This window comes from Pedobacter sp. GW456-11-11-14-TSB4, assembly GCF_059424425.1.
The window spans coordinates 173015-230685 of the sequence record NZ_JBWKZK010000005.1 but is presented as its reverse complement, the minus strand read 5'-3'; the positions used below and the strand labels follow the sequence as shown (position 1 = coordinate 230685).

The following is a 57671-nucleotide window of genomic DNA, read 5'->3' as shown; positions in this document are numbered from 1 at the left end:
TCCTGTAATATTTGCCGTGGTTGGACCGCCAACCGTTGAAATTGAATAAGTTAATGGCCCATTTGTAGCGTTTGTTGGCGTACCCGTAATGGTAAATTGTGCTGGTGAGCCTGATGAGTAAACGCCCGTTAATCCTGCAGGTAAATTTGCTACAGCTCCAGATGTTGAGCCTCCAATGGTATAAACTATCGGTGTGATAGCATTATTTAAACATACAGTTTGCGCATCTGTGCCTGCTGCCGAAGCAAGAAAAAACTGGGGAATAACCGCTGGAGTTACTGAAGATGCATCATTTGATGTTACTATATCACCCTGTGGGCCAATAATTGTGGCGGTATTTTGATAAGGACCTGCGGTTTTAGCCGTAGTTTTTATGACTAGAGTTGCTGTACTGCTTCCATTTTCTGCTAGTGACCCAATAATCCATTGCCCATTTGTATTATTGTACGTTGTACCAGGTGATGCTACATGAGAAACATAGGTAAATCCGGCTGGTAATGCATCGGTAGCAATTACATTTATCGCATTACCCGGACCTAAATTTTTTGCGGTTAATGTAAAATTTACTGTCGATCCTATGGCAGGAGAATTATTATCAGCTACTTTTGTAATCGACCTATCTACATTACAAAGATTTACTTCAATATTTAGAGATTGTGCGCTATTACCGCAATCTAATCTTGAAGTAACAGAATAAGTACCTGAGGTTGTTGCAGTGTACGAATTAGCAGTTGCACCAGAAATTGCCGATCCATTTAGATACCATTGGAAGGGTGGCAAACTTGTTGGATCTGCTGTTAAAACTGCAGAAGCACAATCACCCTGAACAAAAGTTGGCTTCAATGCCTTTTCTGGTAATGGCGATAAAAAGTTAGACATAGAAAATCCACCACCTTGCTGAACCATGTTAACTGTTAAACGAGAGGTAGATTCTAAAGTAATTACGGCAGGGTTTCCAATATTTGTGTTAGAAAAGTCAATTAAATAAACACCTGATGAACCTAATTGTCTTCTAACACCAACACCTGGAAGACTTTCTATATCAACATTCGAATAACCAGCGTTTGTAGTTAAATAAACTTTTGCAGTGGCATTCCTAATAATTATGTAAGAGAAATAAGGTAAATCATCTGCCGGAGAATACTTTCTAAATTTATAAGCCTGTATCTTTGTTGATCCTGTACAATCAGAAATTGGTGCTAATGTTGCAACATCAACCTCACAGTTTTCTGCAGTTCCAGAATAAGCTACTACTCTTTTTGTAGACTGAATTCTGCTGGCAGAATAAATTTGTCCTTCTGGAGTATTAACACCACCTGCTCCAGGAACACCATTATCAAATGTAACGAAATCACCAGCTGCTGCTAATGTGTACGTCATGGTTCCGTTTAAAGCTCCTGAAGAAGTAAATTGTGTAACAGTAACCAATGTATTATCTTCTGATGCAACTACCGTTGTTTTTTCGGAGATATTGTTACCGTTACCTCTAACAACAATATATTCTGTACCTAATGATGAAATTGGTGGCACTGGGTTACTTGTACCATCATAACAGCCACCACCTGTTGTTGGTTGATCATAAGCTGCACTTGTATTCATTACTGCAGGACCAGATGTTTCTACAAGTGAACCAATTCTATCCTGAAAAAGATAACTTTGTCCGGCGTTTAATGTTGTTACTGGTGAGCCATTAATTTTTATAATTGTACCATTATTTATTGCCATTACGCTATAAATTGGCTTTTGTGGTCTTGCACCACTATTATAAATTACACCATCACGGTAATATCCAACTCTAAATGTATTTCCAATTGCTGCATCTCCGAAACTAAATAATGAAGAGTTACCTTTTATAAAATCGTCTAAACCACCTTGATCCGAAACAACATTCCTGATGTTTACTGTAATTGGCTGATCACCTATAACCACTAAACCACCATTATTGATAACAGTGTTTAAACTATGCATAGGAAACTGGTTTATGACACCAGTAAATCTAAAAACCTTTGGATTACCCACCGTTAAAGGTACGCTGGGGTTTAAATCTGTTATACCAGGGGTTGTACCATCACTTCTTTTAATACTTAGCGTAACTGGAGTAGTACTATTAGTTGCTATAATTAATTCATTTCCTTGGGTAAAATATTGCCAAGGCGCAGGAGCGATATAGTGATTGGTGTATGATTGTGATTTAGCTAATTGAGAACAAAAGAAACTTAAAAAAAATATTGTTCCTAAAACTGTGGCTGTTTTAATTTTTCTCGAATAAAATGATTTAAGTAAAGATATATTCATAAGCATGACTTGAGTATTACTACTCACTCACGCATAACTCAAAATAGAAGCCACCAACAAACCGTTATTTCTAAAACAAAAGAGCTAATTGTTGTACATAAAAAAATCGTGTTATAACATCTAATTTGGGCGATAATCATCGTTTTCCACATGAGAAAAGATTTCCACATATTTCCTACTTTATCCCCACATACATCAAGATGTAGAAATATTTCCACAAAGTAGGGAACAATGTTACTCAAATTGGGGAATTGTATTCCCAATATTATCTTAATAAAATTTTCAGATAGGAGATACGTAATCAAACTATCCCGTTTTTCCCCAACTTTGAAATTGTAATCACAAAGCAATTATAATTTTTTACAATTGATGACATCAAATTTTCACAAACATCAGCGAATAAAGTAAGTAGTGAGGACGATTATTAAAATTCACAGAAGTAGAACTATGACAAGTAACTAAATACTCAATTTAATAAAACCAAGATAATGATTCTATTTTAAATATCCGATGAAATACAAATAATGCACCTTACCTTGTAATTGGAAATGAAGGTTTCTTTTCTCTCCATGATGGCCCAATATCTTCTACCAACCAAAATGGCTTTTTGACATTTGTTTTGAATTGAAATATACCCTCAGATTTGATTGGTTCCATTACCATTTTTATGAAGCCTTTCTCTACCTTGGTACCTTTTACCATATTTCCATCTAAAGAGATATTTTTTGGTATATCTTCATAAACAATCAATTTAGAGGGGTTTATAATCATATTATTTTGAATGGTAAGGGAATCAGGAGTTACCACCCTAATTTCATTTTTCCCTGACCCAATATTGAAAGCCTCCACACAATCTACAATTACATTGTCTTTAATTTTTGCGTTTTTAACCTGCCAATATTCAAATAATTTTGGGTTAACAACCGCATTCATTACCGAAATGGCTGCTCGTAAACCAGTTCCTTTTAAACCTTGCAAATAATTATTTTTAACTATCTGATTTTCACCAATAACTCTAATTCCTCCAGTGTTATCTTTACCATTACCAATAAAGAAATTTCCAGCTACCGAAGAGTGATTTCCGTGCCTAAAAGTTAAGGTGCCATCACACTCATAAAACAAATTATTTTGAATGATATTATGGCCAGATTTTATCGAAATAATTTCAGTTTCGCCATCACATCTATCAAAAATATTGTTTTCTACTGTTGTATACGAGTCATACATAGACCAATCGCTAGTGCCAATCCTAATGGTTTCACCACCATTTACACCAAGCGGTGGCCTTGGTCCAAAATAATTATGGTCAATTTGATGATAGTTTGGCTTATCAGACAACCACACCACCAAAGTTGTACCTTGATGGGTTTTTCCACTTAACTCACAATGATCAACTCTGTTACGGTAACCATATACCGACACCCATTTATAATCTTTTTCTTTTGAGGGAGGATTGTAGTTAACTATACTCGAATTGGTTAATCGGCAATTAGCAGATGTTTTAGAAAATGTAATTACATCTCCAACTTGTGAATAACCATTTGTAAAATACAAACCATCAACAATCAAATACTCTCCATCAATTTTTAATGTAGAACTACCAGTTAGCAGCACCTTACCCGGATCTTCAGTTGTTAAAACAATAGGATTTTCTTTATTACCATTAGCCTTAAAAATTAAAGCTTGATTTAACCAAGTACCCACTTTTAAGATAACCTTATCTCCAGGTAATAATGTTAAGGCACTTAATTCGGTTGCATTACTTATTCTATATTCTTTTCCAGATATTACATCTAACTTATTTTTGAAGGCGAAAGTTCCATTAATAAACAAAATTAAAATCCCCAATAAAAAGCTAAGCCTTAGCAGTGTTTTATTACCCATTATAAAATACTTTATTTACAAACTTGCACCAATAGATTTTGCAGATGATGATTTGTTAGACAATTGAGAACCATCAATCAGCTTGAAATTATAATTTAACATATCTATAAATGAGGGTTTTAGGTTATAAATTTGCTTTCCTTTTACTTTATCATAAAATGAATCTACCCTACCTGCATTATAAAAGTTGCTATAATCTACCCTCAATTTGTCCCATCTAAACTCCCTAAATTCAATTGATCTGCCGCCTTGCCCACTGTTAAAAAAGTTACTATTTAAAACTGAAGCTTGCTGCACACCAACCAATTTAACAACTGTACCTTGCTCTCTATTTTCTACTTCATTAAAAGTGCAGTAATCAATTTCTACAAACGGACCAAGAGTACTTTCATCATTTCCGCCTCGGTAAATATTAATGGCGCTCCCCAAAATATTACTAAAAATGCAATTTTTGATGATCACATATTCCGCACCATAAGCGCCTTTATCATCTCTTTCTTCAGCCAAGTTAACACCGCTACCAGATATATTCCTAAATAACGAATTGGTAATCACCAAGCTATCTGCTAATGTGCTTTTAGAGCCTCTAAATCCACTAAAACTGCTTTCGTTATAGTCGTAAAACTCACACTGATCAATAAATACTTTATAGTGCATGTTCATTGGTTGATCAGTAGAACGAATGCCACATTGTACATCCCCATAACTTTCGAAATTACCTTTAAATGCCAACCCTTTAACTATTAATGAACCACCATTAGCTATGGTAATAAAAGATGGAAGTGTTTTAAATGAACTATTAACCAAAACAGGTTTCGAACCTAAGTTTGCTGCTGCAGTAAATACTAAAGGCTTATCAACTAACAGCTCACTTTCCAATAGGTAGTTAACTGCATCCGTAAAAATTAGGGTATCTCCAGCAATGGTAGTTTTAATAATTTCGTTTATTTTTTTTGCGGATGGTGGTGTAATAGCAAAAGATTTATTTTTACGTGGCTTTATTTCAACTTCTGGGTTGTACCAATTTGCACCTACCTGAGACTTTGTTATTAAAGCCATCGAATCTACGTTTGCACCAAATCCTTTTAAGGAAGGATAGCCTCTTTTTATTTGCTGATCTCCCAGTTTAACTTTTGTAAAACCTTTTGCAAGAGGCAAATTAGTTTCATTTGCGACAACATTATTAATCAATAAAATACCACCATCTTTATTGGTGTCTTCTATCTCAGTTTTTGTATTAGATATTAGGAGGTTATTTTTAAAACTTACGTTTTTTGGCCCAAGTGTTCTTTCGGCATCTTTACCAGCTCCAAACAAAATAAAATCACAGTTAATGAATGTATTTTGTTCTATTTTTGCATCCTTAACTTGATAATATCGATTTATTAAAGAATTTGGCACGCCATTCATTACTGCCAATGAAGAGCGAAATGCACTTCCTTTAAGATCTTTAAATATATTATTCCGAACAGTATGCCCCGGATTTATAACTCTAACACCACCAGTAAAAGGTTTATTGTTTCCCAAAAAAAGATTATTCTTAATTACATTATAAGATCCATGCCTTAAAACCAAACTACCTTCACATTCGAAAAATGTATTTGAGCTAATATTATTTTCTCCAGATTTGATAGAGATAATCTCTACTTCACCATTACATCTTTCGAAATAATTGTGCGTTATTTGGGTTTGAGATGGATTAAGTGAATATCTTGAAACGCCTATTCTTATCGTCTCTCCACCATTAGATCCAAAACGCTGTCTGCCTTTAAAATAGTTATATGAAATCACATGATTATTTCGCTGACTACGCTCATCATTTAGCTCGGCAATTATTACTGGGCCTGAGTTCAGTTTATCAACAAAAACAGAATGATCAATTTTATTATGCTTACCCCAAAGCACAATCCATACATCGTTTTTAAACCTTTCTGGCTGACTGTAATTTTCTATTACAAATTCTGTTATTGTACAGTTATTTGCCAATTGTTCATTATTTAGCCTAAAACTCACCACCTCTCTTTCTGGGGTAAATCCATTTTTAAAATGAAATCCTTTTAAAACAATAAAATCTCCAGCTATTTTAAGAAATGATTGACCGGAAAAAACGACTTTACCGATGGTTTCAGGCATTACTACAATTGGTTGTTCAGCAGTTCCTTTTCCATTCACAATTAAGGCAGCATCTTTCCAAATTTTATTTTTTAAAAATACGGTATCACCAGGTTTAGCTCTTTTAACCGCGTCACTTAAAGCTTTGGCATCATTTACAACTACATTATTTGCGAAACCAGCTGAATAGCATAAAAGAAATAGAGCCAACAATGCCAGCAGGTTAATTTTTTTCATAATTAGATAAATTGAGGAGCCAAAAGATATAGCTCTTGTTTTAAGCATTATAAAATTTAATTCTGAACGTAAATATCAAACTTAATGGTTGAGTTACCTGAATTGGCAACCACTTCTTTAACGTGTATAATAGCATTTCTTGTTGGTCCACCAGTTAGTGGAATTCTTGCGTAAACTAGCCTGCCATTAGTTGTATTAAAAATTGTGGCAGAAGCCGCAGCTGTTGCATCAAACCTTGGTCCGCTACTACCTGGTGTTGCAATACTTCTTGTTGTGAAGAAAGCGTCACTTAAGTCATCTAATTGATTAGTTTCTAACAAGTTGTAAACATCGGTTTGACCAGTACTTGCTCCATTTACCAAAACCCTAAATCTAGTTGCTGCCAGTACGGAAGGATTACTGATGGACCATGGGGTATTATTACATCTTAAATTAGAAGAAATACTCGCAGTATTGGTTGGACTATAGAACGTTGGACCACTGCTCGTAGCATAAAACAAAAATGACATTGTTGCTTCACTCAAATTTAAATCGCAATTTCCTTTGGTTGTTCCATTACTTGCAAAAAAGATAGTATTGGTTCCTAAAGTTTGCGCCGTCATTACTACGTTTCGATATACAGTACTTAAGTAATTCGTGTTTAACCTAATTGCTAATTCTGTTTTTACATCATCAATATCTGTAGCTATTATTTTAATATTTTCTGATCTTTTCCTGAGGGTATAATTGTAGCTAAAATTATAATCTAAAGAATTATTTAAGTTGCTAATGGTGTTTACCAATTCAAACGCCCCTGCTCTATCATCAAAAACCTCAATAGTTTTTAAACCAGTTGGTGAAGTTACCCTGCCCGTAAATGTTGTACCGCTCGATACACTAGTTGGAAAGTTTAATAATTTTGGTTTAAAAAGACTAATGTCTACTGGCATATCAATAATAAGTTCAGTAACCTGATCATAAATATCTGTTGCTACTACTTTAATGTGTTGAGATGCCTTTCGATAGATATATTGATAATTCAAATCAAACTGTTTTACAGCTAAATCATTATAACTTCTAGCTAATACATAGGTATTAGTAATCTGAAAATCATCATAAACTTCAACCTTTTTTAAGCCATGATCTGACACTACCCTACCCGCAATTGGCGTAGCTCCTCCGCTAATGTTTGCAGTAATTGTTGTCGGAAAACTTTCTAAACGTGGCTTTGATGGATCGAAGTAAGTTACTTTAATAAAGCTTTCTTGCGAACTATTGTCTAAACGTTTAATTAAAAGTTTTATCCCACTAATATTAACTTTCGATTCGGTAAAAGCTGCAGTAGGCACCACTAATTTAAAATCATTCGGACTTTGTCCGTTCGGGTAGGCTACATGTATAAGTGTGTCATTTTTATTCTCTCTTGATAAGTAGCAATAAACTAGTTTTACACCTTCAGCAGAGCTAATTTGAGCACTGACCTCATTATCTGGGGAAATTGTTTTAGTGGCTAAATTGTAAACAAACTCTTTTGCTGTAATTTGATCTTCAGCATTTAGTTTAATTTCCTTTTTACACCCCATCATCATTATTAGCGAAGTAATAATGAGTAGAAGTAATTTAACGTTAACTATTTTCATGTTATTTCAATTTATCAATAATTAATATCCCGGATTTTGAGCTATCCTTATCTGATCATTCGTATCAATTTCTCTTTGCGGAATTGGCAATAATAAACGATCATTGGTAATGTAGCCTTGTAACTCTGCTAGCGGAACTACGGGACGATAGTTAGCATAATGAATATCATACTCTGCTGCATAATAATTTCTTATAGTTTCAAGTGCATTACCAGATCTTAACAAATCGAAAAACCGCTGATTTTCGAAAGCCAATTCAATCCTTCTCTCATTAAATAAAGCGCTTTTAAAACTTTCTGGAGTTGTTAATGCGCCATTACCAGCAGCTGGATATTTATAAAATGCAGCTTCAAAAACTCCAGTTCCCGGATAATCCGCCGCCCCAGCTCTGGTTCTAATTTGATTGATAATTGCAACAGAACTACCGTTTGCCCCATTATAACCCTGAGCTTCAGCTTTCATTAAAAGTATATCTGTAAACCTTAAAACCGGAAAATCATTCTCTGCATCGTACCTAGTTACTACTTGCGAAAGGTATTTTTTTACATATGGCACAGTGGGTAAAAACTGAGCGATATTTACAGATCTTCTAACATCTGATGGGCCAGTTGATGGTGTTCTGTAAGCAAGTTTTAAATTCTCTGTCGGATCATTAAATCCATTTCCATCATTATTAACTACAGAGCTACCACTACCATTTGGTGCAAAAAGATTAGCAAAAGGCGATCCTAGCCCAAATCCACCGGCTTTATATCTTACAGCAAATAGAATTTCTCTATTCATTTCATTACTGATAGAAAAAACATCTGCATAGGAAGTAATCATTCCGTAACCACTATTATTAATTACATCGTCTAATAACGGCAGCGCATTATTTGATTGATTTAAAGTAAGATAAACTTTCGCCAACAGACCCTTTGCTGCCCAGCCAGTTGCCCTACCTAAATCTGCCTGATTAATTTGCCCAAACGAAATAGTTGGTAAAATATCCTTTGCGGTGTTTAAATCTGCCAATATTAATTTATAACAATCTTCTACCGTATTCCTGTTTATTTGTTTCGCTTTAAGCGGATCTACAGGTTCGGTAACTGCAAAAACACCACCATATAGCCTAACTAAATTGAAATAATGATAAGCTCTTAAAAACAGGGCCTCACCTGCTAATTGATTTTTTTGCTGTGTTGTCATTACAGCAGTAGATTCGCCAAAAATGATTGCACCATTTTCATACTTGGCACCTAAACTTCTAAGCACATAATTTATTGCCCTAATATTTTTATAGGTCGATAACCAATAATCATAAACCTTATCATGAAAAGAGTTTAAAATATACAAGTCTAATTCATCGTATTCTCTATTAGCCGAGCTTCCGGGCGAACCTTGTTTTGCATTATCGCTCCTTAATTCGGTTAGCATCCACTCGTTATAAAGTATTTCGTGCATCCCATTGTAACAGCCAGTTAAAGCAGATCTGGTTTCAGCAAAATTTTTGTAAAAAGCTTCCGCTCCTACATTTGATATAGGATCGATATCAATTACTTTCTGACAAGACGTTGAAGTAAATAACAACACCATCACCGCAATAATAATTCTTATATGTTTCATAATTTGAATAATCTAGAATGTTAAATCAATACCAAAAGTGTAGGTTTTTACAAGTGGAAAAGCCCCTCTCTGGTAGCCATCTACCAGAGGTGATGCATAATTACCTGTGGTAGACCTTGCCTCAGGATTTATACCTCTGTAGCCTTTTCCAAAAAAGTAAAATAAATTATCTGCTGATGAATAAAACCTGAGTCCGTTTAATTTTAGTTTTTTAGCAAATTTAACTGGTGTAGTGTAACCTAAAATAACAGTTCTGATAGAAGTGTAAGATGCATCTTCCATTACATAATCTGTTAATAACCAGTTTTCTCCGTTGGTATCGTAAGGTGTTTTTCCATCTCCAGGATACATTTCACTTAACCATCTGTTTTCTGAGTTAAAGTCTTTATTGTACCTTCTATGTTCATTATAATTTGGATCACCGTTGATTAATTTTCCTCCCTGCGAACCTTGAATAAAGACATTAAGATCAAAACCCTTGTATTTAAACATATTGTTTATGCCCCATAAAAAATCCGGGAATGGCGTGCCTAAAGTCATCCTATCATTAGGGTCGATGATATTGTCGCCATTTACATCTACGAACTTTAAACCACCTGCCTGAAAGTATCTTGATAGAGTTGAAGTCTGACCAGCAGCTCTTGCTTCGTCTATTTGTGCTTGCGAAGTCCAAACGCCATCAGTTTTATAACCAAAGTATTGAATTGCTGGCTGACCAATGATTGAAGCATATACTTCATTTCGCTCTCCAAAATTATATTGGAAAGGCTCACCACCTAATTCTAAAACTTTATTTCTATTGGCAGAAAATGTAACCGTAGTTGTCCAGTCGAAATTTTTGGTTTTGATATTATTAGCGCTAATTTCCAACTCGATACCTTGATTACGAACTTTACCTGCATTATTGATAAATTCATTTGAACCTGTAAAAGATTGAGCTGCTTGATTATATAATAATCTATCGGTAACTGAGTTATAGTATTCAGCTGTTAAGCTAAATCTATTATTTAAAAACCCAAGGTCTAAACCTGTATTAGATTCGAAAGTACGCTCCCAAGTTATGTTTGGATTTGCGATTACGCTACCATTAGGCGATAAACCTAAATTAACTGTACCACTACCAGAACCAAAAGCATAATTAGCAGGATAAAGTAAATCTTGGAATGCGAAACTTGTAATTCTGTTATTGCCAGTTGCGCCATAACTTGTTCTTAATTTTAAATTACTTACCCATTTTACAGATTTCATGAATGGCTCATTACTAATTAACCAACCTGCAGATACAGAAGGGAAAGAGCCATATTGGTTACCTTTGGCAAAATAAGAACTTCCATCTACCCTAAAGCTACTGCTAAAAAGGTATTTATTTTTGTAATCATAAGTAATCCTACCTAAGTATGATATTAGGCCAATTTTATCTCTTAAGGTAAAAGTTTCACTCTGATCAATTAAGGCAGCCTGATTTAAGGTTTGAAAATCATTGGTTGGAAAATCTCTGCCCAAAATTTGAGACCTATCAATCCATGTTTGCTGAATTGTGTAACCCAACAATCCCGTTACGTTATGATTTCCCTTTCTTAATGTATAATTTAGCGTATTTTCCCAGAGCAAATCTTTATAATCTCTACCACCCACAATAGCCTGGTTTACACCACCATCTTGTCGGGCATTACTTTGAGTATAAGTGAAATCATCCTGTTTAGTAAAATAACCACCTACAGATGTTTTGAACAACAATTTATTTGGTTTATTTTTTATCAAATCAAATGATAAATCAGCTCCGCTCAAAATTCTATAGCTATTACTAAACCTTTCTTCTCTAGCGGCAATTGATAATGGAGTGTTGTTCTGTGAGCCAAAAGGATTAATTAAACCCGGACTTACCCAATATGATCCATCAGGCATAAAGCCAGAATATCTAAGCTGATTGAAGTGCCTTGCTTCAGCATAATCACCGGGTAAAATATTTGCCCATTGTGCATTTTGCCTTACAAATTGCGCAGTAAACTGATTATGGTAGGTTGGCAAATAACTAGGAAATCTAAAATAATCAGTAAAGTTTACAGCTGGTCTGTTGTTTTTAATGTAAGATGGATTAAAGTTGATACTAAACTTTACTCGCTTGCTTAAGTTACCATCTAACTTTGCTCTAACGTTCATTCTATCATTATTACTATAATTCATAATACCTTCATCTTTTTGAAGGTTACCAGAAACGTAATATTTTAAATCCTTATTACCTCCAGAAACACCAATTTGCACATTGTAAATTGAAGCAGTATTTCTTAAAGCTACTTGTTGCCAATCGGTATAACCGCCTATTTCATTCTGAATAATGTAGCCAGCACGTTCAGCATCCTGAACTAATAACCTTCTATTGGCAGGCACCGATGGATCGTTAGCTCTTAACTCAGATTCTCTAAATAACTTTTCTACATATTCTGCGTGGGTATATAATGGATATGTAGACAATACCTCGTGTATGCCATAATAAGTTTTAAAAGTATAGCGAGGTTTATCGGCAACGCCACCTTTTGTAGTAATTAATATTACTCCATTTGCCGCTCTAGATCCATAAATTGCTGCCGAAGCTGCATCTTTTAAAACCTCTATCGATTCTACGTCTTGTGGGTTAACAAATGATAGTCCATCTGGAACAGGATAACCATCAACAACAACAAGCGGCGATGAATTTGCACTGATTGAGCTAAAGCCCCTAACCCTAACTACTGGATCTGCACCAGCCTCAGATGTTACATTTTGTATAGTTACCCCAGCAATTTTACCGATTAATGCGTTATCTAACCTTGTAGTAGGTATCTCATCTAAATTGGTATTAGTTAATTTACTAACGGCACCAGTAACCGCAGATTTTTTTTGCGTACCGTAGCCAACAACAACAACTTCTCCTAAATCACTGGTTTCTTCTTCTAACACTACAGTCATTAACTTGTTATCAACCACCGATTTAGCCGAACTTTTAAATCCAATAGTCTGAATAATTAAAATTTTGCCCTGTTCTGCAGTAATTGTAAACTCTCCATTTTCATTGGTAACCGTACCTTGATTAGTGTCTTTAATTTTAACAGAAACACCAGGTAATATCTCGCCACTAGCTGATTTTACAACCCCTTGTACCTTAATTCTAGTTTGTGCACTTAACTCACAAACAAACAGAAATAGGCAAGGAATGAAAACCATTAGAATACGTTGATAGTAGATTCTAACTTTCATACTTTGTTTATAATTGGTTTTTTCAAACAATTGGCAAACAAATCTAAATTGGTTTACCAAAAATTGGTTTACCAAATCTAATATTTAAATTAATTAAAACAAAATATTTAATTAAAATTTGTCAATTATTTTTAAGCGTTTCAAATGGCCACTTTACAAGCACAATAAAACTAGTTAAATCACTCATAAAAAGGCAATTATGAGTGATTTCTAATAACATAATTTTGCAAAATAGCAATCAGATTTCGTAAGTTAATTTAACTATTGAGCAAAATTCATTTTCTTTAAGAGAAACTTAAGCCTCCATTAATATCGATATTCGTTCCCGTTATATAAGACGACTCATCTGAAGAAAGATAAACCACCAAATCAGCAACTTCTTTAGCCTCACCTTCTCTTTTTAAGGAAGTAGAATTAGCTACATTACCTCTAACTTCGGGCTTGGTAAAAGTATCATGAAAAGTTGTGGCAATCATTCCGGGAGCAACAGCATTTACCCTTATACCTTTTACCCCAAATTCTTTGGCTAATGCACGTGTATAAGTCATAACAGCACCTTTTGAAGTGGCATAAGCACTTGCGCCAGGCCCGCCACCATCTCTACCTGCTAACGATGATAAATTAATTATTGATGAACCAGCTGGCATGTACGGACTAGTTGCTTTTACTGCAAAAAATACAGATTTCACGTTGATATCCATTACCAAATTCCAAAAATCCTCATCCATTTCTGCAGTAGTTTTACGGGCAACCATACCACCAGCAACATTTGCTAAAATATGTATCTCACTTCCAAAAGCTTCTGTGGTTTTTGCAATCAAATTTTGTACATCATCCCATTTACTCATATCAGCTTTTACCGCAATTGCTTCTCCTCCAAACTCTTTAATGAGTGAGAGTGTTTCTTGGGCATTAGCCTCACTTCCATAATAATTAACTACTACTTTAGCACCTTCTTGTGCAAGTTGAACAGATACTGCTCTTCCTATATCTCTAGAACCTCCAGATACGATGGCAACTTTATTTTTTAATCGCATAATTTTATTTATTTAATTTAATCTTTTTATTGGTGATGTATTTGATACTTATCCAGGTTAATGGCACTAAAACTGCGGCCAAAACGAAAAATGAAACATAACTTGTTCTAGTTATAATTGGTACAGCCCAAGTGGTAAGTAGTGTACCTAAAACGGCCGCTGTACCGCCCATACCAGCAACAGTACCCACATTTTTGCCGTTAAAATAATCGCTTGGCAATGTTTGTATGTTACCTATCAAAAATTGAAATCCGAAAAGTGTTGCGCCGATTAACAACATGGCTAGCGTTGGGTTATCTTTTAAAGTACTCAAAAAGAAAACTATAGCAACAAGCGAACAAAGCATTATTGCACAACCAATTGCAATGGCATTTTTGCGGGCTTTTTCTGCCGCTACGCCATTTCTAATTTGCCACGACGAAAAATATCCGCCAGATAAACTTCCTATAGCAGCAAATAAGTATGGCACCCAAGTAAATGAGGCAATTTGTTTAATATCAAAAGTAAACTGCTCTTTTAAAAAAGTTGGCAACCACGTAACAAATAACCACCAAACCGGATCGATAAAAAACCTCCCCATAATTATTCCCCAAGTATTTCTAAATTTTAGTAATTCTCTCCATGTTAATACTGGAACATGTTCAGCAACAGCCTCTACAGTACTTTTTGCATTACTCGAAGTAATATGATCTCGTTCTTCTGCTGTTAACCAAGGATGTTTATCTGGCGTAGCTTTGTTGATTACCCACCATGGAATAACCCATATTAATCCTAAAACAGCAATCAGAATAAAAGTAAGTTTCCAGCCAAAGGCGATGTAAAGTATTGCGATAATTGGCGCCGAAACAACTGATCCTAACGAGGCACCCGCTCCAAATATGCCTTGTGCAATGGCTCTTTCTTTAGCAGGAAACCACTCAGCATTACTTTTTGTTGCCCCAGGCCAATTTCCAGCTTCGCTAAAACCTAGCATAAATCTAAAAACACTAAATGATGAGAGTGATTTAGCAAAAGCATGCAATGCTATAGAAATGCTCCAGCCAATAATAGAAATCGTCATCCCTAATCTGGTACCTACCGTATCCATCAGTTTACCTGTAAATGTTTGCCCTAATGCATAAGCAATCATAAAAAAAGTGGTAATTACGGCCAATGCACTTTTATTATCTACATCGGCAATGCCAAACTCTTTGTATATATAAGGCCAAAGAATGTTAATCGCACTTCTATCAACATAGTTGATTACTGTTGCAACACCTATTAGGGATATAATCCACCATCTTAATCCTTTAACCTTCATTTATTTTTATTAATTAATTGAATATTAGCTACGCCTTTATGTGCATTGGTAACTCTATTATCATCGTAAATAAGATTTCCCTTTGGCTCTCCTTTACTACTTTTTAGCCTTACATTAAATCCATATCCGCTAGCATTGACATTGCTTGTATTGTTTTTAAATTCATTATATGAACCCCAGCCTTCATAAACACAGTTGATCTGGTATCCATCAGTTAATGCCGAAGGTTGTTCATTTATACCTTTGTTATCCTTAATTAGATAGTTATTGCCTTTAACATCAACCCAACTATCTGCACTGTTGGCACCAGAAATACCTTTGCTATAAAATGTGTTATTTGCAATGAGACCGCCAGTTGTACCTTCTTTAATATCTATACATTCTGCCGCCACAAATGGGCCAATAACATTATTAACTACCTTATTTGAATCACATCTGTCTATTTCGCCGTTAGAGATTTTTGGCCAATTGCTATAGGCAGTTCCAATGTAAATTCCTTCTCCATAATCAGGCGTTTTTAAGCCAACATAATTTACTTCTGTATGCTGAATTACATTATGCTTGCTAAACTTTCTCAAATGAATTCCTTCCTCTCCTATTTGGGTTACCAAAACGGCATCAATTATATTATGACTAGCTCCATCGGTTACCAAACCTTTTAAACCATTGGTAATCGTAAATCCTTTTAATATCCAATAGTTTGCTTTTAAGTTTAAAACATAACCTGTTTGTATAGATCCACCATCTAAAACCGCTTTTCTCCCTCCTACCAAAACAATAGGTTTAGCTGAGCTACCGCTTACCGCAGCTTCAATAATGAACTTGCCATCATAAACACCATCTTTAAGTATTATAGAATCGCCAGGCTTAGCAATGCTTAGGCTATTTTTTAACTCGTTACTGTTTCTAACAATAATTACTTTAGCAGCATTTTTTGAAACAAAAGTATCAGTATTGAAAACGCCAAATGCCAATAACAGTAAAAATGAAATTTGTAAATACCTCACAGGCCGTTTTGCTTTAAAAAATTAATTATTCGTTGAGATAACTCTGCGTTATTTTCTGCTGAAAATCCACCATGGCCACCTCCCTTAATTGTCATGAATTCATTTTTAACACCTAATTCGTTTAGCTTTTTTGTTAAATCAATAGATTGCTGATAAGGTACAGTTGGATCGGCATCACCATGGACGGTAAAAACCGGTGGACTATCTTTAGTAATTTGATAAATTGGCGATATGGATTTTTTGAAATTATTGTCGCCAAATTTGTCGCCTAGCCAATATTTTACCGTTTTACTAGTTTGATCACCAAAACCTGTCGAGCTTAAATCGGCAACCCCAAATTTATTGATAATGGCAGCCACTTTAACATTTGCAACCCCTAAACAATTGCCATCAAACAGGTTATTATTGGCCAACAAACCTCCCATTAAGGCCAAATGCCCGCCAGCCGAACTCCCCATAATTACAATCTTATTGATATCAATATTTAGTTCTTTGGCATTTTTTATCAAATAAATTAATGCGCAACGCGTATCTTCAATTGCTGCCGGAGCTTTAGCGGTTGGTGCTAAACGGTAAGCGATATTTGCAACCGCATATCCTTGCTTAAAGAAAGAGCCAAAACCAGTTTGCGCTTCTTTGTTACCTCTTGCCCAACCTCCACCATGTACATTTATGATAATTGGTGATGGTTCTTTTGTTTTAGACAGCAAGTACAAATCCATTTTACCTTCCCAATTATTTACCTTAGTATAAACTGCATCTAGCTTTGCAGAATATCCACTAGGGTAATTAACTTTTTTAACAAGCGGCTTATCTTGCCCATTGGCAAATTGGGCTAAAGTCATTAAGCAGAAGCACAAAAAATTTCTCATTACAACCATCTGTTTAAAATGTAGGACGAAAAAATTGTTATTTGTGAATACCTAATTCCTTTAAAAATTCCATCATCTGGGCATTTATTTCTGAGTTCTTTTCAGCAGGAAATTTTCCATGCTGACCGCCAGGAACGGTTATAAGCTTATTTTTAATCCCCATTGCATCAAGTTTTTTCTTAAAATCAATTGATTGTTGGTAGTTAACCGTTGGGTCTGCATCGCCATGCACTATAAAAATTGGCGGACTGTCTTTTTTGATTTGATAAATTGGAGAAACTGATTTGGCAAATTCCGATTCTCTTTTTTGGCTACCCAACCACATTACTGCCGATTTACTTGGCCATGCACCAACATCGGTAATACCATATTTATCAATTATTGCAGCTACTTTAATATCTTTAACACCAGGGCAATTGTTATCAAATTTAGTATCGTTACCTAATAAACCACCCATTAATGCCAAATGACCACCAGCAGAGCCACCCATGATTACGATTTTATTGATATCTATATTAAGTTCTTTGGCGTTTTTGATTAAATAAATTAATGCACAACGCGTATCTTCTACCGCAGCAGGAGCTGGAGCTTGCTGGGATAAACGATAAGAGATATTTGCTACTGCATAACCTTTTTTAAAAAAAGTAGAAAATCCAGTTTGGCTCTGCCTTTCTCCTTTATTCCAGCCTCCACCGTGAATGTTGATCACCACCGGGCTAGGTCCTTTATCCTTAGATGGCAAATAAAGATCCATTTTACCATCCCAACCGTTTGGCTGTGTATAAACCACATTTAGTTGTTCTGAGTAACCTGCCGGATAAACAACTTTTTTGTAAGCAGCTGTATCTTGGGCGTTTAGGTTTAAGCCAATGGCTAACCAAAGGCAAATTGCAAGTAATTTTTTCATGTTTTTAAGGATAATTTTATTTAGCAAGAAAATCTTCGCGATGCGGACTGAAAACATCTATTAAAACACCAGGCTCAACGCATACACAACCGTGAATAGCATGTGGCGGCACGTAATAACCATCGCCAGTTTTTATAGTTTTTGTTTCATCTCCAATGGTCATTTCAAAAACACCACTTTCTACATAAGTAACTTGAGAGTGGTGGTGCTCATGAAGCGTTCCTACAGCATCTTTGTCAAATTTTGCCTTTACTAGCATAATTTTATCGTCATAACCAAAAACCTGTCTTTTAATTCCATTGCCTAAATCTTCCCAAGGTATTTGTGTTTCTATTTGAAATAATTCACTTTGTAGCATGTTGATGTTTTATTTAAATGTGATATAATTGTTTTGATCTTGATAATTGATGTTGTATTGATATAGTTTACCATTAATCTTAAAAGTTATTGATGCCTCCTCTTCGGTAGATTTAAGCAACTTTAGTTCGGATATAGTAGGAGTTGAAGCAGCAACAGATTCATTAATTGGATCAACCTGCCCATGTGTTTCAATAATATTTACATAGGTTTGATTACTTACATTATTTTGCGTTAACATAAACGCTTTACCATCAACCAAGTTCATATTTGGATCGTTTGCGCCAATTGATACTAATTTAAATGTTAATGGTTTTTCTGAAGTGAAGTGTGTTGTATAAAACCTTTTTTGATTAAGTAAGGTTACCGATCCTTGAGTTTCAGCTAGCTTATGTTCGGCATTTAACCAAAGGTGCTGATAGCCATTTTTTGTGCCTAAAGCTTGTAGATGATTGGGATTTGATTTAATTTGAAAAGAGCTATTTACCAATTGCCCTTTGTAATAAAAAGGTAAATCGTATTGATGAGAAGAAGATGACCTCAAATTAAATACATCAACTAAAATTGGCTTTTGCAATTCAGCTACTTTGATTAAGGAGATAGTCCTTCTCATTTTTATACCATTAAAGGCATTATCTTCTTTTGCACTAATAACTTGCAGATTCGGAGTATTACTAAAATATAAAAGCTCAGGACTTTTAGCTTCTGCATCTACTAGAATACCATTGTAATTTGAGCTTTGATCTACAGCAACAGTGTTATGCGCAATGGTTTGTTTAGCCCAAGTTTCATTCTCTGGCAAGTAATTACCACCACCTTTTGTATCAATATTTAAAAATCTAGCAGATCCGTAATCAGCAAACACCTCTGTGTTATGATCATAAAATAAAAGGTTTAAACGATCAAAGTGTCCGTGGCCCATACCTTGCGATGCAGCTTTTAACAATACGGCTATTTGGTCGGCATTATTGCCGTATCTAAGCACGCCTACACCACCTTCATCACCATTTTTTCCATCTTTAATCCATAATGATGTGTACTTAAAAGGCTGTGCTTTGTTTGCCGCTATTGCCTTCGCAACCTTTAAACCAGCGTCAGAAACAATTACTCGTTGCTGCTGCTGCGCCACATCTAATAAGTCTGCATCTGCACTGATATCAGCGTAAGCTAGATTTAAACCATAAACCAACTCTATCGATTCATAAGTCTTATCTTTAATGGCATCATTAATGGGGAAAAAAGCTTTATTAGTGTAGGTTAATTGTAAAGCAGTTTGGATAGCTTTAGCCAATAATTTATCCCTATATTCAAAAATCTTCAGTTCTGGCTGGTAATTGTTAATGGCTTTAGCAAAAAGTACAAAAGGCAATAATGAATAACGCTGGTAATACGGGCCTTCCATGTAGTAGCCATCAGGCGAAAAAAGCTGATTGATTTGGGCATAATATCCAGTCTTGCCATCCTTAGCAGATCCTTTTAGTGCCATTTCAACATATTCTCGTTTATTTAGCACATAACCTGTCATACCAACAGCTGTTAAATTCCAAGTACCATGGTTATGTATCTTATCTAAAACATCCTTTCTATCTTCTGTAAAAAACTTAAGTATGGGCATAAAAAGTTTTGTTTCGATATATTTTCTATCATCATTAGAAATCGCATCGTATACTAAATCATATCCCTGAATAGTATAAACTTGCCACACAAAATCATTTAAACTTTGCCAGAACATTCTCCCACCCTCTTTATTTGTTTTACTTTTAGGATGGATAGGCCAAGTTTCATATCTATCGGCATAAGCTTTTAGTAAATTTTTAACATAATCTGCGTATTTTTTTTCACCAGAAATTTGATAAACTGTAGCACAGTTTAAAATATTGGTGTAATTTTTCTTGTGTTGCTCATGGGTAAATCCACCACCTCCATCTTTAGGCGTAGGTACATTTAGAGGTATATTTAGGGCTTTATCTGCCTCAGTCTTTAAATTTTGATAAGAGTTTTTAAGAATAGGTAATGATGCACAGCCTTGTTTTACAGCAGCAACATTTGCCTTGGTAAGCATTAAACTTGGATGGGTTTGACTCCAAAGTTGTTGGCTAAAAATTAGGCAAAAAAATACACTTACCACTTTTTTAAGGTAGTTGATCATGGTAATAAAATTTAGGTTATCTTACTATTTGGTTAGATGAAAGTTTAGCTTTTATCCTTTAATTTCATTTATAATTTTTTCTGTGGCATATCCAGCTTTACTAATTTGCCAAATCTCATTTAAATGTGCAGCCATAGCATTTTCAGCATAGGCTACATCCTGATTTTCTATGGCAGTTAGAATCTCCCTATGCTCTGGCATTGCTGTTTTACCTCTATTCTCCCCACAAATTTTGTTGTCTACAATGTTTTTAATCAAATCTGGAATTAAAATCAATATCATCGATTCGATTACAGAATTTTTAGATGCTTTTGCCACTTTAATATGGAATAACATATCTTCCTCAACGGCACTTTTGGCACCACTGTTTATTTTATTTTCATAATCTAAAAGCGCTTGTCTTATGGCATCCAAATCTTCAGTGGTTCTTCTTTCTGCAGCAAGCTTAACTGCGCTTAACTCCAAATGATACCTTGCTTCCAGCAATGCATTAAAATCGTCTTTATTAAAATTAATGATATCAGAAATGATGCTATCTATTACGTTTATACTTAAACCTGATACGTAAGTGCCACTTTGAGGATTGGTTTTTAATAAGCCATAAAACTCAAGCTTTAATATCGCTTCTCTGATATAACTTCTGCCAACACCAAATTTTTCAGACAAAACTCTTTCTGCAGGCAATCTATCGCCAGGCTTTAATTGACCAGAAGTAATTAAATGTTTTAATTGATTAATAATTTTATCAACGGGTGTTTCAAGCTGAATAGCCGTAATGTTTTCGATTAATGATTTCATATTATATTTGGTAAACCAATTAATTGGTTTACCAAATATAATAATTATAATTCTTCAAACAATTTATTTTTTAAATTAATGAAGATGATTAATTAATTCAACGATTTAACTATTAGTTAATATGTTTAACATAAGCAATTTAAGCATTTATAAAGTTAAAAATCGATATTATTTAATTGCTTGAAAATTGAGCTTTAATAATTTGATACAAGGGAAAATTAGAGAATATTTAAGCATTAAATCAGTATTAATGCAGCTCTAAAACAACTTAAACAAAAAAAGCAGCTCTTTTCAGAACTGCTTTAAAACTTGGGGTCAGTGGCGGTGCGTAATTCGAACCATTTTGTGGACGAATTGATTGAAATAGGCGGTTTTTCGAAAAAATTTAAAGAATATACAAAGCAACTAAATATCAAGTTATAAATTGCTCCATACTATCTTTCCATATTATAAACCCTTTCCGTTCGTCCGAATAATCATGTAATACACGGCTGAAATTTACTGGTGTTGATTGCAAAAACGCAGACCTCCCTTCATTTCGAATCTTATTAAGATCATTGTCTATAATATCGAGCATCTTTTTGAGTTCTGAAATTTCTTTTGATGTATACCAAATATATGTGGCCTCATCCGTATCCAGTGTTTCCATAACAATATGATAATGCTCCTCTCCCGCTATAAGAAAAATAAAAGCGAATGGACTTAACACAAATCGTACTTTCAGGATATTGCCTAGATGAAGCTCTGATAAATACCTTAGATGGATTTTATGCCGATAATTCCCTCTCGTTAATACATCTTTTAACAATTCTTCTCCCGATTCGTACAAGGTTTGGCTAGCATTTCCCGCGTTAAGTTGGGAGGTTGCAATATTCTTACCTAAAAAATCACCTTTCTTAAATAAGTTCTTTTCAGCAAAACGAAAACGCACATTGTCTACAACTTCACGATTCAGTTTTTTTAAATCATCACTGGTTGCTGATTTACCAACTATTACACCTTTTTCGATAATGATACAGATAGCTACCACGATTGTCTTGGTGTTTAAGTATTTCTCAAAGTATAACTTTAATACTTCAAATTCAGGACGCATATTCAGATTTTCGATATCAAATGACACTTCCTGCCCTATCTCCTTTATAAATTCACAGAAAGCAACCCCGCCGTATAAAAAATCAAGTGATTCTATCGCAATTTTAATATTTCGTTCAATGATTTGATCATTCAAGAGGCTTACTGAATTATCTTTGGGTTTTACCTCTTCATCAACCTCAATAACATCATCAAACAAAGTTCTATTTTTTATCAGTTTTTTATAGTAAACGTTCCTTTTAAGGAACATGGTGTTTAGATAATCAATCTTAATATCTCTATAATCATAAATCACTGGAGTTAATTCAGATCGCTGTACACGACCAATATATTGGATTAGTTTACCTCCAAAAGAAAACGGATAGACCAAAAATAGACATTGCGCATTTTGAAGATCTGAACCTTCCCCAAAGAATTGGCCAGTTGTAATGAGTACTTGGTAATTTCCAGCCTTTAAGTTTTGCCATTTAGCTTTTCGGTTGGATTCCGAATCGTCACCACTTAATGTTACTGTTTCAAAAGATTGCTTTAAGTACTGATTTAGAGTTTCAATATGTTCTTTTCTTTCCGTGAGTATAACCACTCGTTTTCCAGTATTTAGCTGGAATGTAACATCTTTTAAAATCAACCTGTTTCTTTCGGAATCATGAATAAGAATATTTGATAAAGTTTCGAAACGATCTGTTTTGGCATTGAATTCTACGTTCAATGTTGTATTTCTGATGATAATCTCAGGTTGTGCTGATGCTCCCTTATCGCTGGATTTCATTTCTGAGATGACCTCCCCAAGATGAACAGAGATCAGTCTATCATCGCTGTTTTTCCGAAAAGGTGTTGCCGTAAGGCCGTATAGATAGTAAGAATGGAAAAGTGAGACCGCATTCTTAAATGTTTCTGCGGCTATGTGATGACATTCGTCAACAATAATAATCCCGAAGCCGCGAACCAGTTTTTCTGCTTCAAGTTTTTGCAATTCTTTGCCCAGGCTCTGTATCATGGCAATGGTAACACGCTTTCCAATTTTTGTTTTGCCTTGACCAATCCTACCAATTTCCTGTTTTGGAATTCCTAAAAATGCTTCAATTCTTTCCGACCATTGATCTGCCAGTTGATTACGGTGAACGATAATTAATGCTGGTTGCTGTTTATCAGCAATAATTTTTAGGCCAACAACAGTTTTTCCAGAACCGGGTGGTGCAACGATTATGCCTATATCCTTTTTAGATGCAGCCTCTACCGCTGGCAACTGATATTCTCGCAAAGAAGCGTTAAAAGAAAAATTAGCCTGAGGGAGCAATTTCCGATGATCATCTAGCTGATATTCAATATTATTCTGGATACAGTAAACCAATAGTTTTCTAATAAATCCCTTTGGGATAATAGCATATTCTTTTACCTCCTCTATAAATCTAAAATATCTCTTAGTCCCAAACGTGCTTTTACCACTATTTTTTTTAATGATGAAGTTTGCATTAAAAAAGTTAAGTTCATCTTTTAAAAAGGACGCTAATGCAGTACTAATTCCATTGCGATTGATTTCAATGGTATTTGATAGTTTGATTAAAAGTTTACCCGGTTCAACAACACTTGCATTTTTAGAGTTTGTTAATGAAAGAAATATTTGGTCTAAGTTGTTAGTAGAAATTCGTTTAATGCCATTTAGAAATTCCCATTGGTTTGTATAAGGAATAGCTGTTTCAGTGTTTATGAAACAACTGTTACCAAGTTCTAAGGAAGTTTTATGAAATGGTAAAGCAATCAGATTCCCAAAACCTTTGCCAGAAAGTTTATCCTGATTGGGGAAGAGCCGGTCAAAACTGGAATTTTTGTCAAAAGTAGACACTCCTCCTACCTTCTCTAATAAGCTAAGCACAATTATTCTACTTTTAAAAGCTGGATATGGTTGATTAAAAAATATCCAAACATGCCCACCCTTTCCACTTCTTGAACGTTCTAGATAAGCAGGAATATTATAGTCGGAGCAAATGGATAAAAAACTTCTACAATCTTCAATCCAGCTATTCTTATCAAAATCTGCCACGATTAACCAAGAGGTATTATCTTGTAAAAGTGGATATAATCCTATGAGTTGCCTGCCGTCAAGATGTTTTTGAATCTGATCTTCAGTTAATGGGAGATAATTTATTGTTTCTGAATCAGTGGGGTTTGTACTTTTCTTATAAATACGGTTAAAATAAGGATCGTAGAATTTAGCAGGCATGTAACCACTTTTGCTTCCTTTTGACCAGTGGATAGCATAGACGTCTTCACGTCCTTTGAACAAGGATTTATATAATTGTAACTTATCCAATTTTCAAATCATTGAAATAGCAAATAAACAAAAAGTGTTCGTATCCGTGCAAATAAACCCTCAAGTTTTCTTTTAAAATATAGCCCTGAGCCTCGCTTCCAAGTATTCAGACATGCCATTAGCCAAAAATTCTACAAGCGGTAAGTCCGAATTTTGTTGTTCACATGCTACAATGGTATTAATATAGCCTATCATATCCTCATGTGTTTTGATAGCCGGAAAAACCGGAGGACAACCATGTTTCATCATCACTGTACCCATAATTATTCTGCATACCCTTCCGTTACCATCTGCAAAAGGGTGGATATCATTAAGAAATTTATTGTGAAAATAAGCTAATGCTGTGAGCATATGGTTGTCATCGTTGCTATTGTCGACCCTATCAAATGCCCTGGTAAAAAATTCTATATGGCTCGACATAATGATATCCAGATTATAGTGCGGTGCATAATCCTTGTCTGAAAAAAAAGGTTCTCTTGACCCCGATACCGGAAAATTTCGATAATTACCAACAAGATCTGGATGGTAATCGCCATTCCATGACAAGTCACTTCCCATAAGATCTCGATGAATATCCTTGATTAGCTCTTCGGACAAATTGAACTCATTGTACCGCTCGATCATATTAGCCAATATTTTCCTGTGATCCTCCAATTGAAGAAAACTAGACAATTTCTCTTTGTTTACATACTCGTTATTAAGAAAACGGATGGTATCCCCGTAATCCAGCTTTGGATCTTCGATCCTTGATGAAAAAAAAGAGTAATCATTGATCAGGTCATCTTTGAATTGCTGATCCCAGTTAGGTCTGGGGAATCGTTGCCCAAATGCAGCAAGTGCTTTATTGAACCTCTCCAAAAAAAGCCTAGGCATGTTAGTCCTTGTATTTGGTAACCAGCACACGAACCCATTTACGAATGTCCGAAGGATAGGCAAAGCGCCTGTTCCATGCATCCTTTACAATGGTCTTTCCAAAGATATACATTTGAAAATCATCCTTGAAAGTAGCAGGTATAGAATCGAAAGGCACCAATTCCCTCGCAGAGGAAAGGTCTTTAAGTGCAACAATATCCGATCTAGTCATTAACATGGCTTATACAATTTTGTGTTTAAAATACGAACATATATGATGCCAGTACACAATCATTTACAAAAGTAAATAAAAATAAATCAAATTAACCAAAAACGAACTTAAAAAATAAATTACGAAGGCTACTCTAGCCCTTTCAATTAATTGAATTAAAACAGTTTGACCATAAAAACATAAGGTTTATAATTAAATTAAAAAGGGGTTTTCTGCTCCAAAAAAAAAATGGGTAATGAGGCAACTCCATAACGAGGCTCGAACCAAAAAATTAATATCTATCGGTATAGAAAGGCATTTTTAAACATATCTACATTTTTGACATCAAAACATCGAACCACTTTTCTCAAGAAAAACTATCTTGTGAGCAACTGTAAGTAAATGCCTTATACAAAAAAAGCAGCTCTTTTCAGAACTGCTTTTAAAACTCGGGGTCAGTAAAGTCATATAGTTCAAACCGATATTTACACAAATCGATTGAAATTAGGGTTTTGGAGGAATTTATACATAATTGGAGATAATCATCCAATAGCGAATATAATATTCAAATAGAGACACAAGCGGCATTGAAAATCATTTCAGATTTATTTAAAAAGTTTTACTAACCTACTGGGTAAATTCCACTCTGCCAAAGGCAAAGTGCCTTCCATCCATTCTTTGACATCATGGGCGGATTCGAACCGCCGTAAAAGGTTTTGCAGACCTGTACCTAACCACTCGGCCACATGACTATGTAAAAACTGACTCTCAAAAAGCTCTGGTGCCCAAAGGCACCAAAGCCAGTCTAGGTTAGTTAATAGTTAAGATTTATTACTTCGCCTTAGCTGTCGTATTTAACAGTTCGGCCAGTTTTGCGCTCAGCTTTTCTCCCCTAAGCCCCTTGGCAATGATTTTTCCATTTGGATCGATCAGAAAGTTGGCGGGAATTGATCTGACACCATAGGCCTTTGCCACCTCATTGTCCCAGAACTTTAGGTCAGATACCTGCGTCCAGTCCAGCTTATCATCAGCAATGGCCTTCACCCATGCATCATGTGCACCTGGCTTGTCTAACGAAACACCCAAAACGGTAAAGCCCTTGTCCTTGAACTGGTTAAAAGCTGCCACAACATTCGGGTTCTCCCTTCTGCATGGACCGCACCAAGATGCCCAAAAATCAATCAGCACATATTTACCTTTAAGGTCAGAAAGGCTTGCAGGTTTTCCGTTTACATCATTTTGGGTAAAGGCAATCGCAGGCAATCCAATCCTGGTTTTCTGTCCGGCCACAAAGACACCATTTGCGGCCTTTCCGGCCTTGGTTGCCTTAACCTCTGTACTGAGTAAGTTATAGGCCTTGTGTGCATCATCCAAATATTTTTCATTTGCGGCGAGCGGTGTCAAAACCCCGATGCTGATGTATGAATTTGGGTGTGATTTTGCAAAAGCCAATTGGATTGGATACAATTGCTCGGATGCTGTTGAATAGCGGTCATAATAGGCATCCATGAATTTCTCATCTGCCTTTTGTTCGGTAGTGAAATTAGCATATTCGGCACTGATTTTTGACAGCTCATCCTGAATGGTCTTTGTTGCCGCTCTTAATTCAGCATCTTCATTATTTACCTTCGAGCCAGAAATCTTTGCAAATTTTATCGAATCGCTAACCTCAATAGCAATATTTGCCGGTTCAATGTAAAAAGAAAGTGCATCCCTCCTTGCGCCCTTTGACTGCTGCTTGGTATAAAGGGTTGCCTTTACCGGCTCTGGCACCTCTCCCCTGAATGAAAAAGCGCCTGAACTTACGCTGCCCGAATCAATGATTGTTTTTCGGTCGACAGCGTAGGAAAGATATACTGTTGTGCCCTCTTTAAGCTTACCTGTACTCAATTTGATCTGAAAGGGTTGCTGGGCATATAAGGTGAATGGCAACAGGGAAATGGTGATTAACAATAGTTTTTTCATGCGTCAATGGGGATTAAATTTAACGTTGTCACAAATATAGGAATAAATACGACTAAAATAGTAGTCTTTTTATTTTTATTTTTTTAGATTTGCTGCTGTTCATATATTCATCTTTTGTTTAAGGGCGGCCGTTCATGTTTGTTCGGCCGTTTTTTTATATTTTCAACTGGTAATGACTTATTGTTTCTGTTGGAACAGATAAATAGAAAATTATCTCTGCTACCGCTGATGTATTCTTTTACATATCTTTAATATTTGTCCTTTGAAATGTTATTCATAAACTTTAGCAGGTAATTAGCTAATCGCTAGAAAATGATTATTTTAGCAATCGATGATTTCAAAGAAAACGAAATATGCCATAAAGGCACTTGTGGCCTTGGGCAAGAATGTTGGAAAACCAGCGATCAATATCGCATCGATTGCCGCAAGTGAAAGTATTCCCAAAAAATTCTTGGAGCAGATACTGCTGGATCTCCGCAATGCGGGATATCTATATAGCATAAAGGGCGCTGGTGGTGGATATTCGCTGAACAAGGACGCAAAGGATATCTATCTGGTTGAAGTGCTTAGGCTGACAGATGGCCCGATAGCAATGGTGCCCTGTGCAAGCCTCAAGTTCTACAGAAAATGTGATGAATGCGCCGATGAAAAAACTTGTGGGATACGCAGTGCATTTATACAGGTAAGGGATGCTACCCTAAAAGTACTGTCGGAAACCAGCATTGCCGATATCATCGGGCATGAAAAGTCAATTCCCCAAATATTAGAAAATGAATAGAAGGCATAACTGCCCTTCATCATCAGATTGGCCTTAGAGAAAGGTAGTCCTGAATGGTGTTCCTTTCCTGTTTTGCCTGCTCCTCTTCCTCCTTTTTTTCTGGAAAAAAAAGCTGATCATCATTTTTGAAGGGATAACTGTAAAGTGGATAATCTTCAATGGTCGGAAATTCGAGATAGATCGACATGGGATGAATGATTTAATGAATAAAATGTCCGTTAATTATTTGCTGCAAACAAACTTAATCAAAAAATAAAAGACTACAAAATAAGTAGTCTTTTATTTTATACCACAAAATCTATCGAAAAATTAAAACTATCAGTAACCATACCACACGGGGGTTAACTATCCACCAATCAATACAGGATATTCAGCAGACATAAGCTGGCAAATCAACTAATTGCTTTTGCACAATGACTTAAAATTGGTTTTTTAATCTGCGCATATCTGAGAAAAAAATCAGACGAGCCTAAATTCGCAAATAAAAATTAATTATAAAGTCTACTAAACTTGTAGACAAAATATAATTTTGCTACATTTACGCCGTAGATGGATTACGGTCGATTTTGTAATCCGATATGGTTCATACACATTTATATTTGGTTTGATAGGGAAAAGTCTCTGGATAGAACTTTTCCCTTTATGGTCGGTTGGCCGAGGGGTTAGGCAGGGTTTCATAAACCCCATACAATGGTTCGAATCCATTACCAGACCGCGATTTACATCTTCCTTGTCTCGGATTTTGGTTGATCAATTTTTGTTTTGTTAGATATTTAGGGCATTCCGGATGGAAGGCCCTAAATTCTTTTATGATACCTCTGCTACCAACTCAATGAGACAAAATATTCATCAAAAAAAGTCTATTAAAATAGTAGTCTTTTAATCAAAAATCATATTTTTGCCTGACCTAAAAAATTCACAATGGAGAACATCAACTATCTTGCTTTTGCTATTCCCGCATTTTTTCTTTTCCTTTATCTGGAATATGCAATCGCGATAAGGCAAAGAAAATCGCACCTGTTCAGGTACGAGAGTTTTATATCCAATGTAAGTATAGGCATAGCCGAGCGGCTGCTCAACCTGTTCATTGCCGGAAGCTTCTTTTCCCTGTTCAGTTACATTTATGAGAATTACGCCATCTTTGAGATACCATCATCTTGGTGGGTTTGGGTACTGCTGCTGCTCACGACCGATCTGATATGGTACTGGTACCACCGACTGGGTCACGAAGTGAACTTTCTGTGGGCGGCCCATATCGTGCACCACCAAAGCGAGGAATTTAACCTTAGTGCAGCTGCAAGGATCACCACCATCCAGGCGCTGATCAGGAATATTTTCTGGTGCCTATTGCCATTTTTGGGTTTTGACCCTTTGATGGTTATTGTCATCCTAACGGTGCATGGCGCCTACTCCTTTTTTACACATACGCAGCTTGTGGGCAAAATCCCCTGGCTAGAAAAAGTACTGATCACCCCGTCCCTCCACGGGGTACATCATGCCAGTGACGAAAAATACCTGGACAAGAATTATGGTGATGTTTTTGTTTTTTGGGACAAGCTCTTTGGTACCTTCCAATCCGAGGAAGAGCCGCCAAAATACGGGCTTACCCATCCGCTGGGCACCTACAGTTTTCTCTGGCAACATTTCCATTATTATCTTGAAATTGCAAAGGCCTGCCGGAAGGTAAGCGGAACAAGCGCAAAAATGCGGATCATTTTTGGCAGTCCCGCACTTTTGGACCAGGAGATCAGGCCGGAACTTGAAAAAAGATTTTTTCAGAACAGGAAGAACCGGCCTCCGCGTTTCAGGTTCAGGGGATATTTGAACGCCCAGATCGGGATCGTGGTAGCTTTGCTTACCTTTATTACAGCCTATTACACAAGGTTGGATTACATCGATAGGCTATTTATTGCCTCAATCGGCATCATAACACTAGTTAACTGTGGGGCATTGCTGGAACAGCGCAAATGGATCTTTTATCTCGAATATTCGAGGTTATTGCTGCTTTCTACCTATGCGCTATGGAAGATTGGACACATAGAACTACTGATGTTTCCAGTAATAATACTGATCGTACTGGAAAGGGCATTTGCCCTGAGCAAACTCTATAACGATCATGTCCTCATCTACGAACTCTCGGATGTATCAGCTGCAATCGATGATAGGGATGATAAGTAACATGCCGCAGACCGAAAATCCTGTAGCAATGGGAAACATTCAAGCTGCTGGCGATTGCCGGCAGGAGTTGAATGGGATAGAAACAACCACAAGGGTACTTGGGGGCAAATGGAAACCAATGATCTTGCTCTTGCTGCTTAACGGAAACACAAGGTTCAGCGAAATTGCCAAGGGGCTGCCCAAGATTACCTACAGGATGCTTTCCAAGGACCTGAAGGAACTTGAGCGTTCAGGTCTGGTAGACCGGAAGGTAGATACGGATATCCCCTCAAAGATAACTTATGAACTTACCGCTATCGGTCGATCCCTGGCGCCACTTTTATCACAGATGGTAAACTGGGGATTGAAATTTTCGCAGAAGATAGACAGATGATTGCGATGAGCCTATCGATTGATTAAGACCTGCGGGAACATAGATGGGAAGGCCTTAAAATATTATGAATGATTATCTGATCTCGAAAACATCTCCCCTATTCCATATTGGCCTAACCCTATCCTCACTGATCAGCAGACCGATCAGGAAATTCAATTTGGCATAGGTCACACCGGCATTAAAATCAAAAACCCCATTGATATCATCTTGAGGCTTATGATAATATTTCGCCCTCCAGACCGCTACTTTTTCATTAAGGTTATTCTTTCCGTCTGGTGTAGCAGAGCCATATTTGATGTGCAGGGAAGGGATACCGGCAAGCACAAAACTATACTGGTCACTTCTTGTGAACCTGGCCTGTTTGGGTTCCGGATCAGCCTCTACTGCAAGGTTGAGTAATTTTGCCGACTGCTCAACTTTTGAACTTAATGTCGAATGTTCTGCGCCCAGTGCGGTAACAGAAAGCAATGGGGCAATGATGGTGGGCATATCGGTATTCACGTTGGCAATGATTTTTTTAGCGCTGACTGTGGGATGTGCGGCAAAATACCCCGATCCCAGCAAACCCAGTTCCTCACCAGTGAGCAGCACAAATAATATCGAGCGCTTTTGTTTCACCGGCAGACTTGCATACATTTTCGAAATTGCCAGCACGCTTGCTACGCCAGAGGCATTGTCATGTGCGCCGTTATAGATACTGTCTCCCTCGATGGGTTTTCCAATTCCCAAATGATCAAGATGTGCACTATGCACAATAAATTCTTTTTTGAGCAGCGGATCTGATCCGGTAATCTTTGCTATCAGATTATAACTAATCGACTCCTGATAATAGGATTGATAGTCAAGCGAAATTGTTTCCCTAAGCTCAAAAGAGCTTGGCTTTCCTGCTAAGAGTTCCGCTAACAAGCCCTTCGCATCTTTACCCGATTTATTAACCCATGTATTGAACAATGCCACGTTTACCACACCATAAAACTTCATCTTATCAGAAACATAGCTTCTGGATACCGCAACATTTCCACGTTCATCCAAAACGCTGATCACACCATTACTTACATCGGGAAGCGCTTTTATCGATGTATCTGCCGAGGCAACAATAACGCCGATTGCACCTTTGGCGGCCGCTGTTTTTAATATCGTCGAGATATTTGATACATGTGCAGCAGCCGAAGAGGAAAACTGTCGCGGTGAACCTCGCATTATAACTACAGTCTTTCCCTTGACATCGATGTTTTGGTAATCATCGTAACCAAGTTTTGGTTCACTGATACCAAAGCCCGCAAATACTAGCGAAGAGCTTACATGGACATTATCCCTCGAGGGATTGGGATAGATAACATATGCCGATTCAGGCAGGGCAACAAATTCACCAAGTTTATCTTTCCCGCTGAAAGCTACATTTTTTACAAAAGCCCTGCGTAAACGGACCTTCTGCAACCAGCCTCCTTTTTCCCCAGCCGCAACTGCTCCCGACTCCTTTAACCTGCCGATGCAGTAATCCAGCGCCAACTTAAAGCCAGTAGAACCTGGTGAGCGGCCCAAAAGCACATCATCAGAGAGAAAACGGATATCTTTCTCTACCACACCTGCGCCAACAGAAGCCATCGCCTTTTCTAGCTCACCCACCTGCAGCTTATGCTGGGCAATCACATGGCTAGTGATAGTCATTGCGATCATGATCAGCAAAAAATTCTTCATGAAACCCATTTTAGGATGGCGAGACGATTTCCTGTTGGATTACCGTATCGGCAAAGCGCTCCATCTCCTCAAGTTGCGGACTGCATTGCAGCAGAAAAAAATCAACACCTATTTTTTTAAATTCCCCGATCCTATCCTGAACCTGAGCTGGTGTTCCGGTCAAACCCGTTCTCAGGCCACGGTTGGATACAGAATAGTCCGATAGGGACACCCGTTGTTCAAGTTGGGTCCCAGAGATCCACTGCTGGTAATTTTTGTAACCTGAACTACCCTCCTGTACGTTGGTGATCCTGTCGAGTTCCTTTTTTACCTCCTGCTCGCTGTTACGGATAATGCTGTATGCGGCAACGCCGAACTGCATTGGCGGCAAACCTTTTTTATCTCTTCGTTCAGAAAGGTCAGCAATACGGCGGGCGATCAGCTCTGGCGAATCCCCGTGCATCACATAACCATCGCAGGTGGATGAGATCAGGTCCTTTGCAGCCTCGGATTCTCCCCCGGCATAGATAGGCGGCCTTGGTGAAGAAATAGGTTTAGGCTGAAGAATATTGTCTTTTACCTTGTAGAATTTGCCATCAAAACTGAAATTGTCCTTTTTCCACACATTGTCAAGCACTTCAAGCCACTCTGCAGAGCGTGCATAGCGGTCATCATGCTGTTCAAAGTTTACCCCGTACTTTTCAGCTTCATCCTTCCACCAGGAAGACACCAGGTTCAGCGACAACCTGCCGCCACTGATGTGGTCTATGTTTGCGGCCTGTTTGGCCAGTAGCGCAGGGTTATGGAAAGTGGGTCTTACCGCCACCATCAGCTCCTGCTTGCTTGTTACCGCCGCAAGTGCCGCTGCCGTAGACCAGGCATCTAGCGAGGGAGCGCTTTCCCCCTTAATATCATTCAGGTTCAATTCGGCAATCAAAGCCAAATCAAATCCAATTTCTTCACTCCTGATGGCTAGACGTTTTACATAATCCCAGGTGGGCTGCATATTTTCGTCTTCCACGTTCCTTAGCCATCCGCCGAAGATGGGTAACCAATATCCGTATCTCATAATCCCTGATCTGCTGTAAGTGTTCCGTTAATTTTTTCAAGCTGCTCTTCCAGGAAATCAACCAGGCGTTCATGGGGATTGAAACCGATTACGTTTACCGCATCGGCAACAAAATTCGAAAGTGCATTGACATCATAATAAAGTACCTGACCATCGCGGTCATCGATAATGTATTCAATTCCACCAACATCAATCCCGCTTTGCTGCACTATTTTTTCTATATTCTCTATGATTTCAGCTGATGGGGTAAAAGCCTCTACCTTGAGCCCGTTCTTAGGCGCATCAACAGCGCAGGCGTTTCGCACCAGATCCTGACCGGTGGTAGTCTGACAGATATCGGCAGGACAGAGATTAAAACTTTCCCCGCTGGTATATACCCTGATGCCATAAAGATATTTTCCGCCCAAGGTTTCTACACGGGTGATGTAGCCACCTCTGGCAGGTATAAATTCTTGAACCAGCGCCGTATGGTCGATTCCGAAATCGATGCGGTTCTCGGCTATGGCCAATTTCACTTCCTCAATTGAATCGAACTTTTCTATTCCAGCCCCGCTCCCGCCAATGTTGGCTTTGATCACAATCGGAAAACGCAAGCCTTCGGTCGCTTTTTCTACCTGGGAAGCATGGTTGACAACCCTTGATTTCGGGTAACGGATACCCAGTTTTTCGAGCAGCAGTAGCTGAAGGGCTTTAGAGGTTTCGAAAGTGAAGGCTTTGTACCCATTGATGACCCTTACGCCATGGTCTTCCAAAAATTTCAGGTAATTCAGGGTATAGAATGTTCCCTGTATACCGTCTCTGAGATAAGCTGATGGGCTCATCCTGTTGAAAAAAACATCGAAGTCTGGCTTAGGGTCTTCAATACCAAAAAAATGTTGGGTCGGATTGGTGGTTTGGAAAGGTATACCACGTTTTTGAAGTTCCGTAAAAAGAGGCTTGAACCAATCAGGCTGCTCGTATGAAATAGATATTAAACTCATGAAGATAATTTTAAACTATTAATTATATAGATTTAGTAGATTTTAAGACAAATATATCATTCAACAATAACCAAATTGACACTCCCGCAATTTGTATTAAGTATTTTACAGTCTTTAGACACAAAACGCAAGCGCTATAAGTTGATGATGATACCATCTGATCAAGAATGGATAAAGTTTAAGGCGGCTTTCGCCGCCCTAAATTTATTTGTTACCTACCTCCAATCAGATTTCCAAAGAATATCGAATTTAGGAATAACCTGGCTGTTCCGAGCCAATAGCCCCTGTAGGTCGGATCATCGGCAAACAGAACGACCTCTCCGCCGCCCACTCCGGTAGCAATGATGGCTGCTGAATTTGCCACTTTTGCGGTGTTGGCCCTGGACGAATAACCATTGATCAGTGGGTTTGAGGTATACTGGGCAACGGTGGCATATTTGTTGGCACTTGGCAGCAATAAGGTAGAACCATTTTTATTGATGAACAATTTACGTGAGCTGATACCAAAGGCGATGGGATGGGAAATGTCAAGATCCGATTCGAAAATTGCACCGTTGATCCTTTTTGAGCCCTCAACATCCTCCTGTCTGGCATAATCTAGCCTATCTACCTTTGCCGCCCTAGAACCCTCAACCGCATCCTTTGAACCAGATTGAGCCTTCTTGTTATCTTCCTGTTTTTCGGCAGCAACCACTTGTACCGGAAGTTCGCCGCGTCTTGCAAAGGTTTCTGTCTGTGAAAGTTTTTCCCTTACGATTTCCTGCTGGATGGCCCATGCGGAGGCTGATTGGAAAGTAATCAATGTTCCACCGTCACTTACCCAGCTTCTGATTTTATCTACAGTTGCCTTATCCCAAGCGCTATAGTTTCCGGCAGGCAGAACCAGTACATTATACCTGTTCAGCGATGCCCTGGAGAAACTTTGCAGATCCAGTTTGGTAACCGGAAGGTCCAACTGCTGGTTCAAAAGAAACCATACCTGACCTGCCTCGGAAGATGTAACCCCTTGCCCGAATGCAAGTGCTACCTCTGGTTTTCGAACAGCCTTGATGTTACTGCTGCCCAGATCTATCCCTTCTGCACTGAAACCAGTGGAAACTGGCGTTATTTCGATATTTGATAACTTGGCCACATGATTTAAGGCCTGTAAAAGCGAATCGGCAGAGATCGTCTGGCCAACCACCGGTATAACTAGGGTACCGGGAAGATAAGATTTTTTACCTGCTGAGGTGTTAGCGGCAAATGATTTAAATGCTGTTTTTACGAATACGTTTTTCAGCTGCAGCTGATAAAGTGCCTTGGTAAAGTTGTAATCGCCCGAATTGATCAGGTACGCATAGGAAGCACGTTCCAGATTCGATCTGTCGCCCTGGAATGGGAGGGTCTTAACGATCTGCCCCTTTGCAAACGCACCTTTTAGCTTTGCATATTTTAATCCATAGGCATGTATGATGCTCCAGCCCGTATTGTCATAAAAAATACTGTCCTTTAGGGTGTTTTCCTCAAAGATGGAATGCACCAGCAGGAAGTTGGGCTGGGCCGAGGGAACGATGTAGGATTTTCCCTTGTCAAAAGTTTTTCCTTCCTGGGTAAGGTTATCGGCCACTTCATAAACCTCAATCCTATGCTGCAAGAGCAGGCCCAGGAATTTTTGGGTCAGGTTGACATCATTCCTATCGCCGAATACAAAGCCCTTTGCAGGATTTTTCTGCCCCTGCTCAAGTGCATATTTGAAAAAATCCTTCTGGACCTTGAATAGTCCGGCTTTTTCTGCAATGGCTCCCTTAATGGTAGAAAAGCTGGTTGCCAGGTGATTTTTGATGGTAAAGGCGAACGTCAGAGGTCCATTTGCTGATTCCTGAACGATACCAAGTGACCGTGCCTGTTCAAAGGTAGCGGCAACCGAACCGAAAAACTTTGGATAGGTTGAGCCGTAGATCGGCGAGAGGTTATCGTAGTTTTCCTTTGTGAAATAAAAAGAACCTATATCATCAAGGGCCTTGGCATGATACTTTGCCAGAATCACCTGATAATCGTACAAAAACTGCGGTATGATCGGACTTTCATGGTTCTTTGGCGTAGGCTCAAAGTAGTAGGTGGCATTGGTGCCCTGCTCATGGAAATCAATCTGTACGTTAGGGTACCACTTATGGAAAAACGTTAGTCGGTTACGGCTCTCCACCTGGACCAGGTTAAGCCAATCTCTGTTCAGATCTGTGAAATAGTGGTTTGTTCTTCCCCCTGGCCAGCCTTCCTGGTGTTCCCTATCGGCAGGATCTGCAACCGGCGGAAAGGAATGATGTGCATTGAGCCAGTTTGCCGCCCTGTCCCTACCATCTGGATTTAACGATGGGTCGATAAAAATCACAGATCCAGAAAGCCAGTTCAGTGTTTCGGAATCATTGCTGGCCGCAAGATAATAGCCGGTCAACAGACTGGTTTCTGTGCTTGAGGTCTCATTTCCATGTACACCATAACCCAGATGAATGATCACAGGGGCACTGGCTCCCAGCACTGGTTTCAAAGGATCTACCTGAGACAAATGTTCCTGCCTGATCTGCTCGAGTTTTCTGTAATTTTCTGCCGATGTGATCGTTACGATAATCTGTTCCCGCTGCTCGTAGGTTTTGCCGATGCTCTGTACATGAATGCGGTCCGAAACTTTTTCCAACTCCCGGAAATAGGCCACAACCTGGTCGTGCCTTGTAAGGTAGCTTCCGATGGGATAGCCCAGAAAAGCCTCCGGACTTGGTATTTTTGGGTCAAGGCTGGCAGCCTTCGGAAAAAAATAACTGTTCTGTGCATTTATTTCGGTAGAAAAAAAAGCAGTCAATATCAGAACAAGCTTGATGGATTTTGAAAATATCTTCATTTTTTTTAGGGATTTTTAGTTAATAGCCTGGGTTCTGGGTAACATCTGGATCGGATTGGATATCTGAAAAGGGGATCGGGAATAGCCAGAAATTCCTGTTGGCAACGCCCAATACCGCCCCTGCCCTTTCGGTCCTTACCAGATCGAACCATCGGTGGGCCTCAAAAGCAAACTCTATGGCATTTTCATCTTCAATGGCCTGTATCAGTGCAGCCTGCGTAGTTGCGGTAGTGACAGCTACATCAGCCCGCTGCCTTACCGCATTCAGGTCTGCTGCCGCCTCGGTTAATTTATTCTGCTGTGCCCTTGCCTCTGCCCTGATCAGATAAAGTTCGGCAATGCGGATCAGATAAGACGGATCAGTACTCGTTGCCGTTGTGTTGTACAGCACGCCATAAACTGTAGTTCCGCTACCTGCAATCAAGGCGTTTCTGGTACCACCCACGGCAGGGTGATTCAACTTTGCAACCAACCCGTCTGATGGCTTTAGGGTAAACTGTCCACCAGCCGAACTAGGGTACCAGAGGTTCCAATAGGTATTCCTGTCATTAACCGAATAGGCAAGTTCCAATACCGATTCTGCTGTTTGAAAAGGAGCCGTAAAAAATGACCGATATGGTTTCACCAGCGAATATTTGGTATTTCCGATAACCTGACTCGCGTAGGCCTCCGCATCTGCCCATTGTTTACGGTACAGATGCAGCCTGGCCCTAAGCGCCCTGGCCGTACTTTTTTGGGCACGGTTCCTTGTCGTTGCATCTTCGGTGAGCAGCTGCTCTGCCTGGATCAGGTCTGCAAGCACCTGATCGTAGGTCTGGTCCAAAGTGCTCCTTTTTATGCCTTTCAGCACACTTAGATCGGAAGTTGGCTTGAGCTGGAGCTGTACTCCTCCCCATCCCCTGGCCAGATCAAAATAGGCCAATGCCCTGATGAAGTAGGCCTCCCCAATAATTCTGTTTTTCTCAGCCGCCGTCAATACCGGATCGTTAACCAGCGGTACATAGGCAATTACGCTGTTTGCAGAATTGATGGTTCTGTAGATGCCCTGATAGGCTGATACGGTAATTACGTTATCGGTAGGAATGGCGTTCTGGTCGAGTTGAAGGTACTGACTTAAGGTCCCGTTAAATATGACATTATCAGCGGTTATGGTTCCCAGCGTGGGATAGCTAGAGACATAATATCCCTGCAGCTGATCATAGGTACCGATGATTGCGGCCCTTGCGGTACTTGCATCTACAATGGAGTTCTCGGTTGGAAGGGCATTGTTTGGAGCTTCTTCCAGGTACTTTTTGCAGGATGAGGATAGTAGCACTACTGCAAGAAAGATGATATGTTTGAAATATGATTTTTTCATTAGTCTGATTCTTTAGTGTTAAAAAGTTACGTTGGCACCAATCTGGAATGTTCGTGGCTGTGGGACGGTTGCCCAGTCATAACCCACGGTATTCTGGTTGTTTGATTGTGAGCTTACCTCCGGATCAAGCCCGCCATAGCTGGTAAATGTCAGCAGGTTGGTTCCCTGTGCATAAACCCTCAATTTACCAATACCAACTTTACTCAACAGGTCTTTTGGAAGCGTATAGCCAAAGGTCAGGGTCTTCAACCTTAAAAATGAGCCATCTTCCAGGTAGCGTGAAGATAGACTAGCCACATTACCGCCGTAATTATTCGCCGCTCCACCGTTTTGGGTCGGGTTTGCACTATAGGTAGTTAGTCTTGGGATATCGGTAATATCGCCTGGTTTCTGCCACCTGTCCAACTGGCGTGGAAGGAAGCCGATGTTCGCCTGGGTGCCTCCATGCACCATAAAGAAATCGTTCATGTTCATGATCTTGTTGCCCTGTTGGAAGTAGAAGAAAAAATTCAGATCGAAGCCTTTAAAGGTAAAATTGTTGGTAAACCCTCCAGTGAATTTCGGAAGCGCATTTCCGACAATCTGGCGATCGGCAGAAGTGATCAGTCCATCATTGTTCAGATCTTCGTAAACTGCGTTACCGGTCTGCGGATCGACATAAAGCTGCTTGTACAGCTGGAAAGAGTTGGTTGAAAATCCCTGCCTTAATATCGAAATATTTCTGCCGGAAGCGCCCAAGCTTATATCCGAAGCCAATTTTTCTATCTTGTTATTGTTGAACGAGATGTTGAAATTGGTTGTCCACTGGAAGGCATCGGTTTCTATATTTACCGAATTGATGGCAAACTCGAAACCCTTGTTCCTCACCGCACCGAAATTCTGTAGATACGAAGTGAAGCCCGAACGGTATGGCACCGGTACGTTCAACAACAGATCGTAGGTATATTTATTATAGTAATCGGCAACTATATTCAGCCTGTTCTTGAAAATACCGATCTCGGCGCCAACATTAAACTGGCGGGTGGTCTCCCATGTCAGATCTGGATTGGCTAGTTGCGATGGTGCAATACCCGGCTGCTCGAGATAATTCGCCCCGGAAGACCATAGACCTTGTGCCGCATAGGCACCTATCCCATTCTGGTTACCGCTCAGCCCCAAGCTTGCCCTGACTTTAAGTTCGTCAAAAAAGTTGGTGTTCTTGATAAAGTCCTCCTGATTTAGGTTCCATGCCACACCGCCAGACGGAAAATAACCCCAACGGTTGTTCCTTCCGAATTTTGAAGAGGCATCGGCACGTATACTTCCGTCTATCGTATATTTGCCGTCATAGGTATAGCTCACTTTACTGAAAAAGGATACCAGTTTGGATTCTGCCCTTGATGCAGAGCCCGATCGGGTTGCCGCAACCGCTACAGATCTCAGGCTATTTGCCGCAAAACCAGTACCGCTTGCACTGGTACTTTCGTTCAATACCGTGTTGATGGTATTCCCTACCAGTGCATTTATATTATGCCTTTTAGCCGTACCGAATGATTTTACAAAGTTCAATACCTGCTCGTTGGTCAGTACCAGGTTTTTATTCTCGATAGATGACGCCGAACCATTTGCAGCGATACCTGCGCTGATGAGCGTACTTGAATAACTGTTGTCATATTCGCTTGTGTTGTCAATGCTCCAGCTGCTGCGAAGCTTCAGGCCCGGCAAAATCGTATATTCACCGGTAATATTCCCTATCGTCCTCCATCCTACTGCCTTGCTGTCCAGGTTCTCGATCAGGGCCAGGTGATTATCGAAACTGCCGTAACGGGCATAGGTTCCATTGGCGTTAAAGATTGGCAGGTTAGATCTTGGAAAAAGTGCAGAGTTGATGACACCAGTTGGATTATTATCACTGCCGCTAAGGTTCCTGACCGAACGCGTAAAATTCAGGCTTGTTCCTATCTTCAACTTATCGGTCAGGTAGTTATCGTAGTTCAGTCTGGCAGAATACCTTTCGTAGTCCGATGGCTTAACGATAGATTCCTGTCCCAGATATCCAAGACCTATATAATAGGTGCTTTTATCGGTTCCGCCCTGGGTTGAGATTTCGTAGTTGGAAGTTCTGGCAGTCCTGAATAGCCCACTGATCCGATCGAAATTGGGCTGACTTGCAGGATCGGGAAACGGCAGTGTTACCGTCGCCGGGTTCAACCCATTATCGATGGCGGTATTGATACGGGATTCATTGGTAAGCAGGGCAACTTCCGGGCCTGTGGCAACTTAGAACTTGTTTACCGCAGTAGACCAGCCCTGAAAGGTGCTGAGGTTAATGTTCGCTTTTGTATTTCTCTTGCCCCTCTTGGTCGTAACGATGATCACACCATTTGCCCCAAGGGAACCATAGATCGCTGTCGCGTTCGCATCCTTCAGGACCTGGATGTTTTCGATATCCGAAGGGTTGATGTCTGCCATTGGATTGGAGGCCTGCTGGTTGCCAAGCCCCGCAGAAATCGGATCGGCATTGCTCACAAAAACCCCATCAATGATATACAGGGGATCAACCGAAGCGTTGATAGAATTATTGCCCCTCACCCGGAAAGTGATACCTCCTCCCGGAACTCCAGAATTGGTAGTTACCTGAACCCCAGTAGTCCTTCCCTGGATCAGCTGATTGAAGCCGCCCTGAGGTTGGTTTTGGATAACCGATCCGCTTACACTGCTGATCGATCCGGCAATGTATTTTCTCTCCTGGGTACTGTAGCCCGTAACTACCACATCGTTCAGTTGATTTTGTGCTTCTTTTAGCCTGATGGTCACCGGACTGCCGTCAACGATCTGGGATTTTTCTTCGAAGCCAACAAAGCTGATGATCAATGTGTAGGGAAACTTTTGACCGGTAATAAAGCTGAAGCGTCCGTCGTTGTCTGTAGAAACAACATGCGTTGTGCCCTTGATCTTCACAACTGCTCCAGGTATGGGCTTTCCGTTCTCTGCATCGAGAACAGTTCCGTTTAGGCGTGATTGAATAGTCGGGTTTACCTGGGCGGCAGCTACGGCTGACCATAGCACGCATATCAGCAGGTAAACTCCTTTGGTGTAGAGATTTTTCATTTTTACTTTTTAGGAATTTTTGGACATAAATCTTCCAATACCCGGAAAAACGGGTCTATAGAAAGACAAACTAAGATTGATTTGGCAGTAGAATAACTGCTGGGACTAGTAGTGTTTACCGATGCTGCTACACATGGAACAACTACACATAGAGAATTTTGAGAGCGTATTCTGATCGGGATGAGCGGAGACCAATCGCCATTTTTGACGTTGATGATTTAGAGATGATATCTGTTTCATAATTTAAAGTATATTAAATCTATAGACCTAGTAGCACAAATTAAAACAATGTTTATTGTATTTACAAATAATTATTTTGTAAGCCCAGCCATATATACAATAGAACAGAATAAAATTCTGATTACATAAGATTAATAGCTACCAGGAATAAATAAATCAGGACGTTTCAAAATAAAAGTGATCTTTTTTTGGAGTAAAAAAATTATGGGAATATTCCAATCAAATAGCATTTAGGGTTTTTTCAACCTCATCTTCCGAAAAATATAGGGAAGGCCTGTTTGACCATCAGGAAATTTATTGCTTCTTACAGCGATTTCAGTTTTTATGTCTTCCAGCCTTGAGAAAACAATCACAACCTGACCATTAAATGTCGGTTTTCAGTTCCCTTCAGTTTTACACGAAGGTCTGTGTGCATGCCTTTTTGGAGTGATTTCATAGATATAATAATTGCCATGATTTTCATAATCCCTTTTTATCATAAAACAGATACCCACAACAAAAACTCTGACTTTTTAAACAAAGCAAATTGACACGCTAAACAAAACCTGCCTTGGCTCGTCTCCCTAGATTTGTCATACAACATTTAATCAAAAACAAAATGGAAAAGAACAACTATCAAGGCGCCTTACAACACCCACTAGGTTCAGGTTTTAGCGCTAGCTCAGCAGCAACAGAAGTCATCAAGGGCATAGACCTTACAGGAAAGATAGCCATCGTCACCGGTGGTAACGCTGGGATCGGTCTGGAAACCACGAAGGTACTGTCCACAGCTGGCGCAACCGTTATCGTACCAGCGAGGGATATCGAAAAGGCAAGAAAAAACCTCCAGGGCATCCCAAACGTCGAAATTGAGAACATGGATCTCGCCAGGCCCGAAACCATTAATGCTTTCGCTAAAAAATTCCTGGAATCAGGCAGACCGTTACACTTGCTCATTAACAATGCAGGAATCATGTGGGTGCCGCTAAAAAGGGATAGCCGCGGTTTCGAATCACAGCTATCCACCAATTACCTTGGACAGTTCCAACTGGTGGCTAGATTATGGCCAGCATTAAAAGACGCCAATGGTGCAAGAGTTGTCAATGTGTCCTCAATGGGACACCACATCTCACCATTTAATTTCGAGGATCCAAACTTTGAGCACAGGGAATACCAGACGCTTGTTGGCTACGGGCAGTCAAAAACAGCCAGCAACCTTTTTACCGTGGAACTGGATAACCGCGCAAAAGCGCATCAGGTAAGGGCATACTCCCTGCATCCCGGGTCAATTGCGGGAACCGAACTCGCCAGGGACGCAGATAGCGAACTGTTCAAACAGATGGGCTTTTTTGATGACAACGGGAATATGCGCCCGGAAATACTGGCCAGCCTGAAAACCATTCCACAAGGTGCGGCAACTTCCGTTTGGGCCGCGACCAGTCCGATGCTTAACAACATCGGCGGGGTTTACTGCGAAGATGCCGATATAGCTGCATTGCTATCAGAAGACCCGTCCATTCAGACAAGCGCTAAACTGCATCAAAGCGGCGTAATGGACTATTAGCTGGACGAAACCAGCGCCAAAAAATTATGGGACTTGACCGAGGAAATGACAGGAATTACATTCAATTTAAACTAGGCCATGAAAAACTTAAAAGGGAAAACCGCTCTGATTACAGGCGGTAACGTGGCATCGGCTATGCCGCTGCAAAACAGCTCAAAGAAAACGGTGCACAGGTCATCATCACCGGCAGGAGAAAAGATGCAGTGGAAAAGGCCGCAGCTGAAATTGGCGTTACCGGGCTTGTTGCTGATCAGTGTAGCCTACATGATATCCAAGCGCTGGCGGAAGCTTTTGCCGGGCGCTTCGGCAAGATCGACATCCTGCTGGTCAATGCGGAGGTCAGTAAATTCTCGTTGATCGAGCACATGGAAGAGGCCGTCTTCGACGAGGTGATGAACGTCAACTTCAAGGGTGCCTATTTTACACTGAGCAGGTTTGTCCCCATCTTAAACGACAATGGATCTGTGATTTTGCTTTCCTCGACCTCCGCACACATCTCCCCTGCCCGGACTTCGGTTTATGCAGCGAGCAAGGCAGCATTGAATGAGGTCATGAAAATTGCGGCGCTGGAACTTTCCGGCCGCAAGATCAGGGTCAATTCCGTCAGTCCAGGTCCGGTCGCAACAGAAATAATGGGGAAGATCGGACTGAACCGGTCCCTGGAAGAGCACATGATCAGTACCATTCCCCTGTCCAGGTTCGGAAAAGCGGAGGAAGTGGCCAGACTGGTTGCCTTCCTTGCAGGTGATCAGGCCTCTTTTATCACCGGTTCGGAGTACCTGATCGATGGTAGCCAGTGTATCTAATAGAATCTAACGAAAAACCAATAACTTTATCCCAATGGAACATATATCCAAATATCTGACCAAGGACATCAAGCTTTCAAGCTACGAGGACAAGCTGTTCAAATCCGACCTGATGTTTGACGATCACATGCTGGTATGGTTCATCTCCGGGGAAACAAAGATCATACAGGCAGAATCTACCTTCAGTTTCAAGACAGGGGACATTTTTCTGATCCCAAGAAACGAACTGGCCACGATCATCAACTATCCCAAAAACGGATTGCCGCATAAGACGGTGGTGATGCATCTATCAACCGAAAGGCTTAGGAAGTTTTATGAAAAAACCGGATATAAAAACAAGACAGAGACCCGGCAGAAAATCTACCATTTCAGCAACCACCCCCTACTGGAAAGCTGCCTAGCATCACTGATCCCCTATTTTGATCTGGACAGTGAATTTCCGGAAAGCATTGCCAGCCTTAAAATCGAAGAGGCGATAAACATCCTGCGCCTAATCGACCTAAGTGTAGACAGTATTCTTGTCAACTTTGATGCTCCAGGCAAGATTGATCTCATTGATTTTATGCAGCGCAACTTTATGTTCAACATGTCAATGGAAAAACTGGGTTACCTGACAGGCCGAAGCCTATCAACCTTCAACAGGGACTTTAAAAAACTGTTCAATACCACCCCGCAAAAATGGTTGACCGATAAAAGACTGGAGCTGGCCTATTATCACCTGGCCGAGAAAAAGAGAAAACCGACCGAAATCTACTTGGAAGTCGGTTTTGAAGACCTCTCACACTTTTCATTTACCTTTAAAAAGAAATACGGAATTTCTCCAGGCCAGCTACATTAGATGGAAAATGACAAATGAAGCCTTCCAGCTCAAAGTGACTTACCAAGCGAAACGCACTTAAAAAGTCCGTGACTGACTTTTGGCAGAGCGCATGTTAGAAAAATCACTAAGTACTCGTACACTAGCTATTAACATGTGTATTCCGGCAAAAGTTGCCACTCTATTTCGTTCCAAACTGTACACAGCTAGCAGTAGATTTCTCTGATAAGCCATTCTCGCATTTTCCTATTGAGAATTTGAATATAGCAAGCCATCAGGCCTGTCTTTTGCTACGCAAAAGCCATTTTTAGACTCGATTTATCTCGACCCAAGAGCCTTTTATAAAATCAACTTTATATAAGTCATTATGCGCTGTTTTAGAGTGCTGGACAAAAGATTGTAATCCAGCCGAAGACGAACACCCAAACCAAACCCAACAAACCTTAAAAACCTTTAAAATCAGTCGATTGAACACTTTACACCGAAATTTACTAACAACTTTAAACCGAAAAAAGTGGCCACTTTGAAAAAAAATAGGTGGCCACTTTACAGATATCCTCCAATTAATGATAAGAGAAGGCTGATTGGGGATCAACGTATCTACTTGATAAACAAGAAATTAGAAGGCAATAAAAAGGGGCAAAAGACTATTAAAAATCTCTTGCCCCGTACGGGGTGGCTGATGGGGCTCGAACCCACGACCCTCGGCACCACAAACCAATACTCTAACCAACTGAGCTACAACCACCGTGTTTTTTCAGAGCTACAAAAGTACTACTTTTAACATCCTTATCAAATTTTTATTAAAAATTTAATGCATTTTTTTTTAAGCCATTATAAACCAACTACTTTAAATAACATGTTATCTAATAAGTAGAGCAAAAAATAAATTTATAACCTTAAAAACTTAGCTTTGCTAGCTTTATGATACAAATTTACACAGACGGTGCAGCAAGTGGAAACCCCGGACCAGGTGGTTATGGTGTGGTTTTACGCTCGGGAGTTTATGAAAAAGAATTGAGTGGCGGTTTTAGGATGACCACTAATAACAGAATGGAATTGCTGGCTGTTATCGAAGGACTTAAAGCACTTAAAAATCCAGGCCAACAAGTTACCATATACTCAGATTCTAAATATGTGGTAGATTCTGTTGAAAAAGGATGGGTATTTGGTTGGGTAAAAAAAGGGTTTAAAGACAAAAAAAACAAAGATCTCTGGATCCAGTACTTGGCTTTACACAAACTTCATCACATCAAATTTATTTGGATCAAAGGCCATAATGATCATCCTGAAAATGAACGTTGTGATAGATTGGCCGTGGCTGCTTCACAAAACAAAAGCGCCCTAGCAATAGATGTTTTTTTTGAAGCAGAAAAAAAACAACAAAATAACTTGTTATAAAAAAGGCCCAACTTTTCATTTGGACCTTTCAATTTTTAATTTTATTCTATAATCCTTAAGCCCCTTTAAACATTTTATTTACCGCTAGCTCTACTTTGTTTATATCATCAGTAATTGTTTTCTGTATCCCAGCATCAAATGTTTTAACAAACCTTGGTTCTAAAGAAACTTTATCGGTATCGTTGGTAATATTTAACCTAAATATATGTTTACCAAACTTAAAACCAGCACCAATTTTAGTAACATCAGTTTCTACAGTTTGCACAAACTCATAACTATTGCTTACCTGGTCTAAAAAATCCTTAACAGCCTGAAAAACAAAATCGGTTTCAATATCCACACCATTAATAATGATAGTGGTATGCTTCAACAAATCTTTTAATGCTGCATCTCCCTTAACCGTTTCATGTATATCCTGAAAGGTTTCCAACAAATCTTCGCTAAAAATAATATTCCTTTTATCTAAAATTATAATTTGATCAGAATCTGTATCTTGTTTTAAATGTATCTCATCATTTCCATCTCTAACGGTATATTCATTTACTGATTTTTGTTCTACTTTCGAATCTGCAATCGCCTTTGTTAAAGTCTTAACAACATAGGCCAAAGCTTTACATTCTTCTTTTTTCATCCTATAATTTTTTTTTGCAAAGGTACTATAGCAAATTCAATATCCTAAAATAAAGCAAACTTATAAGCAATTTATATTAGTCAATACCGCCAACAACACCTAATTCAGCCAATTTTTCAGCTGTATTTTGCACATTCGTATTGCTATTAGGCGAAAACTCAGCCATCAGATCTTCAGCCAGTTTCACCATTTTAGGCGAACCAATAAATATCGAAGTCCGCTGGTGTAATTCAGTGGGCACAATATCTAAAATTCTGTTAAAACCATCAGAAGCCACACCGCCAGCTTGTTCTATAATAAAGGCCATCGGGTTGCACTCATACAAAAGCCTTAACTTCCCGTTAGGTGAAGCGGCAGTTGTTGGATAAATATAGATACCGCCTTTGATCAAGTTACGATGTATATCTGCAACCATCGAACCAATGTACCTCGATGTATATGGCCTTTGTGTAGCCAAATCCTCTACCTGAGCATATTTCAAATACTTTTTAACTCCATCAGGAAAGTGAACGTAATTACCCTCGTTAATCGAATAAATAATGCCATCTTCAGGTATCTTCATGTTAGGATGCGATAAGCAAAACTCTCCTATCGACGGATCTAACGTAAAACCATTAACACCTTTGCCGGTAGTATACACCAACATGGTTGATGATCCATAAATTACGTAACCTGCAGCTACTTGATCCGTACCTTTCTGCAAAACATCAGCTAAAGTGGCATTTCCATCTACAGATTTACGCCTATAAATTGAAAATATAGTACCAACTGCCACATTCACATCAATATTAGATGACCCATCTAAGGGATCTATACACACAATATATTTTGCATTCTTAGAAACCGGCGAGTCGATAGGCACAAACTCGTCCTCCTCTTCTGTTGCTACAATACAACACTCACCACCGCTGGTTAAGGCAGATATAAATTGCTCATTTGCATACATATCGAGCTTTTTCTGTTCTTCACCCTGTATGTTTGTAGAACCAGCATCGCCTAAAATATCTACTAAGCCAGCTTTATTTACCTCTCTATTTACAATTTTAGAAGCAATTCCAATGTCTCTCAACAACCTCGAGAGCTCACCTTTTGCATAAGGAAAATCCAATTGCTTTTCTATAATAAACTGTCCGAGTGTTTTTATTCCTGCCATAATCTACTTAGTGTACTTTTTACGTTATCTATTAGCTAATTCTATGGCATCTAAGGTATGTATTTTTTCTTCCGAAATGCAAAATCTTATTAAAGTTCTTACTTTATGCCATCCGTGTTTTCCAGCAGCACCGGGGTTTATATGCAAACATTTTATTTTCTCGTCGTAAATAACTTTTAAAATATGCGAGTGCCCACTAATAAACAGCATCGGAGGCTTAGTGTAGATTTCATTTTTTACAGCAGGTGCGTAGTGATTAGGATAACCGCCTATGTGCGTCATCCAGACATCAACATTTTCGCAATTAAATCTTAAATGCTCAGGATATTCAGCCCTTATTTCTTTACCATCAATGTTTCCGTACACACCTCTCAATGGCTTAAAATTAGCCAAAGGTTTAGCAACACCGGCTCCAAAATCACCAGCATGCCAAATTTCATCGCACTCATCAAAGTATTTAAAAACTGCATCATCTAAAAAACTGTGTGTATCAGAAAGTAAGCCTATCTTTTTCATAACATTTTCAAATTTAATTAGGGGTAAAGCAATGGCAATAGCCCTTTATGAGTAAGTCGGGCTTTACGCTATATCTTTTGCACTATTCGCGTCGCTCATCATGCAAAAGGATGTCGCTGCAATCCCGTTTAAAAAACCCAAGCTAATGCTAATAGCTTAAGTTGCATTACGCAAATAGGCTAATAGCCTAAAAAGAAATCTTTCAATAACTCTTTATAAGCTTTGGTATATATTTTTTCCGACTCATAAATATAAAATCGCTCTTTTATATAATCATTATCAGTTCTACCTAAACAAACAATATATCTAAATGCAGGTTTAGTTTTGTCTGAATGAAGAAAAACAATTTTATGCGCAAACAACTGGCGCTCCTTCGCTTTATCGATCATAAACTCTGCTTGTTTCGGAGGCAAAATGAACCAAAAGCTTCCATCGATGCTTAAAAGAACATCAACCTTTTTAATCACATCCTCAAAAAACTGTTCACTGGCATGCCTTGCAATCCCCTTCTTCTCTTCTGTATTTTTCAAATCGTTTACAAAAAATGGAGGGTTGCTTATGATCAAGTCAAATTTAAGAGGATTGTTATATTGTTCTATTGCTATATTGTGAACCGACAACTGTTTACTAAAAACAGATAATTGAAAATTACTTCCAGCAGTTGCTGAGGCTAATTCATCTATTTCAACAGCTTCTATTTTAGCTGAATTAAAACGCTGAGCCATCATTAAAGCCAAAACTCCCGTTCCTGTACCAATATCTAAAATCCTTTTAGGGTTTTCACTTTTAACCAAAGCAGCAAGCAATACACCATCTGTATTTATTTTCATGGCGCAATTAGTTTGGTCTACCTCGAATTGCTTGAATTTGAAAATGTTTTTCATAGATTTTTTTTAACCACAAAGACACAAAGCATGTAGAGATTTTAAGAGTTGTATCACTTATGCTTGATACAATTCTAATGGTAGACCATCAGGATCGGTAAAAAAAGTAAATTTCTTTCCTGTAAATTCATCAATTCTTATGGGTTCTGTCTCTATTCCTTTTGAGTTTAATTCATTAATCACATTTTCGATAGCATCAACTTCAAAAGCCAAATGCCTTAAACCCGCTGCTTCTGGTCTTGATGGGCGAGCCGTTGGTTCCGGAAAAGAAAACAATTCAATTTGATAAACTCCATTTACAGCCAAATCTAATTTCCATGATTTTCGTTCTTCGCGATATACCTCGGCCATAACCTCAAAACCTAATTTATCTACATAAAATTTTTTCGAGACTTCGTAATTACTACAAATTATGGCAATGTGATGAATACGATTAAACATAAGATTAACGATTGAATAGCTGAAAAATTGAATTGATGAATATATCACGCAATTTGCGAATTATCTCTCCAATTCTTAAAATTATCTTGCTCAAAAATCAATAATTCTGTAATTAATTCATTCGCTCATTAAATTAAAAACGTTAAATTTGCGGGCATGATTCACTTCTTCTTAAGCCAATCCAATGCAGTTTTTGTTTTACAAACAGAAAAATCCCTATCCACTGCAAACGTTACAAAATTAGAATGGTTATTCGGCGGTGCCAAATTACAAACAGAAGCTGCGTTAAGCGGTTTTTTTGTTGGCCCTCGTGCAGCTATGATTACACCTTGGAGCACCAATGCGGTAGAAATCACCCAAAACATGGATATCCAAGATATCATCAGAATTGAAGAGTTTAAAAAAGTTGATGCAGATTTTTCTGGCTATGATCCAATGTTATCTCAGAAATATGAAAACATTGGGCAAGATGTTTTTACCATTAACATTAAACCAGAAGCAATTATTGAGGTTACAGACATTGCTGCTTACAATAAACAAGAAGGTTTATCTTTAAGTGATGAAGAAGTTGATTATTTAAATTCATTAGCCACAAAATTAAATCGTCCATTAACAGATTCAGAAGTTTTCGGCTTTTCGCAGGTTAACTCTGAACATTGTAGACATAAAATTTTTAACGGCAAATTTGTAATCGATGGCGAAGAACAACCTACTTCCCTATTCAAGTTAATTCGCAAAACATCAGAGGCAAACCCGAATGATATTGTTTCTGCTTATAAAGACAATGTTGCTTTTATTAAAGGCCCTGTTGTACAACAATTTGCACCAAAACGTGCCGATGTACCAGAATATTACACTACAAGCGATTTCGAATCGGTAATTTCATTAAAAGCCGAAACACACAATTTCCCTACTACTGTTGAGCCTTTTAATGGAGCGGCTACTGGTTCTGGAGGCGAAATTAGAGATCGTTTAGCTGGTGGACAAGGTTCTTTGCCGTTAGCAGGAACGGCTGTTTACATGACTGCACTTTCTCGTTTAGAAGAAGGCAGAGCTTGGGAAAATGGTGTTGAAGAAAGAAAATGGTTGTACCAAACGCCAATGGATATCTTAATCAAAGCATCTAATGGTGCAACTGATTTTGGTAATAAATTTGGGCAACCGTTAATCACAGGTTCAGTTTTAACATTTGAGCACGAAGAAAACGACAGAAAGTTAGGTTTCGATAAAGTGATCATGTTAGCTGGTGGTATCGGTTATGGTAAGGCTAGTCAAGCACAAAAGAAAAAACCACAAGAAGGTGATAACATTGTAATTCTTGGTGGTGAAAATTATCGAATTGGAATGGGTGGCGCTGCCGTTTCATCTGCAGATACTGGCGAACACGGAACAGGCATAGAATTAAACGCAATACAACGCTCAAATCCCGAAATGCAAAAACGTGCAGCAAATGCGGTTCGTGGCATGGTAGAAAGCGAATATAATAGTATTGTTTCTATCCACGATCATGGCGCAGGTGGTCACTTAAACTGTTTATCAGAATTAGTAGAGGAAACAGGCGGTTTAATTAACTTAGACAAGCTGCCAGTTGGCGACCCAACTCTTTCTGCCAAAGAAATTATTGGCAACGAATCTCAAGAAAGAATGGGTTTAGTTATCGGTAACGAACATATTGAGACTTTACAAAAAATCGCCGATCGTGAGCGTTCGCCAATGTATACTGTTGGCAAGGTAACTAACGATCATCGATTTACTTTTAAATCTGAAACTACTGGCGCAAAACCAATGGATTTTGCGTTAGAAGATATGTTTGGCAGCTCACCAAAAGTAGTAATGGAAGATCAGAAAATCGATAGAAAATATAAAGCTATTGATTACGATAAAAACCAATTAAACAATTATTTAGAGCAGGTTTTACAATTAGAAGCCGTTGCATGTAAAGATTGGCTTACCAACAAAGTTGATAGATGTGTTGGCGGTAGAGTAGCTAAACAACAGTGCGCCGGACCATTACAACTACCACTAAATAACTGTGGAGTAATGGCATTAGATTTTAACGGAAAGGAAGGAATTGCAACTTCGGTTGGCCACGCTCCTCTGTCTGCTTTAATAGATGCTGGCGCAGGAAGCAGAATTGCCATTGCAGAAGCTTTAACAAATATTGTTTGGGCACCATTAAAAGATGGATTAAAATCTGTTTCACTTTCGGCAAATTGGATGTGGGCTTGTAAAAACGAAGGCGAAGATGCGAGATTATATGAAGCTGTTAAAGCTTGTTCAGATTTTGCGATAGATTTAGCAATCAATATCCCAACAGGTAAGGATTCCTTATCAATGAAACAGAAATATAAAGATGGTGATGTAATTGCTCCAGGTACTGTTATTATTTCTGCAGGCGGTAATTGTAATGATATTACCAAAGTAGTTGAGCCTGTTTTACAAAAAAATGGTGGCTCAATTTATTACATCAACCTTTCTAATGATAATTACGAACTTGGCGGTTCTTCTTTCGCACAAATATTAAATAGAATTGGTGCCGTAACTCCTGATGTTAAAGATGCGGCAAATTTCAAAACTGCTTTCAACATCATCCAACAATTAATAAAGGAAGAACAAATACAAGCAGGACATGATATAGGCAGTGGTGGTTTAATTACTACATTGCTAGAAATGTGTTTTGCTGATCGCAACTTAGGCGCCCAATTAGATTTAACAGCTTTAGGCGAAGCTGACAGCCTTAAATTATTATTCTCAGAAAATGTAGGTGTCGTATTTCAAGCAGACCCATCAATAGAACATACACTTACTTTAAATCATGTAGCTTTTTATAAAATAGGAAGTGTTACACCATCAGCTACGCTAGAAATTAAAAACGCTAATGATGCTTTTAACTTTGACATTGATCACTTGCGTGATGTTTGGTTCAAAACTTCTTATTTGTTAGATAGCAAACAAACTAGAAATGGCTTAGCAAAAGAACGTTTTGACAATTATAAAAATCAGCCTTTAAATTACACTTTCCCAAATCATTTTGATGGTAAAAAACCAGTTATTGATCAAACTAAACCTAGACCAAAAGCGGCAATTATTCGCGAGAAAGGAAGCAACTCTGAACGTGAATTGGCCAATGCAATGTATTTAGCAGGTTTTGATGTGAAAGATGTGCACATGACTGATTTAATTTCGGGTAGGGAAACATTAGAAGACATTAAATTTATAGGTGCAGTTGGTGGTTTTTCTAACTCAGATGTATTAGGATCAGCAAAGGGATGGGCTGGTGCGTTTATGTACAATGAAAAAGCCAGAGTTGCCTTAGAGAATTTCTTTAATCGCGAAGATACTTTATCTGTAGGCGTGTGCAACGGGTGCCAATTGTTTGTAGAACTTGGTTTAATTAATAAAGATCACGAAGAAAAACCAAAAATGTTGCACAACAAAAGTGGAAAGCACGAAAGTATTTTCACTTCGTTAACAATTGCTGAAAACAAATCTATAATGTTATCTACATTAGCTGGTAGCACTTTGGGTGTTTGGGTTTCTCATGGTGAAGGAAGATTTAGCTTACCTTATGCCGAAGATAAATATGATATTGTGGCAAAATATGCTTACGAAACTTATCCAGCGGCTCCAAATGGTTCTGATTACAATACAGCCATGATGTGCGATACAACTGGCCGCCATTTAGTAATGATGCCACATATTGAGCGTTCAATTTTCCAATGGCATTGGGCAAATTATCCAAATGGCCGTAAAGACGAGGTTTCACCGTGGTTAGCAGCATTTGTAAACGCTAAAAATTGGATAGAAAATAAATAAGAAAAAGCCAGCCTCAAAAAGCTGGCTTTTTTTTGCCTAAAACAGCAAAACACGTAAACTAATGTAAGAAACTATATTTGAAGAAAAAATTTGTATGTTTGAACATACGACATAATCTACTTATAAGGTTATAACTCGTATCATATCAAACCAAATTCAGATCATCCAATATTAACTACATGTGTGGAATAAACGGTTTTATTGATCATAATAACCGCATAAGCGAAACCGATTTCAAAAATTCATCTGAAACAATAGGAACCCAAAATGAAAATGGAATTGGGGTTATTTTTGACAAGCAAACACATTATACTTTAGGATTAGCAAACGGAAGATTATCAACCATTGACTTAAGTCCTCAAGCCGCTCAGCCATTTACATCGAGCTGTGGTAAATATAGCATCACCATTAATGGAACAATTTTTAATTATCTCGAATTAAGAGAAACACTAATTAAATATGGTGTGATATTCTCTACACTATCAGATACTGAAGTTGTTTTAGAATGCTATAAAAAATGGGGTAACAAATCATTTGAAATGTTTGATGGCTCTTATTCATTTGCATTATTAGACAAAAACCTTAGTATTTTATTGATTGCAAGAGATGACATAGGTGCTAAACCACTTTATTTTTTTAAAGACAAAGGTTTTTATGCATTTGCATCAGAAATTAGGGCATTGTTAAAGTATTCGTTTGTTAAAAAGCAAGTGAATAAAAAGGCAATGGCAACTTATTTTAGGTATGGTTACTTTAAAGGAAATGAAACTATCTATGAAAATATTTTTCAGTTTCGAAAAGGCAATTTAACTACTATAGATATACATAGTGGCAATAATTACGATTATCCGATAACGAAACTTAAATTAGAATCGGTATCCCAAAATACAGAAACTGAAGAAAAGGTAATAGATAAAATTGAAGAAATTTTAACCGAATCTATTTTAAGTAGAAATATAGCAAATGCTCCCGTTGGCGTTTTGTTAGGTAGTGGGTATGATAGTTCTACTGTGGCGGCAATTTTACAGCAAAATCAATCTAAAAGAATTAAGACATTTACTGTAGGTTTTAAAAATAGTAAGCTTGATGAGGCACCAAAGGCCAAACAAATTGCTTTGCATTTAAAAACAAATCACAAAGAATTATATTTAGACAAAGAAAAAGCCTTAAAAATTGTTAAAAACTTAAATGACATTTTTGATGAACCAGTTGGTGATAGCAGCGCTATACCTGTGGCCTTTATAGCAAACGAATTAAAAGATGAAGTGAAAGTTTTTTTAGGTTCTGAAGGCGGCGACGAAATGTTTGGCGGTTATAGGGCTTATGCAAAAACCTTTAAAATAGATCATTTGCTCCAAACGTCTATTCCTAGTCTCATTAAAAAATTTATGTTAGGCTTTTACGGAATTTCATCTTCAAAAATGAAAGAGGTTATTGATTCTGAAACCTTAATAGAAAAGTACTTGGCAATGAATGCATGCTTTACTAAAAAGGAGCTAAAGGCATTACTTGATGTTGATTTTAAGGAAGAGGACAACACAAGAGTAGAAACGGTGAAAGAATTATTGGTTCATGATCTTCATAATTATTTACCCGATAGCATAATTTCCAAAAATGATAAATGCTTCAGATATTTTGGTATCGAGAATAGAGATGCGCTTTTAAAAACAGAGTTAATAGACTATTTATATACGTTAGATCATCAATTATTTCTTAAAGATGCAGAACAGAAATACTTGCTCAAAAAAATTACAAATAAATATATTCCAAAACACTATATAAATAATCCTAAAAAAGGTTTTGTAATTCCATTAGCATCCTGGCTTAAAACATCATTTAAGCCATTAGTAAAATATTACTTATCTCCAACTAAATTAACTGAGCATGGTTTCCTTAATCCTAAGGAAGTAAAAAAAATTATTAATTCCTTTAACATAAACGGCAGTTCGCACAATGCTCAAAAAGTTTGGTTGTTATTGCAATTTCAAATGTGGTATTCAAATTGGATGAATAATCCCTCAGATAAAAAAAGCGATTAACCTTAGTTAATCGCTTTTTTACCTAATTTATATTTATCTACTGACTGATTGTATAATTGATGGGAATATGATAACGCACCCTAACCTCTCTTTTATTCTGTCTGCCTGGTTTCCATTTTGGCGATTTTTTAATTACTCTTAATGCTTCTTCATCACAACCTGCGCCAATTCCTCTTACTACAGCAACATCAGAAACTGAACCATCTTTTTCTATAACAAAACTTACAAAAACTTTTCCTTGTATACCAGCTTCTTGTGCCATATAAGGATAACGCAAATTTTTCTGTATAAATTTAGACCAAGCTGCCATCCCTCCAGGAAATTCAGGAAACTCTTCTATACCAGTAATGTCTAAAACATCGTTACCGCCTTCTACAGCAGTTCCTTCTCCATTTCCTCCTTCATTGTTGCCAACAGCCTTAGCATTCCCCTTACCTTCTACACCATCGGTGGTAATACTGCCAACAATCGCATTTTCTAAATCTTTTGATGTTGGTGGTTCTGCTATATCTAACTTATCAACTACTACAATATTTGCAGTTAAATTTACTTGTTTTACCTTTTCTATTACAGGCTCTGCTTTAGGCAATTCCTTTTTAACCTCTTTTTCTTTTGGCTTTTCTGGTTGCATTTCATGTATTACATCTGCATCCCTAGTTTTAATTTCCACATCAACTATTTTATCGGGCTGTGGTTTTAGTTGAGCATACAACATTGGTCCGATAAACAATAATAAAAATATGGGCACTACAATTAATAAGGCTTTCACCATAATATTTGACGACTCTTTTCTTAACACATAAGCTCCATAGTTTTTGTTTCTGTTAGTAAATACAAGAGCAAGCCACTCGCCCCCATATAAATTTGATGAATTTTTAAACATAGTTTTAGGTTTTTTTTAACTATGATGTTAGTTAATAAGTTATTCCATAACATAAAACCTAAAATATTATATCTAACTGATTTACATATATTTAAAAATATTGTAAGTATAAATAATCTTTAATTTTGATAAAATAATAACCCTACGACTTTGATAGAAAATTGTAATCTTGAGGAAAATTGAACATTCAAGATTTAGATAAATTTCAGTTTTATCAAAAATTACTAACAATTCAATGAAATTTTCTTTTTTTTCAACATTTACCATAACATTTTCATGAAAA

At 38.2% G+C, this 57671-nt stretch carries 41 protein-coding genes and 2 tRNA genes (1 of these 43 cut by a window edge); 10 read left to right on the top strand and 33 right to left on the bottom strand.

Features of this window, described 5'->3' with window-relative positions:
• The 18 genes from AC07XU_RS16800 to AC07XU_RS16715 form a co-directional block, all read right to left on the bottom strand.
• The coding region annotated (locus tag AC07XU_RS16800) for a DUF8696 domain-containing protein (RefSeq protein WP_494944792.1) crosses the window boundary (this coding region is incomplete at its 3' end): on the bottom strand, window positions 1–2295 show 2295 of its 4736 nt. The annotated region extends 2441 nt beyond the left edge of the window.
• A 531-nt stretch (window positions 2296–2826) separates the two neighbouring features.
• A complete protein-coding gene (locus AC07XU_RS16795) occupies window positions 2827–4179 on the bottom strand; it encodes a polysaccharide lyase 6 family protein (RefSeq protein ID WP_494944791.1) in 1353 nt (450 codons plus the stop codon).
• Window positions 4180–4194: 15 nt separating this feature from the next.
• Window positions 4195–6528, bottom strand: coding sequence for a polysaccharide lyase 6 family protein (locus tag AC07XU_RS16790; RefSeq protein WP_494944790.1), 2334 nt, complete (start codon window positions 6526–6528; stop codon window positions 4195–4197).
• A gap of 56 nt (window positions 6529–6584) precedes the next feature.
• On the bottom strand, window positions 6585–8147 hold the full coding sequence (locus AC07XU_RS16785) for a hypothetical protein (protein ID WP_494944789.1): 1563 nt from the start codon (window positions 8145–8147) through the stop codon (window positions 6585–6587).
• A gap of 21 nt (window positions 8148–8168) precedes the next feature.
• A complete protein-coding gene (locus AC07XU_RS16780) occupies window positions 8169–9752 on the bottom strand; it encodes a RagB/SusD family nutrient uptake outer membrane protein (RefSeq protein WP_494944788.1) in 1584 nt (527 codons plus the stop codon).
• A 12-nt stretch (window positions 9753–9764) separates the two neighbouring features.
• Entirely contained in the window at window positions 9765–12986 is a 3222-nt protein-coding gene (locus tag AC07XU_RS16775) for a SusC/RagA family TonB-linked outer membrane protein (RefSeq protein ID WP_494944787.1), read from the bottom strand.
• Between the two features lie 284 nt (window positions 12987–13270).
• Window positions 13271–14023: an SDR family NAD(P)-dependent oxidoreductase gene (locus tag AC07XU_RS16770; RefSeq protein ID WP_494944786.1), complete on the bottom strand. Its 753-nt coding sequence runs from the start codon at window positions 14021–14023 to the stop codon at window positions 13271–13273.
• 4 nt (window positions 14024–14027) lie between these two features.
• A complete protein-coding gene (locus AC07XU_RS16765) occupies window positions 14028–15323 on the bottom strand; it encodes an MFS transporter (protein WP_494944785.1) in 1296 nt (431 codons plus the stop codon).
• On the bottom strand, window positions 15320–16330 hold the full coding sequence (locus tag AC07XU_RS16760; RefSeq protein ID WP_494944784.1) for a right-handed parallel beta-helix repeat-containing protein: 1011 nt from the start codon (window positions 16328–16330) through the stop codon (window positions 15320–15322). Before AC07XU_RS16760 ends, AC07XU_RS16765 begins: the two co-directional genes overlap by 4 nt.
• Complete coding sequence (locus AC07XU_RS16755; RefSeq protein WP_494944783.1) at window positions 16327–17202, bottom strand: alpha/beta hydrolase fold domain-containing protein; 876 nt, start codon at window positions 17200–17202, stop codon at window positions 16327–16329. Before AC07XU_RS16755 ends, AC07XU_RS16760 begins: the two co-directional genes overlap by 4 nt.
• A 37-nt stretch (window positions 17203–17239) precedes the next feature.
• Entirely contained in the window at window positions 17240–18109 is an 870-nt protein-coding gene (locus AC07XU_RS16750) for an alpha/beta hydrolase fold domain-containing protein (RefSeq protein ID WP_494944782.1), read from the bottom strand.
• Window positions 18110–18125: 16 nt separating this feature from the next.
• Window positions 18126–18467, bottom strand: coding sequence for a cupin domain-containing protein (locus tag AC07XU_RS16745; RefSeq protein WP_494944781.1), 342 nt, complete (start codon window positions 18465–18467; stop codon window positions 18126–18128).
• A 9-nt stretch (window positions 18468–18476) separates the two neighbouring features.
• Window positions 18477–20615: a heparinase II/III domain-containing protein gene (locus AC07XU_RS16740; RefSeq protein WP_494944780.1), complete on the bottom strand. Its 2139-nt coding sequence runs from the start codon at window positions 20613–20615 to the stop codon at window positions 18477–18479.
• A gap of 51 nt (window positions 20616–20666) precedes the next feature.
• Window positions 20667–21413, bottom strand: a complete 747-nt coding sequence (locus AC07XU_RS16735; protein ID WP_494944779.1) for a FadR/GntR family transcriptional regulator — start codon at window positions 21411–21413, stop codon at window positions 20667–20669.
• Window positions 21414–21825: 412 nt separating this feature from the next.
• Complete coding sequence (locus AC07XU_RS16730; protein ID WP_494944778.1) at window positions 21826–24816, bottom strand: TOTE conflict system archaeo-eukaryotic primase domain-containing protein; 2991 nt, start codon at window positions 24814–24816, stop codon at window positions 21826–21828.
• A gap of 72 nt (window positions 24817–24888) precedes the next feature.
• Window positions 24889–25689, bottom strand: a complete 801-nt coding sequence (locus AC07XU_RS16725; protein ID WP_494944777.1) for a Fic family protein — start codon at window positions 25687–25689, stop codon at window positions 24889–24891.
• Window position 25690: 1 nt separating this feature from the next.
• Entirely contained in the window at window positions 25691–25906 is a 216-nt protein-coding gene (locus AC07XU_RS16720) for a hypothetical protein (protein WP_494944776.1), read from the bottom strand.
• Window positions 25907–26710: 804 nt separating this feature from the next.
• Window positions 26711–27844, bottom strand: coding sequence for a redoxin domain-containing protein (locus AC07XU_RS16715; protein ID WP_494944775.1), 1134 nt, complete (start codon window positions 27842–27844; stop codon window positions 26711–26713).
• A 331-nt stretch (window positions 27845–28175) separates the two neighbouring features.
• Here AC07XU_RS16715 and AC07XU_RS16710 point away from each other — a divergent pair, with 331 nt between their 5' ends.
• Complete coding sequence (locus AC07XU_RS16710) at window positions 28176–28622, top strand: RrF2 family transcriptional regulator (protein ID WP_494944774.1); 447 nt, start codon at window positions 28176–28178, stop codon at window positions 28620–28622.
• 22 nt (window positions 28623–28644) lie between these two features.
• Here the strand turns inward: AC07XU_RS16710 and AC07XU_RS16705 are convergent, their stop codons facing one another.
• Window positions 28645–28809, bottom strand: a complete 165-nt coding sequence (locus AC07XU_RS16705) for a hypothetical protein (RefSeq protein ID WP_494944773.1) — start codon at window positions 28807–28809, stop codon at window positions 28645–28647.
• 457 nt (window positions 28810–29266) lie between these two features.
• Here AC07XU_RS16705 and AC07XU_RS16700 point away from each other — a divergent pair.
• The 3 genes from AC07XU_RS16700 (at window position 29267) to AC07XU_RS16690 (ending at window position 31173) form a co-directional block, all read left to right on the top strand.
• A tRNA-Met gene (locus AC07XU_RS16700) sits at window positions 29267–29337 on the top strand.
• A gap of 206 nt (window positions 29338–29543) precedes the next feature.
• Window positions 29544–30800 (top strand): sterol desaturase family protein, encoded by a 1257-nt coding sequence (locus AC07XU_RS16695; RefSeq protein WP_494944772.1) that lies wholly within the window; start codon window positions 29544–29546, stop codon window positions 30798–30800.
• Window positions 30801–30828: 28 nt separating this feature from the next.
• On the top strand, window positions 30829–31173 hold the full coding sequence (locus AC07XU_RS16690) for a winged helix-turn-helix transcriptional regulator (RefSeq protein ID WP_494944771.1): 345 nt from the start codon (window positions 30829–30831) through the stop codon (window positions 31171–31173).
• 72 nt (window positions 31174–31245) lie between these two features.
• Here the strand turns inward: AC07XU_RS16690 and AC07XU_RS16685 are convergent, their stop codons facing one another.
• The 7 genes from AC07XU_RS16685 to AC07XU_RS16655 all read right to left on the bottom strand — a co-directional run bounded on the left by AC07XU_RS16685 (window position 31246) and on the right by AC07XU_RS16655 (window position 42218).
• Complete coding sequence (locus tag AC07XU_RS16685; protein WP_494944770.1) at window positions 31246–32871, bottom strand: M28 family peptidase; 1626 nt, start codon at window positions 32869–32871, stop codon at window positions 31246–31248.
• 10 nt (window positions 32872–32881) lie between these two features.
• A complete protein-coding gene (locus AC07XU_RS16680; RefSeq protein WP_494944769.1) occupies window positions 32882–33919 on the bottom strand; it encodes an LLM class flavin-dependent oxidoreductase in 1038 nt (345 codons plus the stop codon).
• Window positions 33916–34899: an ATP-grasp domain-containing protein gene (locus AC07XU_RS16675; protein WP_494944768.1), complete on the bottom strand. Its 984-nt coding sequence runs from the start codon at window positions 34897–34899 to the stop codon at window positions 33916–33918. Before AC07XU_RS16675 ends, AC07XU_RS16680 begins: the two co-directional genes overlap by 4 nt.
• Window positions 34900–35110: 211 nt before the next feature.
• Window positions 35111–37771 carry a M14 family zinc carboxypeptidase gene (locus tag AC07XU_RS16670; protein ID WP_494944767.1) on the bottom strand — a complete coding sequence of 887 codons (2661 nt, stop codon included), beginning with the start codon at window positions 37769–37771 and terminating at the stop codon, window positions 35111–35113.
• Between the two features lie 19 nt (window positions 37772–37790).
• Complete coding sequence (locus AC07XU_RS16665; protein WP_494944766.1) at window positions 37791–39128, bottom strand: RagB/SusD family nutrient uptake outer membrane protein; 1338 nt, start codon at window positions 39126–39128, stop codon at window positions 37791–37793.
• An 18-nt stretch (window positions 39129–39146) separates the two neighbouring features.
• Window positions 39147–41318: a SusC/RagA family TonB-linked outer membrane protein gene (locus AC07XU_RS16660; RefSeq protein ID WP_494944765.1), complete on the bottom strand. Its 2172-nt coding sequence runs from the start codon at window positions 41316–41318 to the stop codon at window positions 39147–39149.
• 69 nt (window positions 41319–41387) lie between these two features.
• Window positions 41388–42218, bottom strand: a complete 831-nt coding sequence (locus AC07XU_RS16655; RefSeq protein WP_494944764.1) for a carboxypeptidase-like regulatory domain-containing protein — start codon at window positions 42216–42218, stop codon at window positions 41388–41390.
• An 838-nt stretch (window positions 42219–43056) separates the two neighbouring features.
• Between AC07XU_RS16655 and AC07XU_RS16650 the strand changes: the two genes are divergently transcribed.
• The 3 genes from AC07XU_RS16650 (at window position 43057) to AC07XU_RS16640 (ending at window position 45645) form a co-directional block, all read left to right on the top strand.
• Window positions 43057–44001, top strand: a complete 945-nt coding sequence (locus AC07XU_RS16650) for an SDR family NAD(P)-dependent oxidoreductase (protein ID WP_494944763.1) — start codon at window positions 43057–43059, stop codon at window positions 43999–44001.
• A gap of 128 nt (window positions 44002–44129) precedes the next feature.
• On the top strand, window positions 44130–44807 hold the full coding sequence (locus AC07XU_RS16645; RefSeq protein ID WP_494944793.1) for an SDR family oxidoreductase: 678 nt from the start codon (window positions 44130–44132) through the stop codon (window positions 44805–44807).
• 34 nt (window positions 44808–44841) lie between these two features.
• Window positions 44842–45645, top strand: a complete 804-nt coding sequence (locus AC07XU_RS16640; RefSeq protein ID WP_494944762.1) for a helix-turn-helix domain-containing protein — start codon at window positions 44842–44844, stop codon at window positions 45643–45645.
• A gap of 653 nt (window positions 45646–46298) precedes the next feature.
• Here the strand turns inward: AC07XU_RS16640 and AC07XU_RS16635 are convergent.
• Window positions 46299–46372 (bottom strand) — tRNA-His (locus AC07XU_RS16635).
• A 176-nt stretch (window positions 46373–46548) separates the two neighbouring features.
• On the opposite strand from AC07XU_RS16635, the gene rnhA reads away from it, so the two are divergent.
• Window positions 46549–47025, top strand: coding sequence for a ribonuclease HI (gene rnhA, locus AC07XU_RS16630; protein ID WP_494944761.1), 477 nt, complete (start codon window positions 46549–46551; stop codon window positions 47023–47025).
• Window positions 47026–47080: 55 nt separating this feature from the next.
• Here the strand turns inward: rnhA and AC07XU_RS16625 are convergent, their stop codons facing one another.
• The 5 genes from AC07XU_RS16625 to gloA2 all read right to left on the bottom strand — a co-directional run bounded on the left by AC07XU_RS16625 (window position 47081) and on the right by gloA2 (window position 50650).
• Window positions 47081–47656, bottom strand: a complete 576-nt coding sequence (locus AC07XU_RS16625) for a hypothetical protein (protein ID WP_494944760.1) — start codon at window positions 47654–47656, stop codon at window positions 47081–47083.
• A gap of 76 nt (window positions 47657–47732) precedes the next feature.
• On the bottom strand, window positions 47733–48809 hold the full coding sequence (gene fbp, locus AC07XU_RS16620; RefSeq protein ID WP_494944759.1) for a class 1 fructose-bisphosphatase: 1077 nt from the start codon (window positions 48807–48809) through the stop codon (window positions 47733–47735).
• A gap of 24 nt (window positions 48810–48833) precedes the next feature.
• Window positions 48834–49325, bottom strand: coding sequence for a metallophosphoesterase family protein (locus tag AC07XU_RS16615; protein ID WP_494944758.1), 492 nt, complete (start codon window positions 49323–49325; stop codon window positions 48834–48836).
• Between the two features lie 179 nt (window positions 49326–49504).
• Entirely contained in the window at window positions 49505–50209 is a 705-nt protein-coding gene (locus AC07XU_RS16610; RefSeq protein ID WP_494944757.1) for a tRNA1(Val) (adenine(37)-N6)-methyltransferase, read from the bottom strand.
• 57 nt (window positions 50210–50266) lie between these two features.
• Window positions 50267–50650 (bottom strand): SMU1112c/YaeR family gloxylase I-like metalloprotein, encoded by a 384-nt coding sequence (gene gloA2, locus AC07XU_RS16605; RefSeq protein WP_494944756.1) that lies wholly within the window; start codon window positions 50648–50650, stop codon window positions 50267–50269.
• A gap of 156 nt (window positions 50651–50806) precedes the next feature.
• Between gloA2 and purL the strand changes: the two genes are divergently transcribed.
• On the top strand, window positions 50807–54466 hold the full coding sequence (gene purL, locus AC07XU_RS16600) for a phosphoribosylformylglycinamidine synthase (RefSeq protein WP_494944755.1): 3660 nt from the start codon (window positions 50807–50809) through the stop codon (window positions 54464–54466).
• A gap of 179 nt (window positions 54467–54645) precedes the next feature.
• Window positions 54646–56505, top strand: coding sequence for an asparagine synthase (glutamine-hydrolyzing) (gene asnB / locus AC07XU_RS16595; protein WP_494944754.1), 1860 nt, complete (start codon window positions 54646–54648; stop codon window positions 56503–56505).
• Window positions 56506–56542: 37 nt separating this feature from the next.
• Here the strand turns inward: asnB and AC07XU_RS16590 are convergent, their stop codons facing one another.
• Window positions 56543–57388 carry an energy transducer TonB gene (locus tag AC07XU_RS16590; protein WP_494944753.1) on the bottom strand — a complete coding sequence of 282 codons (846 nt, stop codon included), beginning with the start codon at window positions 57386–57388 and terminating at the stop codon, window positions 56543–56545.
• Window positions 57389–57671 lie beyond the last annotated feature (283 nt).

What these genes read in the sequence shown, in the direction of transcription:
- AC07XU_RS16750 (WP_494944782.1), bottom strand. Translation starts at nt 18,109, where the DNA reads ATGAAAAAATTACTTGCAATTTGCCTTTGGTTAGCCATTGGCTTAAAC.
- AC07XU_RS16675 (WP_494944768.1), bottom strand. Translation starts at nt 34,899, where the DNA reads ATGAGTTTAATATCTATTTCATACGAGCAGCCTGATTGGTTCAAGCCT.
- AC07XU_RS16680 (WP_494944769.1), bottom strand. Translation starts at nt 33,919, where the DNA reads ATGAGATACGGATATTGGTTACCCATCTTCGGCGGATGGCTAAGGAAC.
- AC07XU_RS16775 (WP_494944787.1), bottom strand. Translation starts at nt 12,986, where the DNA reads ATGAAAGTTAGAATCTACTATCAACGTATTCTAATGGTTTTCATTCCT.
- AC07XU_RS16755 (WP_494944783.1), bottom strand. Translation starts at nt 17,202, where the DNA reads ATGAGAAATTTTTTGTGCTTCTGCTTAATGACTTTAGCCCAATTTGCC.
- AC07XU_RS16665 (WP_494944766.1), bottom strand. Translation starts at nt 39,128, where the DNA reads ATGAAAAAATCATATTTCAAACATATCATCTTTCTTGCAGTAGTGCTA.
- AC07XU_RS16740 (WP_494944780.1), bottom strand. Translation starts at nt 20,615, where the DNA reads ATGATCAACTACCTTAAAAAAGTGGTAAGTGTATTTTTTTGCCTAATT.
- AC07XU_RS16650 (WP_494944763.1), top strand. Translation starts at nt 43,057, where the DNA reads ATGGAAAAGAACAACTATCAAGGCGCCTTACAACACCCACTAGGTTCA.
- AC07XU_RS16625 (WP_494944760.1), bottom strand. Translation starts at nt 47,656, where the DNA reads ATGAAAAAAGAAGAATGTAAAGCTTTGGCCTATGTTGTTAAGACTTTA.
- rnhA (WP_494944761.1), top strand. Translation starts at nt 46,549, where the DNA reads ATGATACAAATTTACACAGACGGTGCAGCAAGTGGAAACCCCGGACCA.
- AC07XU_RS16615 (WP_494944758.1), bottom strand. Translation starts at nt 49,325, where the DNA reads ATGAAAAAGATAGGCTTACTTTCTGATACACACAGTTTTTTAGATGAT.
- AC07XU_RS16610 (WP_494944757.1), bottom strand. Translation starts at nt 50,209, where the DNA reads ATGAAAAACATTTTCAAATTCAAGCAATTCGAGGTAGACCAAACTAAT.
- AC07XU_RS16670 (WP_494944767.1), bottom strand. Translation starts at nt 37,771, where the DNA reads ATGAAGATATTTTCAAAATCCATCAAGCTTGTTCTGATATTGACTGCT.
- AC07XU_RS16590 (WP_494944753.1), bottom strand. Translation starts at nt 57,388, where the DNA reads ATGTTTAAAAATTCATCAAATTTATATGGGGGCGAGTGGCTTGCTCTT.
- AC07XU_RS16735 (WP_494944779.1), bottom strand. Translation starts at nt 21,413, where the DNA reads ATGAAATCATTAATCGAAAACATTACGGCTATTCAGCTTGAAACACCC.
- AC07XU_RS16715 (WP_494944775.1), bottom strand. Translation starts at nt 27,844, where the DNA reads ATGAAAAAACTATTGTTAATCACCATTTCCCTGTTGCCATTCACCTTA.
- AC07XU_RS16690 (WP_494944771.1), top strand. Translation starts at nt 30,829, where the DNA reads ATGGGAAACATTCAAGCTGCTGGCGATTGCCGGCAGGAGTTGAATGGG.
- fbp (WP_494944759.1), bottom strand. Translation starts at nt 48,809, where the DNA reads ATGGCAGGAATAAAAACACTCGGACAGTTTATTATAGAAAAGCAATTG.
- AC07XU_RS16725 (WP_494944777.1), bottom strand. Translation starts at nt 25,689, where the DNA reads ATGCCTAGGCTTTTTTTGGAGAGGTTCAATAAAGCACTTGCTGCATTT.
- AC07XU_RS16790 (WP_494944790.1), bottom strand. Translation starts at nt 6,528, where the DNA reads ATGAAAAAAATTAACCTGCTGGCATTGTTGGCTCTATTTCTTTTATGC.
- AC07XU_RS16720 (WP_494944776.1), bottom strand. Translation starts at nt 25,906, where the DNA reads ATGTTAATGACTAGATCGGATATTGTTGCACTTAAAGACCTTTCCTCT.
- AC07XU_RS16705 (WP_494944773.1), bottom strand. Translation starts at nt 28,809, where the DNA reads ATGTCGATCTATCTCGAATTTCCGACCATTGAAGATTATCCACTTTAC.
- AC07XU_RS16710 (WP_494944774.1), top strand. Translation starts at nt 28,176, where the DNA reads ATGATTTCAAAGAAAACGAAATATGCCATAAAGGCACTTGTGGCCTTG.
- AC07XU_RS16795 (WP_494944791.1), bottom strand. Translation starts at nt 4,179, where the DNA reads ATGGGTAATAAAACACTGCTAAGGCTTAGCTTTTTATTGGGGATTTTA.
- AC07XU_RS16695 (WP_494944772.1), top strand. Translation starts at nt 29,544, where the DNA reads ATGGAGAACATCAACTATCTTGCTTTTGCTATTCCCGCATTTTTTCTT.
- purL (WP_494944755.1), top strand. Translation starts at nt 50,807, where the DNA reads ATGATTCACTTCTTCTTAAGCCAATCCAATGCAGTTTTTGTTTTACAA.
- gloA2 (WP_494944756.1), bottom strand. Translation starts at nt 50,650, where the DNA reads ATGTTTAATCGTATTCATCACATTGCCATAATTTGTAGTAATTACGAA.
- AC07XU_RS16685 (WP_494944770.1), bottom strand. Translation starts at nt 32,871, where the DNA reads ATGAAGAATTTTTTGCTGATCATGATCGCAATGACTATCACTAGCCAT.
- AC07XU_RS16745 (WP_494944781.1), bottom strand. Translation starts at nt 18,467, where the DNA reads ATGCTACAAAGTGAATTATTTCAAATAGAAACACAAATACCTTGGGAA.
- AC07XU_RS16640 (WP_494944762.1), top strand. Translation starts at nt 44,842, where the DNA reads ATGGAACATATATCCAAATATCTGACCAAGGACATCAAGCTTTCAAGC.
- AC07XU_RS16770 (WP_494944786.1), bottom strand. Translation starts at nt 14,023, where the DNA reads ATGCGATTAAAAAATAAAGTTGCCATCGTATCTGGAGGTTCTAGAGAT.
- AC07XU_RS16655 (WP_494944764.1), bottom strand. Translation starts at nt 42,218, where the DNA reads ATGAAAAATCTCTACACCAAAGGAGTTTACCTGCTGATATGCGTGCTA.
- AC07XU_RS16765 (WP_494944785.1), bottom strand. Translation starts at nt 15,323, where the DNA reads ATGAAGGTTAAAGGATTAAGATGGTGGATTATATCCCTAATAGGTGTT.
- AC07XU_RS16785 (WP_494944789.1), bottom strand. Translation starts at nt 8,147, where the DNA reads ATGAAAATAGTTAACGTTAAATTACTTCTACTCATTATTACTTCGCTA.
- AC07XU_RS16780 (WP_494944788.1), bottom strand. Translation starts at nt 9,752, where the DNA reads ATGAAACATATAAGAATTATTATTGCGGTGATGGTGTTGTTATTTACT.
- asnB (WP_494944754.1), top strand. Translation starts at nt 54,646, where the DNA reads ATGTGTGGAATAAACGGTTTTATTGATCATAATAACCGCATAAGCGAA.